Source organism: Acuticoccus kandeliae (assembly GCF_003073115.1).
In genome coordinates this window covers 1,347,628-1,405,298 of record NZ_QBBV01000002.1, presented here as the reverse complement: position 1 = coordinate 1,405,298, position 57,671 = coordinate 1,347,628, and the positions used below count along the sequence as shown (strand labels likewise).

The window sequence follows — 57,671 nt, the reverse complement described above, 5'->3', positions numbered from 1 at the left end:
GACCTCGACCGTGCGGCGCAGATAGTCGAGCCCGCCCTGGCGCGCGGCGGCGGAGTCGCTCGCGATCGAGCGGTTCATGTTGACGCGCGCGGCGAGCACGATGCCGAGCCCCGCGTCGTTGAGCGCCGTGCGCGTCTCGACGAGGTCGAGCCCGTCCTCCGGCTCCGGCACCAGGAGCTCGATGAAGTCGAAGCCGAGGTCGCGGATGTCCTGGAAGAGGTGGAGATTCTTCGGTCCGAACGGCCGGACGAACTGCATCGAGATGATGCCGATCGGGTTGTGCATGAGGCGGTTCCTGAGAGCGGTCTTTGTCGTGGGGCCGGCCGTGCGGATCACGGGCTGCCGATGATGGTGCGGAAGGCGCGGCCGGCCGTCTCGATGGCGGCGCGCGCCTCGGGCAGCGCCTCGCTCATCTGCATGAAGCCGTGGACCACCCCTTCGAAGGCGGCGACGCTGTCGGTGCGGCCGAGCGCGGCGAGGCGGGCGACGAGGCGTTCGGTGTCGCTGCGCAGCGGGTCGAGGCCGGCAAGGTTGAGGTGGAGGGGCGGCAGCGCCGCGAGCGCTGCGTCGCTCGCCTGAAGCGGGGCGACGAGCGGGTCCTCGCGGACCGCGCCGGGGGCGTACCAGTCGAAATAGCGCTGCATCTTGGCGCGCGTCAGGCCCGGCCCGTCGGCGAAGGCGATGTAGGAGGGGGAGCCGAAATCCGCGCCATAGACGCCGTAGAAGAGGAGGGCGGCGGCGGGCGCGACGGCCGGCTCGCGCAGCATCAGGGCGAGCGCGAGGTTCGCCCCGGCGCTGTCGCCGGAGATGCCGAGCGCGCGGTCGCCCTCGCCGGCGCGAAAGTCGGCCCAGGCGCGCGCGCAATCGTCGAGCCCCGCCGGAAACGGGTCCTCCGGCGCGAGGCGGTAGTCGGTCGAGACGACCGGGCATTCGGCCGCGATCGCGAGAAGGCGCACCATCCGCTCGTGCGTCTCCTTCGAGCAGAAGGCCCAGCCGCCGCCGTGGATGTAGAGGATCGCCCCCTTGCCAGCGTCGACCGGCGGCACGAAGCGCGTCGCCGCGCAGCCGCCGACCTCGACCGGAATGATCTCGGCCATCTCGGGGAGCGCCTGGTTCCAGCGCCGGTTGGTGCGGGCGGCGAGCGCCCGGCCCTCGGCGGAGGGGAGGGTTGTGGGGTCGGGGACGCCCCGGTCCTCCTCGGCGAGGCGGGCGAGAACCTTCTCCATCGCGGGCGTCGGGATCGCGGAATAGGTCATGACAGGCGTCCCGGTGTGGCCCCGCCGATCAGCGCGGGGCCGAAATCCACGATGGTTGCGATGTGGTGGGAGAGCGTCTTGCAGGCGACGTCGGCATCGCCGGAGGCGATGGCCTCGATGATTGCGACGTGACGGTCCGCCGTCTCGCGCAGCGCCCGGTTCGGGGCGCTGGTGAGGATCTTGTAGCGGTGATTGTGGAGGAGGCAGCGGCTCAGGATCGGCTGCACCGCCGGAAGCTCGGCCGCGGCGAAGAGGATGAGGTGGAACATCCGGTCGTGGGCGGAGAGGCGGTACTCGTCCTCGTCCTCCGCGGCGGCGCGCATCGCGTCGAGCTCGGCCCGCAGCGCCGGGACCACGGCCTGCGCGTCGTCGGCCATGGAGCGGATGATGCCGCGCGTCTCGATATCGTGGCGGATGAGGAGGAGTTCGCGCGCATCGTCGGCGTTGCAGTCGGCGACGGTGGTGCCGCGGTGGGGCGTGCGCTGGACGAGGCCCTCTTCCTGGAGCTGGAGGAGCGCCTCGCGCACGGTGCCCTGGCTGCAATTGAAGCGCGCCGCGAGTTCGAGCTCCAGCACCACCTGTTTCGGGGCGATCTCGCCCAGCATGATCTCACGCTGGAGCGCCACGAAAACCGCCTGGCTGCGCCGCGAGGTCGACCGCGGTGCGCCAGCATAGGGGGACTGGAAACTCTCGACCGCCATCATGTGCTCGCGGGATTATCGATATTGATAAAATCTATCACGCACCCGTTCGAAGATGCAAGGCGAACGGGCGCGCGAAAGGCCGGAAATCCAGAGGATACGCGCCGCGCCATCATGCGCCCGCCCTCGCAATGATGCGCGCGCGGCGTGGGTCGATCGTGAGGCCGATCTCGGCGCCCTCGGCCCGGATCGTGTCGCCGACATGCTCGATCACGAGGAGGGGGCCGAGCGCGCTCTCCACGCGATACTCGCACTGCGCGCCGAGATAGGACGCGCGGCGGATGGTGCCGCGGATCGTCCCCTCGCCGGCATCGGTGAAGACGAGATGCTCCGGCCGCAGGACGACGTCGACCGCCTGGCCCGCGGCGAGCGGGGAGGGCAGGCGCAGCCCGTCGAGCGGCACGATCGCGGCACCGTCCGGCCCCGCCTCGGTGGTGGCGCCGATGACGTTCGCGTCCCCCATGAAGTCGGCGACGAAGGCGGTCGCCGGCTCCTCATAGAGCGCGCGGGGCGGCCCCCATTGCTGGATCTCGCCGCCCTGCATGATGATGATCCGGTCCGAGATCGCCATCGCCTCGGACTGGTCGTGCGTCACGTAGAGGACGGTGAGGCCGAGGCGCTGCTGGAGGTCGCGGATGTCCTCGCGCACGCGGCGGCGGAGCTTGGCGTCGAGGTTGGAGAGCGGCTCGTCGAAGAGGAGGACGTCGGGCTCCAGGACGAGCGCGCGGGCGACCGCGACGCGCTGCTGCTGGCCGCCCGAGATCTCGCTTGGCAGGCGCTTGTCGTAACCCGCGAGGCCGACGAGCTCGAGCTGGGCAAGGGCGCGCTCGCGCGCCTCCTTCTTGCCGATGCGCTGGGCGATGAGGCCGTAGGCGACATTCTCCACCACGCTCATGTGCGGGAAGAGGGCGTAGGACTGGAACACCATCGCGATGTTGCGCTGGCTCGCGGGAATGGCGCTCACGTCCTTGCCGCCGATGAGGATCGTCCCGCTCGTCGGCATTTCGAGGCCCGCGACGAGGCGCAGCGTCGTCGTCTTGCCGCAGCCGCTGGGGCCGAGGAGGCAGACGAGCTCATGCCGTTCGAGCGTGAAGGAGATCCCCCGGACCGCCTGGTAGTGGCCGAAGGACTTGCCGACTCGGTCGAAGACGAGGGCGGGGTCGCTCAAACTGTCTCTCCCGTCGATTTCGTGTTGACCCGGCGGAACTCGGTGCGCGCCAGGATGAGCTGGAGGAGGGCCACGATGACGATCAGGAGGACGATCAGCACCACGCTGTAGGCGATCGCGCGCCCGTAATTCGTGTTCTCCACGAGGCCGACGATGTAGGTCGTCGCCCAATCATATCGCGGCGAGACGAGGAAGATGACCTGGCTCAGCGTCGTCACCGAGGAGACGAAGGCGTAGATCACCGCCGTCGCGACCGCGGGCTTCAGGAGCGGGTAGAGGACGCGCCGCAGCGTCATGAAGGGACCGGCCCCCAGCGTCGTCGAGGCCTCGTCGAGGCTCGGGTCGATCTGGGAGAATTGCGCCATCCCGACCCTGACGCCGATCGGCATGTTGCGCGAGATGAAGGCGACGACGAGGATCGTCGCGGTGCCCGTCAGCTCCAGCGGCGGCGTGTTGAAGGCGAGGACGTAGGCCAGGCCGATCACCGTCCCCGGCATCGCGAAACTCATCATCGCGACGAACTCGAACGTGCCGCGCCCGTAGAAGCGGCGCCGCGCGATGAGGTAGGCGGTGAGGAGGCCGAGCGCGGCCGTGAGCGGGGCCGAGAGCGCGGCGATCCAGAGCGTCGTGAAGAAGGAGTTCCATGCCCCGCCCGCCCAGACGAGCCCGTGCTCGCCGGAGATGACCGCGAACGCGTCGGCATAGTGCTTCAGGGTGAAGGAGTAGTCCCGGCCCCAGATGTTGGCGAAGCTGCCGGCGATCACCGTGCCGTAGACGGTGAGGATGAGGACGCCCCAGACGAGGGTGACGGCGCACACCGCGATCTTCAGCGGCGGCGCGAGCGACACGAAGCTGCCCCCGTCGCCCTTGCCCGTGATCGTGACGAACGAGGAGCGGCGCAGCCACAGCGTCTGGAGGAGGAAGGCGATCAGCGAGATCGCGAGCAGGATGAGGCCGAGCCCGGCCGCCTCGCCAAGATCGGCCTGCGCGCCGACGATCTTGAAATAGATGCCGGAGGCGAGGACGCGGAAGCCGCCGCCGAGGATCAGCGGATTGCCGAGATCGGCGAGGCTCTCGATGAAGCAGAGGAGGAAGGCGTTCGCGAGTCCGGGCCGGATCAGCGGCAGCGTCACGGTGCGGAAGGTCATCCAGCGGCTCGCGCGCAGCGTGGACGCCGCCTCCTCGACCGAGGGGCTGACGGAGACGAGCGTCGCGTGGATCACCATGAAGGCGAGCGGGGTGAGGCCGAGCGTCTGCGCGAGCCACACGCCCTGCGGCCCGTAGATCCAGCGCGAGGGGCGGATGTCGAAGAGGTCGTAGAGGAGAAGGGTGATCGAGCCGGAGCGGCCGAAGAGAAGGATGAGGGCGAGGCCGACGACGAAGGGTGGCGTCACGAGCGGCAGGAGTGTCACGAGGCGCACCGGACCGCGCAGCGGCGCATTCGTGCGCACGATGAAGAGCGCCGCGCCGAGGCCAAGGAGCGTCGCCGAGAGGCCGACCGCCGTGCCGAGGCCGAGCGAGTTCCACACCATGCCGCAGCGCCCGCCGTCGACGACGCAGGAGAGGCCCCAGATGTCGCGCCCGGTGAGGCGGCCGGCGGCGCTTTCGAGGATCCCCGCTTCGGCGGTGGGCTTCAACACGGCCTCGAAGACCTGCGCCATCGGGAAGACGACGAAGAGGGCGAGGACCGCGCAGACGAGGATGAAGAGATGCGCGCCGAAACGGTCGCCATCCATCAGCCCGGCGCGCGCGAGCGCGCTCGCCGCGACGCCGAGAAGGGCGACGATGGTGAGGCCCGCGCCCCACCCGATCGAGGGCTGGTTGGCGAGGGACAGCGGCTGGTCGGCGAGATAGGCGGTCCCCTGGAGGCCGCCCGAGACGAGCATGTACGCGGCCGCCGCGAAGGCGAGCACCACGGAGAGGTGCGGGCGGGCCGCCTCCGGTCGCAAGGCGAGGACGAGGAGCGCGAGGAGGGCGGCGAGGACAGGCAGCACCGCGAGGGAGCCGGACAGGGCAAGGCCGATCCCGCTCGCAGCCGCGCCCGACGGCGCCTCGGCGTACCAGGGAAGGAGGCTCGCCGCCGCAGCGACGGCGAGCCAGAACACGGAAGGCTTCATCGGAAGAGACGCAGATCCGGTCAGCGCTGCGACCCGATCTCCTCGTCCCACCGCTTCAGGAGGTGGGTGCGCGTCTCGGCCGAGCCATACTTCGCGAAGTCGTAGTCGATGAGCTTGGTGTCATCGAGGCTCGGCGCCTCGGGGGAAGGGGCGACGGCCTTGTTTGCCTGGATCTGGAAGGCCCCGGCCGCGAGGGCGAGGCCCTGCGCCTCGGCGGTGAGCGCCCAGTCGTAGAACTGCTTGGCGGTCTCCTCGTTCGGGCCGCCCTTGATGAGGCTCATGGAGCCGATCTCGTAGCCGGTCCCGTCGGAGGGGGCGACGGCCTTCACCGGGAAGCCGGCGGCGGCCTGCTGGATCACGTCGTGCAGGAAGGCGATGCCGATGCCGGTTTCGCCGAGCGCGGCGGCGCGGATGCCGGCAGTGCCGGACTGGGTGTACTCGCTGATATTGTCGTCGATGCGCTTCAGGTACGCGAACGCCTCGTCCTCGCCATAGAGCTGCACGAGCGTCGCGAGCGCGGTGTAGGCCGTGCCAGAGGTGTTCGGGTTCGCGACCTGGATCTCGCCCTCATACTCGCCCTTCTCGAGGTCGCTCCAGGCGAGCGGCGGGTCGAGGCCTTCGCGCTCGAAGAATTCAGTGTTGTAGCCCCAGCCGAGGACGCCCGAGTAGATGCCGATCGTCTTGTAGCCGGCGGTCTCGGCCTGCTGGATCGCCCAGTCGTGCAGCTCGGACGCGTTCGGCGAGTGATACTCGACCGTGAGATCGTCCTGCGCGGCCTGGATGTGCGCGTCGCCCGAACCGCCCCACCACACGTCCGCCTGGGGGTTCGAGGCTTCGGCGCGGATCTGCGCGAGTGCGGCGCCGGTGTCCTTGCGCTGCATCGCGACCGGCACGCCGGTCTTCTGGGTGAATGCCGAGGCGGTCGCCTCGCACCACGATTGTTGGGCACTGCAATAGACGACGAGGTTCTGCGCCGACGCCACGCCGCTCGCGAGTGCGAGCAGGCTGACGGTGGACGCAAGAAGCACGTGCTTAGTACGGACCATCGGTTCCTCCCGTGAAATCTGTCCGTTGGCCAGGGCGAAGGGTTGTGTCCCCGCTCCGATTATCATTATCGTTATCGAGATCGTCGGGTTCCGCAACCCCCTTTGGACAAAGAGACCGAAATGAGTGTGATCGAACGTGTCGAGGTGACAGGCTTCGAGTATGTCGTCCCCGACCTTGCGCTGGACGATGGCGGCTTCAACATCGTCTGCGCGCCCGGCAAGAGCCACCGCATGGTGCGCCACGCGATCACCATCCACGACAGCGACGGGGTGGTGGGCGAATATGTGACCGGGTGGGGCGGCACGGCCGCCGCGATCGCGCAGGTTCTCCAGCTCGCCCCGATGCTGATCGGGCGCAACCCGCTCCATCGCGAGGCGATCTACGCCCACTTCCGCTACGGCCTGCGCCAGACCGACATGATGGGGATCGGGCTCCTCGACATCCCGCTCTGGGATCTCGCGGGCAAGGCCTATGGCGCGTCCATCGCGACGCTGCTCGGCGGCGACAAGACGCGCGTCACCGCCTATGCGAGCACCCTCCACGGCGACCGCAACGGGCGGCTCGACAGCCCCGAGGCCTACGTGGAGTTCGCCGAGGAGTGCCGCTCGCTCGGCTACACCGCCTTCAAGGTGCACGGCTTCAGCGAGGGGGATCCGGACGAGGAGAGCCGGACCGTGAGCCTCCTCGGCAAGCGCTTCGGCGGGGAGATGAAGCTGATGCTCGACCCCTCGTGCGACCTGCGCACCTTCGCGCACGCCCTCCAGGTCGGCCGCGCCTGCGACGAGGCGAACTTCATGTGGATCGAGGATCCCTATCGCGACAATGGCGTCTCCCAGCACGGGGCGAAGCGGCTGAAATCCTTCATCAAGACGCCGCTCCTCATGACCGAGCACGTGCGCGGGCTCGAGCAGAAGGCCGACTTCATCGTCGCCGGGGCGACCGACTATGTGCGGGCCGACCCCGAGTTCGACCTCGGCATCACCGGCACGATGCGCATCGCCCACCTCGCCGAATCGTTCGGCCTCGATTGCGAGCTGCACTCCTGCGGGCCGGCGCAGCGCCACTGCATGGCCGCGATCCGCAACACGAATTTCTACGAGACGACCCTCGTCGGCCCCGGCATGAAGAACGCGCTGCCGGCGATCTACACCTGCGGCTACAGCGACGATCTCGACGCGATCGCTCCGGACGGGACCTTCCCGGTCCCCTCCGGCCCCGGCCTCGGCGTCAGCTACGATTGGGAGCGGATCCGCGCGAACAAGGTCATGCACGAGACCTTCAAGGCCGCCTGAAGGCGCAAAGGCCGCGGCCCCGCTGGGGATGCGGCCATCCGCTCACCCCATGTTCACCAATGAACTGGTATCTCCACGCCGTATGCGACGCGAATCGGCGGAACGTCGTTTCGCTTAGCAGCAGCGATTGCGAGAGGAGAGCCGCGAGCCGCCATGCCCCACTGTGCGGGGTAGCAGGCGCGAAGCCTCTTCCGCCGGGACAGCGTCCCGGTGCGGAAAACAGCGGCACCACCCCTTCACCTTCGGGCCGATGCCACCGCGGTGGCCGGTCTGGAACGCGCCTCGCTCAGTCCAAATCGGATTGAGCGAGAAAGGCGTGTCCCCGCCATTGATCCGGCGCGATTGCGCTTCGCTCAGGTCGGTCCAACCGGAGCCTAGAACGACTCCTCGTCGTCGTTCCCCTGCGCCATCTCGATCGCGTCGCCGACCCAGTCCTCTTCGTTCTGGGGGAGCGCCTTGCGCGCGCCCTCGATCGGGGCGGCCGGGGCCTTCGGCTCGCGCGGGTTCATCGCGAACATGTGCACGTCGCGCTGCGGGAAGGGGATCGAGATCCCCGCCTCGTTGAAGCGGCGCCAGATCTGCGTCAGCACCTCGCTGCGGATCGTGAAGCCGCTCATCGAGCCGCGCAGGTCGATATAGTAGCAGATCCGCAGGTTGATGGCGGAGTCGGCGAAGTCGTCCGTCGTCACCATCGGCGCTGGCGAGCGCAAGACGCCCGGATGCTTGTCGAGCACGTCGACCACCACCTTGATGGCGTCCTCCGGATCGTCCGAATACGAGATCCCGACCGACAGGATCACGCGCATCATGGAGTTGGTGCGCGTCCAGTTGGTGAACGTGTCGGAGATCAGCGCCGAGTTCGGCACGATGAGGTCGAACTCGTCGAACGTCTTCAGCCGCATGGAGCGGATGCCGATCTGGCTCACGGTGCCGGAATTGGCGCCGACGGTCACGATGTCGCCGAGGCGCAGCGGGCGCTCCACGAGGAGGAGGAGGCCCGAGATGAAGTTGTTCACGACATTCTGCATGCCGAAACCGATACCGACACCGAGGGAGGCGGCGAACACCGTCAGGGTCGTCACGTCGAAGCCGACGATGGTGAGCGTCACGAGGATGCCGATGACGACCACGACATATTGCGCGAACACCGAGAGGCTCTGGCGGATGCCGATGTCCTTCAGGCGGCCGAACACGACGGTGTAGGCGACGCGGCGGCACCAGGCGCCGAGCCAGAAGACGAACACCAGCGCCGCGATCGCGATGATGACGCTGCCGACGCTGTAGGCCGAGGATTCGACGCTGAAGAGCTGGTAGTTCCACACCGCGAGGAACTGGCGGATGCCCGGCGTCTCGGCCGTCCACTGGAAGATGCGCGCGGTGACGCCGATCGCGACGGCGGAAAGGAAGACCTGCCCCGCGCGCGTCAGCGGCTGGAGGAAGTTCGAGCGCACGAAGAAGGCGCGCGCCGGATCCTTGGCGCGGGCCCGCGCGGCGAAGCCCTCCATGATGTCGTTGAGGACGCCGAGGGCGAGGGCGAGGGCGGCGGCGATGCCGATCGCGATCGCGAGATTCTCCATCATCATCGCCGCGAGGTTCGTGTAGCCCGCGAGGCCGGCGACGCCGGTCGCGATCATCGCGGCCGGCGGCAGGAGCGACAGGAGGCCCGCGACCCACTGGCGGATGCGGCCATAGGAGCTGCGCTCGGCCGAGGAGGCGAAGAAGAAGACGAAGAGGAGTAGCGGCAGGCCGCTCAGCACGAAGACGGAGTAGGCGAGGCGGTTGATCGCGGACTGCGTCGAGGGGAGGAGGTGCACCTCGTCGAGCACGACATAGGCGAACACCACGATCGTCGTCAGGATCATCGCGACTTCGGTGCAGCGCGTGATGATGCGGCCGATCCGCCGCTGGCCGCCGACCGTGCGGCGCGAGACGATGACCTGGGTGAGGTCGCGCAGGAGCGCCGCCGCGGCCGGGATGATGAGGATCATCAGCACCGCGACCGCGGTGTTGTACGAGATCGAGAAGATCTGCGTGAAGATCCACCAGATGCCCGCCGGGGCGAGCCAGAAGAGGTTGCGCCGCAGCACCTCCAGCGGCACCGCCGTCGCGCGCGTCGCCTCGGCCGAGACGAAGCGCTTCAGGAGGCTGCGCCGCAGCCACGCGACGATCACGATGAACGCGATCACCGCCGCGCCGAACGCGGTCAGCCGCTTCTGGTCGGCGACCTTGAGGGCTGTCTCCACCTCGGTGAGGCGGCCGTCATAGATCGACTGGAGCTTGTTCGGGAGGGCGGTGATCTCGGTCTTGATCCGCTCGCGCGCGGCATAGTCGGTGCGCGCGGTCTCGCGGTTCATCAGGAGGGCGCGCTCGCGCACGGCGCTCTCCCGCGCAAGGTTCGCGCGGGTGCGGGCGACGTCCTCGCGCAGATCCCCGAGCTCGGTCGCCTGGATGGCGAGGAGATCATTGAGGCCGCGGATGCGGATGCGCAGCGCATCGTTGACTGCGTTCGCGTCACGCGGTTCGCCCAGAATGCGCGTGAGATCGGTGAGCGCGTCCTGGTTCGCGACGATGGTGGTGGCGCGCTGCTGCAGCGCGAGGTCCATCTCGTCGAGCCGTTCGATCGCCGAATCGAAGAGGGGGATCGGGATCGACGGCTCGTTCGGCAGCGTCTTCAGCGCGGCGAGCGTGCCGCGCGCCTCGATGAGGGTCACGTCGGTGACGCGCGCGGTGGAGCGCAGCAGCGTCTCGTCCGAGCGCAGGCGCAGGAGATTTCGGCGCTGCACCGCGGCCGGGTTCGATTCGGTGATGCTCGACGCCTCGTTGGAGAGGGCGAGGGCGGACTGGGAGAGCTGGTCGACGAGCGCGTTCAGCCGCACGATGATCGGCGCGTCCTCGTCCGGGTTCACCCCGTCGATCGCGTCGAGCGTCATGAGGCCCTGGATGATCGACAGCTGCTCCTGGCGCAGGCTGAGATATTCGGAGGAGAGGCCCTGATAGCGCGTCAGGAGGTCAAGGATCTTGCCCTGGACGTCACGGATGCGGCTGCGCCAGTCGAGCGTCTCCTCGTCCATGATGCCGGAGAGGGTGTCGCGCGGATTGCTGCGGATCTCCGCCGTCGCGGCCACGATCGCGGCGTTCAACGTGTCGAAGCGCTCGCTCTGCTCGGTGAGGCGATGGGCGAGGGTCAGGAGGCGGGTGGAGGCGATGTCCACCTCGAACTGCGCCTGCTGCAGGTTCTCGAAGGTGATGGGGGTCGATTCGTCGAACGTGTTCAGCTGGTCGACGATGCGGGCGTTCTCGTCGGTCTGCTGCTGGACCGCCACCTCGAGATTGCGCAGATCCCGCTCCATGGTGAGGAGCTGGGAGCGCAGCGTTATGAGACCATTTGTCTGTGCGAGGGCCGGTTGGGACAGAGCCGCCAGCGCGAGGATTGAAACAACCGCGACGCACACGGCAACAAAGGATCTCGTAACGGCCATACAACACTCGTAACGCAAAACAGCGACGGTCGGCCAACCGGCACAGTGCTCCCATGCCGGACAGTGGCCTTGTGACGTTCGTACCAAGGGGTCTAGGACGGTTTGATGAGGGAGACAACCGGCCGGACCCGTGGTGCAGGGTCGCTTTGACGTGAGGCGACACTTTGCCGAGACTGCCAATCGGTCCAAGAGCTGCCGGGCGATGAACGAGAGTGTGTGGATGTTGCGTATGCGCAGATTGATAACTTTGGCCCTGATTGTCGCATGTCCGGTGCTAGCCCGGGCGGACGATCTGACCCTCGCCTGTCTCAACATCGGACGATCGGTCGATGCCTGCCGGGACATGGCGGTCCGGTTCGAGCGCAACACCGGCCACAATGTCCGCGTCGTGTCGGCGAGCGTCGACGGGCGGGCCGCGCTCGACAATTATCGCACGCTGATGGACGTCGGCAGCCCGCGTCTCGACGTGATCCAGCTCCCCGAGGCGTGGATCCCGGCCCTTGCCGACGGCCTCGCGGTGATCGACGCGGCGCCCTCCGACGCGGCCTCGTCCGAAGCGCTGATGAAGCTCGGCATCCATCGCGAGCGGCAGGTCGCCTGGCCGCAGCAGGTCGCGGTAACGCTCCTCTACATGCGCAACGAGCTCGTCAACGAGGCGCGGCCGGACGACTGGTCCGACGTGCGCGGCAGCCTGTTGAGCGCGCGTGACGACACGGCGGAGGGCCTCGCCTTCGGCGGCGCGGGGGCGACGATGTTCCCCCTCTTCGTCGACTGGGTCTACAGCTTCGGCGTGCGCGATCTCAACGACCGGCCGCAGCTCGTCGCCGCGCTCCAGCTTCTCAATGACACGATCGGCACGATCGCCGCGCCCGGCCTCGTCGAGACGACGGCATCGAGCGCGCTCGATTCCTTCGTGAAGGGCAATATCGGCGCGCTCGTCGGCCGCTCCACGATGGGGCAGGCGATCTCCGCCTCCGATATCGCATCGCAGGTCGCGACCTTCGTGCGCCCCAACGCAACCGATGAGATGACCGACACGCCGCGCCTCGTCTCCACCTGGCTCGTCGGCGTGCCGCGCTTCTCGCCGCACCAGGACGCGGCGCGCGAGCTTGCCGCCTTCATGGTCTCGGAGGAGGAGCAGCGCCGCGCGGCGATCGGCTTCGGCCTCGCCCCGGCGCGCATGGCGCTCTACGACGATCCCGAGGTGCGTGGGCTGAGCCCCGTGATGGAGCAGATCGCGGCCAATGTGGACAACCTCGTCCCGCTGCCGGTGCCCTATTTCGGCAGCACCTATCTGGAGGTCGCCGACCAGGTGGCCGAGGCCGTGCGCGCGATGCTGCGCGGCGAGGCCGACCCGCCCGCGACGGCGGCCGTGATCGTCCGCATGATCCGCAGCGCGCTGCGCCGGGCGAACACGTGAGGAGACCCGTGATGCGTATTCTGGCCGTCCTCCTCGCCCTCGGGCTCGCCTTCCCCGCGCTCGCCCAGTCGACCGCCCCCGCGCCCGCCGCCACCACCGAGGCCCCGCCCGACAACGACGCGACCATGGTCGCCCCGGCTCGGGCCGCTACCCCAGCGCCGCAAGCCGAAGCCGCACAGGAGGCGGACGCCGCCCCGGCCGGTACGGCGCAGACCGGCGCCGCACCGGCGGCGACCGAGGCGCAGAGCACGGAAGGCGCGGCCCAGCCCGCAAACCCGGCCCCTGCCGCCACCACGGCCGAGACGCAGCCGGCCCAAGCCACACCCGCCACCGGGACCGCGGCGACGCAGCCGGCCGAGGCGGCACCCGCCACCGGGACCGCCACGGCGCAGCCGGCCGAGGCGGTACCCGCCGCCGCGACGGCCGAAACGCAGCCGACCGGGGCCGCGCCCGCGACGGGGCCGGCCGAGGCGCAGCCTGAAGGACCGGCACCCGCCACCGCGGCCACCGAGGCGCAACCCGCACCGGAGGCCACGACCGAGGCCGCACCCGCGCCCGCGCCCGCGCCCGCGCCTGCCGCGGCCGAGGCGACCGCAGAGGGGGCGCCGCCCGCCGTCGCGAGCGAGGCCGCCGCCGCGCCTGCGCGCAAGCGGACGCTGAATGTCGGGGTGCTCGTCGATTCGCCGCCCTTCAGCGCCGTCACGCGCTATGGCAGCCGGACCGGGTTCGACATCGACTTCGCGGGGGCGCTCTGCGAGGTCGCGAACTTCCAGTGCCGCCACATCCCGCTGACGGCGGAGGACATGATCCCGGCGCTGCTCGACCGGCGCATCGACGCCGTGCTCGCCTCGCCGCTGGTCTCGCCCAACAACAACACGACGGTGAAATACACCGACCCGTACCTGCGCCTCGCGATCCGCTTCGTCGCCCCGCGCAGCGCCTCGCGCGATCTCGAGACGGGTGATTCGGCCGTCTATGGCGCGCTGATCGGGACGGCGCAGGCCGCCTATCTCACCACCACCTATCCGCGTCCGGGCTCCGTCCAGCTCTATCCGAACACCGAGGGGATGTGGATCGACCTCGCCCTCCATCGTCTCGACGCGGTCCTCGCCCCGGCCATCACGGCCCGGCGCGAGTTCCTGTCGACGCCGATCGGCGAGCCCTTCCGCTTCGTGAACCCCTCCGGCGACCGGCACGAGGCGCTCTCGCGCCTCGCGGTCATCGCCGTGCGGGAAGGGGACGACACGCTCCGCCTCGCGCTCAACCAGGCGATCCGGGACGTCCTCGCCTCGCAGGACTTCACCGACATGATCAACGACCACCTGGACCGCGGCCTCGCCACGATCCCGAGCGCGACGCCGACCGAAGGGGGTTGACAAAGGGGCCGGAACGAATCGCTGATTTTCCGGTTAGTGATTCGTTCTGCGGAACGGATGCGGTCCGTCCGCGCCACGGCGAAAGGGACGACGATGCCCAGACGTGATCCTGGCCCCTCCATCAAGGACGACGACACCTACGAGGCGCTGCGCCGCGACGGCGCCAGCAAGGAGAAGGCCGCGCGCATCGCCAACGCGAAGGCGGCGGGCGGCAAGCCCTCCAAGAAGGGCGGCAAGGCCGCGCCCTACGATTCGTGGTCGCGCGACGACCTCTACAAACGCGCCCGCGAGATCGGCATCGACGGCCGGTCCAAGATGTCGAAGGGCGAGCTCGTCCACGCTCTGCGCACCCACTAGGTGCGGCGATGGCAGCTCCCCGCGCCTACTGGAAGGGCCACATCCGCCTCGCGCTCGTGAGCTTTCCCGTCCGCCTCTACGCGGCGGTGACGCAGACCGAGCGAATCGCCCTCCACCGCATCCACCGCGACACGCATGAGCGCATCCGCATGCAGAATGTCGTGCCGGGCGACGGCCCGGTCGAGCGTGACGACGTGGTGATGGGCTACGAATATCAGCGGGACAAATATATCCCCGTCGAGGAGGACGAGCTCGACGCGCTGGACGTGGAGTCCAAGCACACGATCGACCTCTCCCATTTCGTTGACCTGTCCGACATCGACCCGATCTATTTCGACAAGCCCTATTTCATGGCCCCCGACGGGGACATCGCGACGGAAGCCTTCGTCACCATCCGCGACGCGCTGCGGCACGCGAAGAAGGTGGCGCTCGGCCAGATCGTGCTGTCGCGGCGGGAGCGGATCGTCGCCATCCAGCCCTGCGGCAAGGGTCTCCTCATGGAGGCGCTGCGCTGGGCCGACGAGGTGCGCGAGGCCGACGCCTATTTCGACGACATCGCGAACGTGAAGGTCTCGTCCGACCAGGTCGAGATGGCCGAGAGCCTCATCAAGGCGCGTGCCGGCGCGTTCGAGCCGGAAAAGTTCGTCGACAGCTACCAGGAGGCGCTGCGCGCGCTCATCAATCAGAAGCTGAAGGGCAAGGAGGCCGCGCCCGCCGAGCCTGAGCGCAAGGCCAAGGGCTCCAACGTCATCAACCTGATGGATGCGCTGAAGGCGAGCCTCGACGACGACAAGGGCGGCAAGTCCTCCGCGCGGACCCGCACCTCGCGCGCCGCGTCCGGGTCGGGCACGGTGAAGAAGAGCCGCGCCGCGCCGGCGAAGGCGAAGACGACGCGCACGACGGCGAAGTCCAGCGGCGGACGCCAGAAGAAGTCGGCCTGACGGGGCGATCGCCGTGCCGCTCGACCGCTACCGCGAGAAGCGCGACTTTACCAAGACGCCGGAGCCGCCGCCCCGGCGTGCGCCGCGCCGCGCCAAGCGCGCCGCGCCCCTGCGTTTCGTTATCCAGAAGCACGACGCGACGCGCCTCCATTACGACTTCCGGCTCGAGCTCGACGGGGTGCTGAAATCCTGGGCCGTCACGCGCGGGCCGAGCCTCGATCCGGCCGACAAGCGCCTCGCCGTCGAGACCGAGGATCACCCGATCGACTATACGTCCTTCGAGGGGATCATCCCGGAAGGCGCCTATGGCGGCGGCACCGTGATGCTGTGGGACGAGGGCACCTGGGCGATGGCGGACGGCAAGGACGCGCAGGAGGGGCTGAAGGCGGGGGCGCTCACCTTCGACCTTCACGGCAGCCGCCTCTCCGGCCGCTGGCATCTCCAGCGCTTGAAGGCGGAGGCGAAGCGCCCGCCCCAATGGCTCCTCATCAAGACGAAGGACGATGCGGCGGAGGAGAACGGCAAGCCCGTCATCGAGCGCTTCACAAAGAGCGTGCGGAGCGGGCGCACGATGCGCGCCATCGCCAAGGGCGACACTGTGCTCGACGTCTCCGACAAGGCTAAGGCGAAGCCGCGCGCGAGCGCGAAGGAGAGCCGGGCGAAGCCGAAAGCCACCAAGGCGAAGGCGAAGACGGCTGACGAGCCGGCGATCACGCTGCCCCCCTTCGTCGCCCCGATGCTGTGCCGCTCGCGCACCACCCCGCCGAAGGGGGACGGGTGGCTCGCGGAGGTGAAATATGACGGCTACCGCGCGATCCTGCGCGCCGAGGCCGGCGAGGTCGCGATCCTGACGCGCAGCGGGCAGGACTGGACGGAGCGTTTCGCCGACATCGCAGACGACGCCAAGGCGCTCGCCAAGCGCGGCGCGATGCTCGACGGCGAGATCGTGGTGTTCGACGCGGACGGGCGCACCAGCTTCAACGCCCTTCACGGTATGGTGCGGGCGGATGGCGCCGTGGCCGCGACCTATGTCGCCTTCGATCTCCTCTTCCTCGACGGCAAGGACATGCGCGACGAGCCGATCGAGGCGCGCAAGGCGGCGCTCGGCAAGCTCGTGCGCGGCCTCCATTCGATCCGCTTCGGCGACCATGTCGCGGGCGGCAAGCAGGAGGCGCTGTTCGAGCGGGCGCGCGCGCTCGGCCTCGAAGGCATCATCGCCAAGCGCGCGGGGAGCGTCTACCGCTCCGGCCGTCACGATGCGTGGGTGAAGGTGCGCGCGGTCCACACCCACGCCTTCGTCATCGGCGGCTACACGACGAGCGCTGACGGCTCGCTCGGCGCGCTGCTCGTCGGGGCGCGGGGGGAGGAGGGACTGGTCCCCGTCGGCCGCGTCGGCACCGGCTTTTCCGCCGCCGAGTCGCGCGCGCTCCTCTCCGATCTGAAGGACCGGGCGACGCGCAAGAGCCCGTTCAGCGGCCCGGTCGCCGGGCGTGGCCACCAGTTCGTGCGGCCGGACCTCGTCGCGGAGGTCGACTATCTCACCATCACCGGCGACGGTGCGCTCCGCCATCCGGTCTATCGCGGACGCGCCGCGATGGATCCGGACGAGGTGTGGCTGCCGTCCGATCACCCGGCCGCCGCCATCGACCGCGCGCCCGCGCCGCCGCCCGCCTCGCCCAGCACGGCAAGACGGCCGGCGCGCGCCAGGAGCACCCCGGCACGGCGCAAAGAGACGCTGGAGACGAACATGGACACATTCTACGGCGTCTCGCTCAGCCACCCCGAAAAGGTGCTCTTCCCCGAGCAGAACGTCACCAAGGCGGCGCTCGCCGCGCACTATCAGGCCCACATGGACCTGATGCTGCCGCATGTCGTCGACCGGCCGCTCACCCTCGTGCGCTGCCCGCAGGGGCGCGCCGCCAAATGCTTCTACCAGCGCCACCCGGAGGGCCTGCCGGAGGCGATGTCGCGCGATATCGGCGAGGATGACGGCGCGGCGATCGTCGTGCGCGAGGCGGCCGACATCATCGAGCTCGTGCAGAAGGGGGTGCTCGAGATCCACCTGCGCGGCGCGCGGGCTGACAAGCCGGACCGGCCGGACCGCCTCGTCTTCGACCTCGACCCCGGCGAGGGCCTCTCCTTCGGGGCGGTGAAGGCGGCGGCGGTGGACCTGCGCGACAAGCTCGCCGGCCTCGACCTTCAGTCCTTCGTCAAGACGACGGGCGGGAAGGGGCTCCACGTCGTCCTCCCGATCGAGCGGCGCACGCCGTGGGACGAGGCGAAGGCGTGGACCCGCGCGATCGCCGCCGAGATGGCGGACGCGGAGCCCTCCCGCTTCCTCATCAACATGAAGAAGGACAAGCGGCACGGGAAAATCTTCATCGACTATCTGCGCAACGACGTGAAATCGTCCGCCGTCGCCCCATACTCCACGCGGGCGCGGGAGAGCGCGCCCTTCGCCGTGCCCGTCAGCTGGGACGATCTCGCGGCGCTGGAGGCGCCAAATGGCTTCCATGTCGGCGATGTCGTGACCGACAATCCCTGGGCAAGCATGGACGCGGTGCGCCAGCGTCTCACCGCCCACCACCTCAAGGCGATCGGCAAATAATCTGCCGCCCCGGCGGCGAAAGCTGACATTTCCTGGTCAGATTGCGTTAGCCGGGGATGATCATTCCATCTATTTGATCTTTCGGGGTAGATTTTCCCCCGGAAGCCAGAACCAAGCTTCCCACGGCAGCGTTCCATCCAAGAAGACGAATTCCCTTTTTCGGGTTGCGCTATGGTCGGGACTTGGACGCTCGGTGAAGTCGGTTCGGCAAGGGACACGGCACGGGAGACGGCGCGCGCCATCACGCCCCGGCTGGAGCTGGAGGGGCGTCTCATCGCCGTGTCGAACCGCGTCGCGCGTCCCTCCGCCACCACGAGCCCCGGCGGCCTTGCCCAGGCGCTCGGTGACGCGCTCCATGTGCGCGGCGGGACGTGGATCGGCTGGTCCGGCAATCTCGTCGCCGACGCCGCGTCCGCCGAGTTCGACCTTCTCGCCGAGGGCGAGATCGTCTACGGCCTTCTCGACCTCCCGGCGGAGGATTTCCAGGGCTTCTACGAGGGGTACGCCAACGGCGTCCTGTGGCCGGTCTTTCACGGGCGGCCGGACCTCAGCGTGCACGAGGCCGGGGACTATGCCGCCTACCAGGCGGTGAACCGGGCCTTCGCCGACGCGATCGCGCGGGTCGCGGGTCGAGACGACACGATCTGGGTCCACGACTATCATTTCCTCCCCCTCGGCGGACTTCTGCGCGAGCGGGGGATTCCCTCCTGTGTCGGCCTCTTCCTCCACATCCCGTTCCCGCACACGGGCGTCTTCCGCACGATCCCGGAGGCGGAGGCCATCGCCCGCGCGATGATGGGGTACGACACGATCGGCGTGCAGACGACGCGCGACGCGCGCAACCTCGCCGAGACGCTGGCGGCGATGGGTGAGGGAACGCTCCTGCGCCGTGGCGAGGGGTACGAGGTGTTCGTGTTCGGCGAGCATGTGCGCATCATGCCGCTGCCGATCGGCATCGACGTCGCCGGCCTTCGCGACGTGGTGAGCGCGCCGCCGCCCGCCGCCGTGTCGAGCTTCTGCCGCACCCTTGGCGGGCGGCGCTCGCTGATCGGGATCGACCGGCTCGACTATTCGAAGGGCCTGCCGCAGAAGCTCCAGGGCTTCTACCGTTACCTCCAGACCGACCCGCGCCGGGCCGACAAGGTGGTGATGACGCAGATCGCGCCGATCTCGCGCGGCACCGTCCCCGCCTACGAGAAGACGCGGCGGGAGGTGGAGGCGATCGCGGGGGGCATCGCCGGTGAGTTCACCTCGCTCACCCACAATCCGCTGAATTTCCTGACGCGCGCAGTCGACCGCGCCACGGTCGCCCACCTCATGGCGCGCGCCGATGTCGGCCTCGTCACCCCGATCGCGGACGGGATGAACCTCGTCGCGAAGGAGTTCGTCGCCGTGCAGGATCCGGCGGATCCGGGTGTCCTCATCCTCTCCGAGTTCGCCGGCGCGGCCGAGGCGATGACATCGGCCCTTCTCGTCAACCCGCACGATATCGAGGCCGTCGCAGCGGCCATCGAGACCGCGCTCGCAATGCCGCGCGAACAGCGGCGCGAGCGCCATTTCAGCCTGATGGAGGTGATCCACGACACCGACATCTCCCGCTGGACCGAGCGCTGCCTCACCGAACTTGCGACGGCGGCCGACTGACGCTCGCCGGCCGCGCGGGAACCCTCTCCCGCCCCGGCGGCCTCCGGCGCATCTCCCACCGGTTTCGCAATCGCTGAGATCCTGCTCACTATAGGGGCGCGGTTGTGGTGGCGGTCGGGTAAGTCTCGCGTTCGCGGGCCCGATGCGGTAACCGCATCCGGATCGCTTCTGGACGTGGATTCTTATGCCGACTTGGAAACGCCGCACGCCGACGCCCGCCGCCGACGTCCCGAGTGCGCCCGACGCGGCGCCCACGGCCGATGAGGCCGATGCCATGACGGAGGCCGGGGAGGGCGAGGCGCCCGCCACGACCCCCGAGACGGCGGAGCCCGCCGCCGAGGCGGCCGCGCCCGAGAGCGAGGCGGCTGAGCCCGCGCCCGCGCCTGAGCCCGCGCCCGCGCCTGAGCCCGCGCCAGAGCTCGTCGCGGACGAGCCGAATTATGTCTCCTACACGCGCCTCGCGGCGCCTGAGGGTGCGCCGTTCGAGGTGGTCGCGTCGCGGGTGGACCGCGTGCTCCTCGCCGCTGCGCCCGGCACGGTGCTGACCCTCGACGGCCAGCCGGCGATGCCCGCCCCGTCGGGCCTGCGCGACGTCGATCTTCTCTCCGACCGCGCGTTCGACGATCTCGCCGCCCACTGGCACGCCTATCATGACGAGGGCGGCTTCGCCGAACTCGGCCGCGACGTCGCGCTCGACTGGCAGGTCGTCGGCGGCCACACCGCCTTCGTGCGCCTCAACATCGCCCGTCGCGGCAGCCTCAACCCGATCGAGATCGCCTATCGCGACCCCGATCTCGGCGAGGCGCTCCCCGTCACGGGCCGCCATGTGCGCTGGCAGGGCCTCTTCGCGGCGCACCGCTGCGTCGTCGAGGTGAAGCTCGAATTCTACGACGCGAGCGACCGCTATCTCGACACCGACGTCGTCCACGTGCCCGAGGCGATCGGCGGCCGCAGCCCCGACGGCTACGCCAAGTGCGGCGAGATCCACGCGGTGCCGCCCTCGACGGCCGCCGTGCGCTTCAAGCTCGGCATCACCCCGCTCGCCGACGCGGACGAGGTCTACGCCTTCTTCACCCACCTCTCGCTCGCCTCCACCACCGAGGCGCCTGCGACGCCCGTCGTGGAGCGCCTCTGCCCGCTCGGCCCCCTCGCGCGGGGCCTGAAGGACGGTTCGCGCGTCCTCCTCGAGGCGGGGCTGCCGGTCCTGTCGCGCGGCGTCGCGCCCCAGCCCGTCATCGTCGAGCACGGCGGCGACGCCCACACGATCGGCGCGCGCCCCGCGCTCGATGGCGTCGCGCGGATCGGGATGAGCGGGCGGATGATCGTCGTCGAGAGCGGGGCCTGGACGGGCGCCGCCTCGGTCATCGTCGACGGCGCGTGGGCGGGGGATATCTTCGCAGCGCCGACCGTCGCCGAGCGGCACGCGGTCCCGGCCGCCGACCGCCTCTTCGACGGGCGGATGCACCGCCTGGAGCTCGTCTCGCCTGCTGGCCGCCTCGCGACCGGCTTCGGCACCGGCCCGCGCTTCGCAACGCCCTGGACGCGGATCGCGGAGGAGGTGCCGGCGCCGCTTCCGGGCTTCAACGCCCCGCTCGCCGAGTACCGCTACCGCGCGCTCGAGGCGCACGCGCGCGCCTGCGCCGACGGCACCGTCTCGCCCTGGCTTCTCGCCAACATGCCGGCCCTCCACCAGGCGCTTGTCCTCGGCCACGAGAAGGCGAGCCCGTTCCCGCTCGTCTTCGCGCAGCCGGATGCGCCAGACGTGTCGGTGGTGATCCCGGTCCACAACGCCTACCGGCTCACCTTCATTGCGCTCGCCGCGCTCCTCTTCGCCCGCTGCGAGGCCTCGTTCGAGGTGATCGTGGTGGATGACGGGTCGAGCGACGAGACGGCCGAGCGCCTCGCCGAGCACGAGGGCCTCGTCGTGGTGCGCCACGCGCGGGCGAAGGGCTTCCTCCACGCCGCGAACGCCGGGGCCGCCAAGGCGCGCGGGCGCTACATCCTCCTCCTCAACAACGACACCGAGGTGACCGCCGGCTGGCTCGACGGCCTCCTCGATGCCTTCGAGGTGTTCCCCGACGCCGGCATCGTCGGCCCGAAGATCATCTATCCCGACGGAATGCTTCAGGACGCGGGCGGGCGGATCGACCACCATGGCGAGCCGACGATGGTCGGGCGCGGTGGCAACGCCTACGACCCGCGCTACGCCTATGCGCGCGATGTGGACTATGTCTCCGGCGCGGCGATGATGGTGGAGGCCGGCCTCTGGCGCGCCGTCGGCGGCTTCTCCGAGGCTTACGCCCCCGCCTACTACGAGGACGTCGACCTCTGCTTCAAGGCGCGCGAGGAGGGGCGGCGCGTGATCTATGTGCCGGCCGCGCTCGTCGTCCATTCCGAGGGCGGCTCGCACGGGGTCGACGAGACGCAAGGGGTCAAGCGCCACCAGGTGCTGAACGCGCCGGTCTTCAAGCGCACCTGGGCGCATCGCCGTCCGCTGCGGATGGACCCCGCACTCGCCCACGATCGCGGCGTCACCGCCCGCGTCCTCTTCCCGCTCCTCGACGTGCCGCGCACCGATATCGACGCCGCGAGCGTCGCCGCGCAGGAGGAGATCCGCCTCATCAAGGCGCTCGGCGCGAAGGTCACGATCCTCCCGCGCAGCCTCGAATATCTGCCGCGCTATACCGAAGCGATGGAGCGGCTCGGCGTCGAGGTGATCTACGCCCCGTTCGCGACCTCGCTGGAGGGCTTCCTCGAAGAGCGCGGGGCCGAGTATGACGCGGTCTACGTGACGCGCTTCCAGGTCGCCGAGGCGCTGCTGCCGGCGGTGCGCCGCTTCGCGCCGGACGCGAAGGTGCTCCTCAACCTCGCCGACCTCCACTTCCTGCGCGAATTGCGCGCCGCGACCGAGGCGGACGATCCGATCTGGATGGAGCGGGCGCGCTCCTATCGCCAGCGCGAGCTCGCGGCGATGCGCGCCTCCGACGTGGTCCTCTCCTATTCCGACGTCGAGACCTCGGTGGTGTTCTCGCACATGGGCCCTGACGTCGCGGTGGCGAAGGTGCCCTGGGTGCAGCGCGTGCGCCCGGACGCGGCGCCGTTCGCGGGGCGCGAGGGGCTCGCCTTCCTCGGCAACTACCGCCATCCGCCGAACGAGGAGGCGGTGCGCTGGTTCGCCGCCAACGTCATGCCGCGCCTCCAGGAGGTGCGCCCCGACATCACCTTCACCGCCTACGGTTCCTACTCGGAGGAGGCGCTCGGCGAGATTCCGGGCGTCATCGTCGGCGGGCACGTCGCCGACCTCGACGCGATGTTCGACAAGCATCGCCTCTTCGTCGCGCCGCTGCGCAGCGGGGCGGGGGTGAAGGGCAAGGTCTTCCAGGCGATGGCCGCCGGCATACCGACGGTGCTGACCCCGATCGCGGCCGAGGGGCTGCCGATCGGCGGGGAGGCCGCGCTCGTCGCCTCGACGGGTGCCGCCTTCGTCGACGCGATCCTATCTGTCTATGACGACGAGGCGCGGTGGGCGGCCGTCGCGGATGGCGCGCGGCGCTTCATCGGGGAGAATTACGGCTTCGAGAAGGGCGTCGAGACGATGCGCGCCGCCTTCGAGGCCGCCGGCCTCTACCTCCCGCCGCCCGAGTGGGCCCGGCGCTGAGGGAACGGGCCGGGACAATCACACCGAGGACCATCGTGCGGCGTTGACCTCGGGGCGCCTTGCCGCCAGTTTCGCCGCGAATACAGGCCGGGGTCGGACGACCTCACCATAGGCCGGGGACCCATGCGCGACCGCTTCACCATCTCGCTCCAGCAGCTCAACCCCATCATGGGCGACATCGCCGCGAACGGCGCGCTCGCCCGCGACGCCATCGCGGCGGCGGGCGACGTCGATCTCATCGCCTTCACCGAGCTTTTCATCACCGGCTATCCGCCGGAAGACCTCGTCCTGAAGCGCTCCTTCACCGAGCGGGCGATGGAGGAGGTGCGCGCGCTCGCGCCACTCTCCAAGGACGGGCCGGCGATCGCCATCGGGACGCCCTGGCGCGAGGGTGACGTGCTGACCAACGCCTACGCCATCCTGATGGACGGCGAGGTGGCGGCGGTGCGCCACAAGGTGGACCTGCCGAACTATGACGTCTTCGACGAGAAGCGCGTCTTTGCGGCCGGGCCGATGCCGGGGCCGGTGGATATCAAGGGCGTGCGGGTCGGCTTCCCGATCTGCGAGGACATCTGGGGCGAGGATGTCGTCGAGTGCCTCGCCGAGACAGGGGCCGAGATCCTCGTCGTCCCGAACGGCTCGCCCTTCACGCGCACCAAGGTCGAGCGGCGGATGCAGATCGCCGTCGCCCGCGTTGTCGAGAGCGAACTGCCGCTCGTCTACGTGAACCAGGTCGGCGGCCAGGACGAACTGGTGTTCGACGGCGCGTCGTTCGTGCTCTCGGCCGACCGCACGCTGACGACGCAGCTCCCCGCCTTCGTCACCGCCACCGAGACCGTGACCTTCCGGCGCGAGGGGGACGGGTGGGCGCCCGAGGCGGGCATCCGCGCCGCGCTTCCCGAGGGCGACGCGGCGGAGTGGAGCGCCGCGATGCTCGGCCTGCGCGACTATGTGAACAAGAACCGCTTTCCGAGCGTCGTTCTCGGCCTCTCGGGCGGCATCGATTCGGCGATCTGCGCGGCGCTCGCCGTCGATGCGCTGGGGGCCAAGCGCGTCCACTGCATCATGATGCCCTACCGCTACACCTCGAACGAGAGCCTGTCGGACGCGGCCGACGTCGCCGACCGGCTCGGCATCCGCTACGACATCGTGCCGATCGCGCCGGCGGTGGAGGGGTTCGGCGAGCTTCTCGGGCCGCTTTTCGCGGGCCGCACGCCGGACGTCACGGAAGAGAACATCCAGAGCCGCGTGCGCGGCGTGACGCTGATGGCCGTCTCGAACAAGTTCGGCGGCATGGTCGTGACGACCGGCAACAAGTCGGAGGTCTCGGTCGGCTACGCGACGCTCTATGGCGACATGAATGGCGGCTTCAACCCGATCAAGGACCTCTACAAGACCGAGGTGTTCGCCCTCTGCCGCTGGCGCAATTCCGACAAGCCGGCCGACGCGCTGGGGCCGGACGGGGTCGTGATCCCGGAGCGGATCATCGACAAGCCGCCGACGGCGGAGCTGCGCGAGAACCAGAAGGACGAGGATTCGCTTCCGCCCTACGAGACGCTGGACTCGATCCTGCGCAAGCTGATCGAGGAGGAGGCGAGCGTCGCCGACGTTGTGGCCGCCGGGTTCGACCGGGCGACCGTGAAGCGCGTCGAGAGTCTCCTCCACATCGCCGAGTATAAGCGGCGGCAGGCCGCGCCCGGCGTGAAGATCTCGGCCAAGAATTTCGGCCGCGACCGCCGCTACCCGATCACGAACCGCTATCGCGATGCCTGAGACCGTCCGTTTCGCGCCGTCGCCGACGGGTGAGATCCACATCGGCAACGTGCGCACCGCGCTCTACAACTGGTTCCTCGCGATGGAGAGCGGGGGCCGGTTCCTCCTGCGCTTCGACGACACCGACGTGGAGCGCTCGCGCGAGGCCTTCGTCACCGCGATCACCGAGGATCTCGCCTGGCTCGGCATCCGCCCGCATCAGGTGGAGCGCCAGTCCGCGCGCCTCGCCGCCTACGACGCGGCGGCCGACGCGCTGCGGGCCAAGGGCCTTCTCTACCCCTGCTACGAGACGCCGGATGAGCTGGAGCGTAAGCGCGCGCGCCAGCGTGCGCGCGGCCTTCCGCCGGTCTACGACCGCGCCGCGTTGGCGCTCGACGCCGATGCGCGCGCCGCGCTCGAGGCGGAGGGGCGCCGCCCGCACTGGCGCTTCAAGCTGCCGGCGGGCGCGCGGAGCTGGGAGGACCGCTGCCGCGGCCCGCAGACCGTCAATCTCGAGACGATCTCCGATCCGGTGCTGGTGCGCGAGGACGGGACCTATCTCTACACGATCTGCTCCGTGGTCGACGACATCGACCATGGCGTCACGACGATCGTGCGCGGTGAGGACCACATCACCAACACCGGCGTGCAGATCGCGATCTTCGAGGGGCTCGGCGCGACCCCGCCCGCCTTTGGCCACCACAATCTCCTGACGCGCAGCGATGGGGAGCCGCTCTCCAAGCGCGACAACCCGCTGTCGGTGACGCGCCTGCGCGCCGAAGGCTACGAGCCGATGGCGATTGCCTCGCTCGCCGCACTCGTCGGCACCTCGCACGCGGTGGAGCCGATCGCGGAGATGGGCCGCCTCGCCGCGATGGCGCCGCTGGCTTCGGTGTCGCGCGGGCCGGCGATGTTCGACCCGGCCGATCTCGTGCGCCTCAACGCCGCGCTCCTCCACGGCGCGCCCTTCGAGGCGATGGCGCCCTGGCTCGCCGCCGAATATGGCGCGGACGATCCGGTGTTCTGGGAGACGGTGCGGGGCAATCTCACCTTCCGCCACGACGTCGCCCCCTGGGTCGAGATCTGGCGCAAACCGCCCGCCCTCGTCGGCGCCGACGGCGTGCCGCTGCTCGACGCCGGGGAGCGGGCCGTCGTCGCGGCGGCGGCCGACGCGCTGCCGGCCGAGCCGTGGGGGGAGGAGACCTTCAAGGCGTGGACGGGTGCGGTGCGGGCCGCGACCGGGGCGAAAGGGAAGGCGCTCTTCATGCCGCTGCGCAAGGCGCTGACCGGACGTGAGGCCGGGCCGGAAATGGCGGCCTTCATGCTGCTTCTGGGGCGGGAGGCGGTGCTGCACCGCCTTCAGGCGGCCGCGCGGCCGGTGGGCGGCGCGGCCTGATTGGTCGGGCGGCGCCTCAGGCGCCGTTCGGATCCGGCGCCAGGCTGATCTGCGCGGTGGGCTTCACCACGGTGTCGGCAGGATCGACCGGATCGAGCGGCTCGGCGCGCGCGTTCTCCGATTCCGCCACCGGGGCCGCCGCCGGGGCCTGTGTCGGCTTGCGCTTCACGGGCACGATCTGGACGGCGGTCGAGGTGTATTTCGGCTTGTAGAGCACGTGGCGCGCGGTCGTCTCCTGGCCGAACGTGGCGGAGAAGAATTGCGTGCCCACCTCGCGCACCCGCAGCGTCGTGCCGTCGGCGACGCTCGCCGGCGCGCTTCCCGCGACGATCACCTTGGGCGCGGCGGTCGGGACGGGGACAGGGGCCGCGTCGGCCTCCGGCAGCGTCGCGACGCCACCCTCGATTTCGACGGGGGAGCGGTCGGTGCGGGAGGGTTTGAGGGGCTTGCCCGTCTCGTCATAGATGGCGCGATAGCGCACCCACGTCGTCTCGTCCGCCGCCGCCTCGACGGCTTCGATCGGGGTGCGGGGCGCGCCGACATTCGCGGAGCCGAGGCCCACATAGGTGAGGGCCTTGTCCGCCGTCATGTCGTCGGCGACGACCGATTGCGGCTGGCATCCGCAGCCGGTCACCGCGCCTTTGCGGTAGGCGAAGGCGGTGGGCAGGTTCACATAGCGCTCGCCGGTCGACGTGGAGCGCATCGTCTCCACCGGCACATCCTTGTTGTGGGCGTAGAGCGAGACGTCGGCGCCGGGGCAGCGGCCGACGCACATGGCGAGCTCGTCGTAGAAATTGTCGCTGTGGGAGCTGTTGTTGATCGGGAAGTAGAAGCCGTCGCACAGGCGCACGCAGACCGTCTGCGTGGAGCCCACGCGCAGATTGCCCTTGCGCGAGCCCGACCCGGTGGCGAGCGAGGCCGTCGCCGACCCATCGTCCCGGTTGCGAAAGGTGCGCTCGTCGAGGTGGAGCTGCTCGACCTTCGCCGAGCGCGCGGTCTCCGGGTCGACCCGGACCGTCTGAACCTCGTTGCGCCCGCGCATGCCGCCGAAGATCGAGGAGAAGAAGCCGCCGCCGGCGGAATTGTCGTTGGCGCGTGCGTCGAGATGATTGTCGGGGCGCGTGCCGTGGATGATCACGCCGCTTGCCGGAGCCTGGATGTTGTTGTTGCGCCGGGCGGGGGCGCTGCGGGCCGCGACGACGGGCTCGCGGCAGGCCCGCTCGACCCGTGCCTGGAGCTGGCGGATCTGGCGCGGGCTCGTTCCGCTCGCGTTGCGCATCTGCGCCTCGATGCCGGCGCACGCGCGGTGGCGGCCCCAGCCGGAGGATGCGTTGCAACCGTAAGCGTTTGCCTGCTTGCGAAGGCTCGCGAGCTGTGCGGACGATCCGCCCGACTGCGCGGCGGCCAAACGGCTGCGTGCGCTGGAACACGACTCCGCCGCGGCAGTCGTTACTGTCACAACCAAGAAGAGCAATGCAATGATGGCTCTCATGTGACGCTCCTTCGCCGAAATTAATTTCGTTTAAGACCCGCTGGCCGGCACGGGAAAGATTACCAAACATACAACGAATTCGGGGCCGAAGCGTTCAACAAGCTTAACGGAATAAATCATGTTTCTGAGCCGCCTAAACTGGAACGTGCCCGTCCAGTTTGGGCTGTGTGAGACGCCACGCTGCCCGAAGATCGCCCACAAAACGCCGGTATTCTTCCTCCTGCCGAGCCCGGTCCGGAAGCCGCAACAGATAAGATGGGTGCACGGTGACGAATCCGCTCGTCCCATCCGGCCACTCGAGGGGGTGACCTCGCGTGTTTGTGATCGGCATGGCTTGTCCGGAGAGTGCCCGCGCGGCGGTCGCCCCGAGCGCGACGGTCACGATCGGGCGCACGATGGTGCGCTCATGGTCGAGCCAAAAGCGGCAGGCCTCGATCTCGCCGACGTCCGGCCGCTTGTGGATGCGGCGCTTGCCGCGCGGCTCGAATTTGAAGTGCTTCACCGCATTGGTGATGAACGTCTTCGCCCGGTCGATGCCGGCCTCGGCGAGCGCGCGGTCGAAGAGCTGGCCGGCCGGGCCGACGAAGGGGCGGCCGGCAAGGTCCTCCTGGTCGCCGGGCTGCTCGCCGACGAACATCAGCGGCGCGCCGAGCGGCCCCTCGCCGACGACGACATGGGTCGCCTCCCGGTAGAGGGTGCAGCGCTCGCAATGGCGCGCGGCCTTGGCGAGATCGTCGAGCGTGCGGATGCGGCGCGCGGTCTCGGCCGCGTCCGCGTCGGCGGCGGCCCGCTCGCGCGCGGCGCGGGTGGAGCGGGCGGGGGCGCGGTGCGGCGTCTCCACCATCTCGGCCGTGCGGTTGCCGGCGCTGCGGATGAGGGGGGAGATCATCTCCGCCTCCGGCATGTTCTTCCAGTAGCGCTTCGGCATCTCCGAGGTCATCGCCTTTACCTTCAGCCGCGCCGGATTGAAGATCGCCGCATAATAGGTCTTCCAGAGATCCTCGTTGATGTCGCCCGAGGGGGCGATGTCGCGGTTCGCGCCCGGCCCCATGGCGAGCGTCTCGCTGTCCCAATGGGCCGACCGCTCCGGCGTCAGGATCGTCCACCGGATCGCGGGGAAGCGGCGCATGAAGAAGGGCGCCGTGATGTCGAGCGTGTGATGCTCGGGCTCGAACCAGGAGACGAGGTGCTCGACGCGGTCGTCGTCCACGGTGGTGCGGAAGCGCACGAAGGCCTTCATCTTGTGCGAGCAGCGGCGGACATTGTTGGCGAGCCGCGTCGCGCGCGCGACGTCGGGGTCGGAGGCGATGCGCAACAGGTTCGGCTCGTGCTGAAAGCGGGCGAGGAGGCGGTGGAGGAGGGCGAAGCGCTCCATCGAGCGGTGGCAGATGACGTGGCTCGCAAGCTCGATGAAGTCGCGCGGGGCGCGCGGCGCCGTCCTCGGCGTGATGGGGGGCAGCTCCGAGACCGGCCGTCCGGCATCGAAGAGCGCCTGTTCCGACGTGCCCCAGCGCCAGCTGACCGCCTCCGGGCCGACGCCGGCGGCGACGAGCTGGCGCACCGCGTCGCGCCAGGTCGCGAAGTCGGACGCGTGGTCGAGCGTGACGGCCCACGTCTCGGCGCTTTTGTGCGGCACGGCGCTCATGCGGCGAAGAGGTCGAGCTGGCGCGCGGGCTTCACGAACCGCGCCTTGAGGTTCTCGACGTCGAGAAGGCGCGCCGGCTGCCACCCTTCAAGCGCGATGAAAGGGAGGGCGCGGCGCGCGGTGGGGGTGAGGCGCATCAGATCCTCGATCCGCAACCGGCGATAGGGCCGGGTGCGCAGGATCGCGTTCACCGCCTTCACGCCGAGCCCCGGCACGCGCAGGAGGCTCTCGCGCGGGGCGCGGTTCACGTCGATCGGGAAGGTGGCGCGATTGTTGATCGCCCAGGCGAGCTTCGGGTCGATCTCGAGGTCGAACATCCCGGTCGGCGCGGCGGTGGCGAGATCGTCGAGCTCGAAGCCGTAGAAGCGGGTGAGCCAGTCGGCCTGATAGAGGCGGTGCTCGCGCTCCAGCGGCGGGGCGGCCGGGGGGAGGGCCGACGATCCGTCCGGGATCGGGCTGAAGGCCGAATAATAGACGCGGCGGAGCTGGTAGGCGGTGTAGAGCGTGCGGCTTGTGCGCAGGATCTCGACATCGCTCGTCGCGTCCGCGCCGACGATCATCTGCGTCGACTGGCCGGCCGGGGCGAAGCGCGGCGCGGCCTTGCGCATCGGCCGGCGCGGCTTCTCGGCGGTGGCGTCGATCTCGCCGCGCAGCTTCGCCATCGAGGCGCGGATCGTGCGGCCCGACTTCTCCGGCGCGAAGGATTTGAGGCCCGACTCCGTCGGCAGCTCGATGTTGATGGAGAGGCGGTCGGCGTGGCGTCCCGCCTCCAGGAGAAGCTCGGGCGAGGCGTCGGGGATCGTCTTCAGGTGAATATAGCCCTGGAACTGGTGCGTCTCGCGCAGCGTGCGCGCGACGCGCACCAGCGATTCCATCGTGTGATCGGCCGACCGGATGATGCCGGAGGAGAGGAAAAGCCCCTCGATATAGTTCCGGCGATAGAAGTTCAGCGTGAGGTCGACGACTTCTTCCGGCGTGAAGGCGGCTCTTTCGACGCGGCTCGAGACACGATTGACGCAGTAGGCGCAATCAAAGATGCACGCATTCGTCAGGAGGATCTTCAGCAGCGAAATACATCGCCCGTCGGGCGCATAGGCGTGGCAGATGCCTGACCCTTCAGTCGAGCCAATCCCGCCTGATTTCAATGCGTTCCGTTTCGTCGTGCCGGACGAGGCGCACGACGCGTCATACTTCGCCGCGTCTGCGAGGATCGCCAGCTTTGCCTGGAGTGATCGTGCCTGGGACATTGTGTCGGGCATTCATTCCTCGAAGTTCCCACTTTGTTCCTTATGCCCTGTCGATTACATCTCGTAAAGGTCGTGTGAGACATGTTGACGAATGGTCACGCCGAGGTGAGTGGATGGGTCACCGGCTTGGCAAGAGTCGATGGGCCATGCTTGTTTGAGTACCGGATTGCGGAGGAAGACGTCACAATGTGGAAGGTGGTAGGTTCGCTCGTTGCTGCTGCCGCGACGATGTCGGCTGCGCCTGCGATGGCCGCGACCATCGTGATCGGCGTGCCCAACTGGCCGTCGGCTGAGGTGACCGCCAACATCATCGCGCAGGTCCTGCAACAGCATTACGACGTGGACACGCGCCTGCGTCCGCTTGGCTCGGTCGAGATGTTCGACGCCATGGATCGCGGCGAGGTCGACGTTCACCCGGAGGTCTGGCTGCCCAACCTGCAGACCTTCATCGACGAGTATGGCGACAAGCGCGGCACCATCAAGCTCTCCCCGATCGGGGTGACGGCCGCGCAGCACCTGTGCACGACGCGCGAGACCGCGGAGGCGACGGGCCTTCACAGCGTCGCCGACCTCGCCAAGCCCGAGATGGCGGCGAACTTCGACACCGACGCCGACGGCAAGGGCGAGATGTGGATCGGGGCGCAGACCTGGTCCTCCACCCGGATCGAGCGGGTGCGGGCCAAGAGCTACGGCTACAACGACACGATGCTGCTCCTCACGATGCCCGAGGACATGGCGATGGCCTCTCTCGACGCCGCGATCGCGACGAGCCAGCCGATCGTCTTCTACTGCTATTCGCCGCACTACATGTTCGCGCTGCACGACATCGTGACGCTCCAGGAGCCGGCGCACGACCCGCAGAACTGGCACATCATCCGCGCGGAGGACGATCCGGCCTGGCTCGCGAACTCCACGGCCGAGAGCGCGTGGGAGCCGTCCCATTTCCATGTCGCCCACGCGACCGAGCTCGAGGAGAGCTTCCCCGAAATCGTGTCCTTCCTGGACAAGATCGCGCTGACCTCCGAAGAGGCGGCGCAGATGAGCTACGCGATCCACGTCGAACGGCGCGATCCGGCTGAGGTCGCCACGACTTGGATCGGCGAAAATGAAGCGCGTATCGAGGAGTGGACCAAATGATGGGGAAGTGGGGGCGCAGCGCGGCGCTTGCGCTGGGCCTGACGGCGGTTGCCGCCGGGGTGGCGCACGCGACGGAGATCTTTGACCCGACGAGCAGGACCTGGGTCCGCTACGATCCGCAGCGCGCGATCAATTATTATCGCGCGCACGGCAGCGTGCCGGGGGATTTCCGCCGGCAGGTGGTGAAGTTCCGCACGGCCGAGAAGCCGGGCACGATCATCATCGATAGCAACCGGCACTTCCTCTATCTGGTGCTCCCGAATTTCCAGGCGATCCGGTACGGCATCGGCGTCGGCCGCGACGGGTTCGGCTGGGCCGGCATCGTCCGCGTCGGCCGGATGCAGGAATGGCCGGTCTGGACGCCGCCGCCGGAGATGGTCGCGCGCGACCCGAAGGCCGCGAAGTATGCGGGCGGCATGCCCGGCGGGCCGGACAACCCGCTCGGCGCCCGCGCGCTCTACCTCTATGAGGGCAACAAAGACACGATCTACCGGATTCATGGCACCACGGAGCCCTGGTCGATCGGTCTTGATATTTCCTCCGGCTGCATCCGCATGAACAATGAGGACGTCATCGATCTCTACAGCCGAATCGAAGTCGGCGCGAAGGTGATCGTGTTGATGCAGGGAGCCGCGCTCTATCGCGGCGTTTGACTAGACCGGGGAGAGAAGAACGATGGTCCTTCGATTGGGTGGACAGGTCGCGTTGGTGCTGGCGTCCGGATTGGCGCTCGCCGCATGTCAGAGCGGTTCGAGCTCCTCGTCCTCTCCCGCGCCGTCGACCGTTCGGGCGACGGTCGTGACCGCGCCGGCCGATCTGCAGCTCCTGTGCGCCTCGGAGGCCGCGACTCGGTTCAGCGTCGCGAGCAACACCGTCCTTCCGGTCTCCTCGCAGCAGGTTGAGAACAGCCAGTACCGGGTCGACCTGACGGTCGATGGCGCGAACGCGACCTGCGTCGTCGACGACAACGCCAACATCATCTCGCTGACCCGCGCCTGACGCGGGCGGCGCCGACCCGTTGCAAGAAAGGGCGCTCCGCAGTCGCGGGGCGCCCTTTCTTTTTGCGTGGACACCCGATCGGACCACGACCTCTGCGCGTTGAAATGCGCGTCGGCGGCGCCGCGCGGGGGCGGGTGGGGCTCGATATCGATCCGGCCACGCAATTTATTGCAGTGATTTCAAAGTTTTATTTGACGCCAGCGCTGCGCCGGTCCGCACCCGCGGCACCACTTTGGCGCGCGATAAGCAAAACTTTCTCATTGCATCAGAGAAGCTTTCTCCGCATTCTATGACAACGCGGTGAAACGCGTACTGCATTTTTGTTCGCGCACACCGCGCGGACCGTCAAAGCGGGGCGCTGGAGGCGCAGCGTGGCGAAGTACACAGTGTTGCGCAAGCGGATCGGCAGCATCGTCGGGGCGGACAAGCGCCTCGTCGGCGATATCGCGTTGCTGATGCTCTTCGCCATCGCGCTCGCCGCCGTCGCCGCGACCTACGGCTCACGCATCGGCCCGATGGTCTATGACTGGACGAGCTGGTTCTCCTGGTCGGCGAGCGCCAAACCCTAGACCTTGTCCTGATGGGATCCGGAGCCCGGACTCGGCCATCCGGCCCGCGCTGCATCGTTCAATCGAAAAATCCGCCGTCCTCGCTTGTTCGGCGTGCTTGCTTTCCCAAATTTCAAATTATGGGATCGACGGTCACGTATGAAGAAGTCATTGTGCGGCGAAGCGCGGACGTCGAATCGTCAAGGTGCGGCGGGGTGACAATCGGGGTGAGTGCAGCAATCGACTTGACCCTCTCCGCACCGGACGATCTCGACCGCATGGTCGAGGCTATCGAGACGTTCGGGGAGGCGGAAGGGTTGCCGCTGAAGACGGTGATGACGTTGAACCTCATTCTGGAGGAGATCGTCACCAACGTGATCAATCACGGAGCCGACGACGGGACGGCCATGATCGAGGTCACCGCGCATCGCAGCGGCGACACGATCCACGGCTTCGTGCGGGACAACGGGATCGCCTTCGATCCGCTCGCCCGCGATGCGCCCGACACCGCCGCCTCGATCGAGGACCGCCAGATCGGCGGGCTCGGCGTCCATCTGGTTCGAACGATGTCGCGCGACGTACAGTATAGGCGTGAGGGGCAGCACAACGTCCTGCGCTTTGCCATCGGTATTGAGGAAGGCTGATATTGTGAGCGACTTGACGATCGTTGACGAGAAGGTGGGCGATGTTCTGGTGGTGGTGCCCACCGGACGCATCGACTCCGCGACCGCCAAGACGCTGGAGACCGACATGCTGGGCCGCCTGTCGGCCGGGGAGACGAACCTCGTCGTTGATCTCGAAGGCGTCAATTATATCTCGAGCGCCGGGCTGCGCGTGATCCTCCTCGCCGGCAAGAAGGCGAAGGCGTCGGGCGGCGCGATCCGCCTGTGCGGGCTCCAGCCGACGATCCTCGAAGTGTTCGAGATCTCGGGCTTCCTGCGCCTCTTCGAGGTGACGCCGGGCCGCCCCGAGGCGATCGCCGCCGCGAGCGCCTGACGCGCCGGCGTCCCCCCCTGACTGATCCCGTCAGCGGCCCGTCCGGGTCGCGATCTCGGCAAGCGCGATGAGGCGCCCCTCGCTGTCGCGCGCGCCGGCGAGGCTGAGGCCGACCGGCCCGCCATCCACCACCCCCGCCGGAATGGAGAGCTGCGGCAGGCCGCCGAGGCCCGACGGGCACAGCATCTGAAGCGCGCGGTTGCGGTAGGCGTTGAGCGTCGGCTCGTCCGCGTTCCGCATCGGCGCGGGGCCGGGGCCCGTCGGGAAGACGAGCGCCGCGCCGTCTGCGAGGATGCGGGTGAGGCGCTGCGTCACCCGCTGGCGCATCGCCCGCGCAGCCTCCCAGCCCTCCGGCGTGATCTCGCTCGCGATCCGGAAGCGGTCCGAGATGCCGGGGCCGAAGCCCGGCTCGTGCGTGCTGATCCACTCCCCGTGCGACTGCCACGCCTCGGCCGCCTGGCAGACGCGGAAGGCGTCGAACCACGCCGGGAGCCCCTCGGGCGCGAGGATGATGGGGACGGCCGGTCCCGTCACCGCCTCAAGCCGCGCGAGGAGGGGGACGACGGCCGCGACGGTGATCTCCTCGGCGCAGGCCCACACGTCCACCGGCAGGAGGAGGCGAGTCGGCCGGTCGCCCTCGACCGGCAGGCCGAAGGCGGCCGTGGCGCGGGCGAGCGTCGCAAGATCGCGGGCGAACCAGCCCACCGTGTCGAAGGAGGGGGCGAGCGGCATCGTTCCGTCGATGGACACGCGCCCGTGGGTCGGCCGGATCCCCCAGATGCCGCAGAAGGCGGCGGGGAGGCGCACCGATCCGCCGGTGTCGCTGCCGAGCCCGATATCGGCAAGGCCCGCCGCGACGGCCGCGGCCGAGCCCGAGGAGGAGCCGCCCGGCATCCGCCGCGGGTCGGCGCTGTTCACCGGGGTGCCGTAGTGCGCGTTCGCGCCCATCAGCGAGTAGGCGAGCTCGTCCGTGTGCGTCTTGCCGACGAGCGTCGCGCCGGCGCCGAGGAGGGTCGCGACCGGCGCCGCGTTGCCGGTCGCCGCGGCGTGCGTGCGCGCCCATTCCGGATTGCCGCAGCCGGTCACGTGACCGGCGACGTCGTAGAGGTCCTTGGCCGCGAAGGTCAGCCCCGCGAGGGGGCCGCCGGCCGCGCCGGAGACCTCGAAGGTCTCCACGAAGGCGTTGACATTGTCGCTGATCATACCGCCGCTCCTTCAGGCCGGTGAGTGTAGCTGCGGCAGTTCGCGGGTAAAGGTGGGGACGCCGTGTTTGAAGCCGAACATCGGCTGCGCGATCTCGGCGACCGCGAGCGCCGGGTCGATGGCGTCGATCACCACGAGGTCGGCGGGATTGCCGGGGGCGAGGCCGTAATCGTCGAGATTCATGAGGCGGGCCGAACGGGCCGACACCATGTCGAGGCAGTCCGCCATCGCCCCGCGCGCCCCGACCTGGCAGATATTGGCGTAGAGGTTCGCGATGCGGATGAGCGAGCCGTCCCCGAATGGCGTGAACGGGTTCAGGACGTTGTTCGTGGAGAGCGAGCAGTTGACGCCCTCGGCGAGGAGGAGGTGGGCCGGCGTCACGCCGCGCGGCGCGTCGTGGTCGTGCGTGTGGCCGCGATGGGAGAGGAAGAGGTCGGTCGCCGGGAGCACCGTCACCGCGACTCCGACATCGGCGAGGCGGCGGGCGAGGGCGGTGAAACGCCCCCGGTCGAGCAGCGCGAGCTTCGTCACATGGCCGACGGCGACGCGGCCGCCCCACCCGAATTCCTCGGTGCGACGGGCGACATATTCGATGTCGAGGTCGGAGATGTCGCTGCCGAAATCGAGGTGCATGTCGATGTCGACGTCGAATTCGCGCGCCATCTCGAAGACGCGGTCGATCTGCCCGTGCGGGTCGGTGTCGGTGTAGGGGGCGGCGCCGACCGTGTCGGCCCCGGCCTTCAGCGCGGCGACCATCAATTCGTCGGTGCCCGGATTGTTGAGGAGGCCCTCCTGCGGGAAGACGCAGATCGACACGTCGATCGCCCAGCGCCAGTCCGCGATCGCGGCCTTCACCCCCTCGAAGCCGCGCAGCCCGATGACGGGGTCGACCTCCACATGGGTGCGCATCCGCGTGGTGCCGTTGAGGACGCATTTGCGCAGCGTGCGCGAGGCGCGCTCGGTAACGTCCGCCCCGGTGAAGCCGGCCTTGAGGCCCGCGACCTCGGCGATCGCCTCCGAAAGTCCGCCGCGCATCGTCACCCGGTCGAGGATGCACGCCTTGTCGAGGTGGATGTGACTCTCGCAAAAGCCCGGCAGGACGAGGCGGCCGCCGCAATCCAGCGCCCGCTCCCCGCGCGCGAGCCCCGTGCCGATGCGGACGATACGCCCGTCATCGACCCCGATATCGACCCGCTCGGCGGGCGCGGTGGGAAGGCGGACGTCGTGCAGCGTGAGGTCCATCGGGGTTCCCTATTGCCGGGGCGGGGTGGTCGAAAGCGGCGTGCCGCGCGTCGGAGCGGCGCGGCACGCCGGGCCGATTACATCTCGGCCATCACCGGGTTCACGAGGGTGCCGAGGAGGCCGACCTCGATCTCCACGAGATCGCCCGGACGCATGTAGAGCGGGGGCTGGCGCTTGTCGCCGACGCCGCCGGGCGTCCCGGTCGCGATCACGTCGCCCGCCACGAGCGGGGTGAAGGTGGAGATGTATTCGATGAGCTGCGGGATCGGGAAGATGAGGTCCGCGAGCGTCGCGCTCTGGAGCACTTCGCCGTTGAGGCGCGTCTGGATCGGCAGCTTGGTGTAGTCGCCAACCTCGTCCGGCGTCACCATGAAGGGGCCGAAGGCGCCGGTGGCGGGGAAGTTCTTGCCGGGCGTGAACTGCGAGGTGTGGCGCTGGAAGTCGCGCACCGAGCCGTCATTGAAGATCGAGTAGCCGGCGATGTGGTCCATCGCCTTGTCGGCGGTGATGTTGCGCCCGCCGCGGCCGATGATGACGGCCATCTCGCCTTCATAGTCGAACCGGTTCGACACATTCGGCTTGATGAGCGCCTGGCGGTGGCCGATCAGCGTGTCGGCCCAGCGGGTGAAGATGGTCGGGTGGTCGACGTCCGGCCGCTGCGTCTCGGCCTTGTGCTCTTCGTAATTCACGCCGATGCACAGGATCTTCACCGGATCGGGGATCACGGGGAGGAAGGTGATGTCGGAGATCGCGAAGTCCGGCGCGCGGCCCGCGACATAGTCGGCCGCCGCGGCGAGCGTCTCGCTCGCGATCGCGCTCTTCAGCGAATCGGACCGGTGTCCGAGACGCCGGGTGAGGTCGACGACGCCACCCTCAACAACAGCACCAAATCCCCGGCTCCCGAGCCGGGTGAAGCTCACGAATTTCATGGATCCACGTCTCCTTCGAACGCCCACGCAATCTGAGGCGACAGGCGTCGTCCGCGGGCAAATTCTCTCGTAGACCATAGGCGGCGCGAGCGCGAGGGTCGCGCGCCGCCCTTGTGGATCTCAGGTCGCCGCGAACCCTTCGTCGGTGGCGACGGGGTGGGCGTAGCGCTCGCCGGTGGGGGCCGCGCCGGTCGCCTCGCGCCCCTCGCGCGGGCGGGCCGGCTCGGCGGTGAGGGCGTGGTCGCGGCTCAGATACGTCGTCTGCGCGGGGATCGCGAAGGCGCTGCCATTGGCGGCGACGATCTCCATCACGCGCATGAAGAGCTGCTCCTGGATCTTCAGGAACTGCCCCCAGTCGGCGCTGCGAATATAGGCCCAGATCTCGACATTGAGGCTGAACTCGCCGAAGCCGCGGAAGCACACGCGCACGCTCTGCGTCTCGACCCGGTCGTCCGCGCGCAGCATCGCGGCAATGTCGTCGATGATCGCGGTGAGCTGGTCGGTCGAGGTCTCGTAGCGCAGGCTGATCGTGGTGTGCATCAGGTTCGCGTCACGCCGGGTGAAGTTCACGATCGACATCTGCGCGAACTCCGCGTTCTGCACCGTCACCAGCGTGCGGTCGAGGCCGCGCACCTTGGTGGAGCGCAGCCCGATCGTTTCCACCGTGCCGAGCATGTCGCCGAACTTGCAGAAGTCGCCCACCTTCACTGGCCGGTCGGCATAAAGGATGATGCCACCGATGAAATTCTCGAGCGTCGGCCGCACCGCGAGCGCGATCGCGAGGCCGCTGACGCCGAGGCCGGCGATGAGGCCGTAGACCGGGATGCCGATGCGCGAGGCGCCGAGGATCAGGACATAGGCCGCGACGCCGAGCCCGATGACGCGGAAGACGAGGCGGATGAGGCTCGCATCGAGGCTCTCGCGCCGCACGCGCGGCGAGGTGATGACGATCTCGGCGAGGAGGTTGAAGGCCATCACCGCGGTGAAGGCGAGGGCGACGGTCTGGAGGCTCTCCACGCCGAGCTCGATCGAGGCGAGCACCGAGCCGGTGAGGTTCACCACATCGTCGACGAGCCATTCATAGGTGCCGAGGATGGCGATGATCACGAGCGGCGGCACGAGGCGCCAGAGCGAGCGCAGGATCGAGTAGCCCGCCCCGTTCCGCCGGCCCTCCCATCGCAGGAGGAGCGCGATCAGCGCGGCGGTCAGGACCGTCGCGATCGCGAGCGCGAACCACTGCCACACGGCCTGCTCGTAGTGGACGCGCATCAGCCAGTCCGGGAATTCGAGCACGTGGCGGTAGAGGGCGACGGGCATCGCCATGCCGGGGCCGGTGACGAAGTGCTGGTAGAAGTCGATCGCGTCGTCGGAGTTGCGCGGGAGCTGGGCGACGGTCGCGTAGTAGGCGGGGAGCTGGGCGATCGTCTCGGGCGAGAAGAGGAAGCGCGGCTCGCCGTCGGTCCCGGTGACGCGCGCCATGCGGATCTCGGTGCCGGGGAGGGTCCACCCGTTCGGCGCCGCGCCGTCGTCCACCGCGCCGACGCTCGGGATCGTGTCGGCGGCGGGGAGGGGGATGCGGTCCATGATCTCCTCGAGGAGGAGGACCGAGGTGATGCCGACCGAGCGACGGTTCGCGGGCGGGATGTTGGAGAGGTCGAGCGTCGTCGCCGCACGTCGGAGCCGGGCGAGCGCCTGCCGCTTCAGCGCGCGCACCTCGTCGGTGTCGAGGATCTCCTCGTTCTCGTCGGAGACCTTGAAGGCGCGCACGAGCGAGTCGGCGGCGCCCTGGGCGAGAGTGCGGAAGCTCTGGAAGGTCTGGCGTGGCGAGGCGGTCGCGGCAGGCGCGAGCGGACTCATCGGGGCAATGGCGGTGGTGGCGGGCGCGGTCGCAATGGCCGGATCGGCCCCGGTCGATATCGCGGCAGTCTCCTGCGCCGCGGCTTGCCCGAAAATCATGCCGGCCGCGAGGAAGAGGCCGACGAGGCGCGCCGCGATGCGGGACGTCCGGCCCGACCGGCCACGGTTTTCCGGAGCAAATGCGCGTTCGCGGTCGGCTCGTGTCCGAGGCGGCCGGTTGCCTTGCCACAATCGCATCAGGCTGAACTCCTTCCCCTGGGCAACAAGGGTAGCCCATCGGGGCGAAGGCGGCCAAACGCGGGACGGGGAAAAGTGCAACCCGGCGTGGTCACTTCGGGCCAAAGTGTTGCCCTGAGGCAGAGAGGTGATGCGCCGCCGGGGCGGCGCACCGTCGGTCTCAGTCTTCCATGAACTGGGACGAGTTGGCCTTGTCGACGTCGGCCTTGAAGATCGCGAGGAGCTCCGCCGCGTCCGGGCCGAGCTGCGAGTTGATGTGCTCCTCGAAGGCGGGGAGGGTCACTTCACGCATCTTCGCGCGGTCTTCCGGCGACAGCGCGGTCACCTTCATGCCCTTCTCGGCGAGGCCCGTGACGCCGCGCTCGGAGGCTTCGATGATGCGCGACAGGCCGCGCGAGGCCGCGACGCACGACTGCGTGGCGTAGCGCAGGATGGCCTTCTGGTCGTCGTCGAGACCGTCCCACACCGCCTTGTTGAGGAGGAAGGTGTAGGGCGAGAAGAGGTGGTTCGTCAGCGTCATGAAGCCCTGAACTTCGTTGAAGTTCGAGAACGAGATGATCGGGATCGGGTTCATCTGCCCATCGATGACGCCGGTCTGGAGGGCCGAATAGACCTCGCCCCAGGCGAGCGGATAGGCCTCTGCGCCGAGCGCGTTCATGATCGCCTGGTGCGAGGGCAGCGTCATCGTGCGCAGGCGGATGCCCTTGAAGTCGTCGAGCGTCGCGATCTCGTGCTCGGAGTTCGTGACGGCGAAGAAGCCGCCCGTGTCGGGGAAGCCGAGAACGACGACGTCGCCGAGGACCTTCTCCATGTCGGCCTTCAGGGCCTTGCCGAAGTCGCCGTCGAACACCTCGTAGGTCGCCGCGTTGTCGGCGAAGGCGAAGGGCAGGTTCAGGACGTCGATGTTCGGATAATAGGGCGCGAGCGAGCCGGTCGAGGAGAGGGACGCCTCGATGACGCCGTCCCGCACCATCTGCACCTGTTCGGCGGCGGTGCCGATCTGGTCGTTCGGGTAGATTTCGACGGCGATCGTGCCGTTGGAGTCGGACTGCACGATGTTCTGGAACACCTGGGCGCAGGCGTGGGCCGGGTTGTCGTACGGGTCCGGCTTGTTGTTGTGGCCGAGGCGGATGGTGATGTCCTGCGCCGAGGCCGTGGTCGTCGCGGGGCCCGCGGCGATCGCGACGATGGCGGCACTCGCCATCAGGGTGCGGATGGTCGTTTTCACTGAGCGTGCTCCTTCTGGTCTATTGGATTTGGTTTGGCTCACGAGAAGCCGAGCGCCCGCGGCACCAGGAGGGCCAGATCCTCCCAGTAGGCGAAGATGAAGAGGACCCCGATCTCGGCGATCAGGAACGGCCAGAGCTTGGCCGCAATCGCCTCCAGCTTCTCGCCCGTGACGGATGAGAGGACGAAGAGGCAGGCCCCGACGGGTGGTGTCATCAGCGAGATGTTGAGCGCGACGACGAAGATGATGCCGGCATGGATCGGCTCGAGGCCGATCTGGTCGGCGAGCGGGACGAGCACCGGCGCGAGGATGATGAGGATCGCGGTGATGTCCATCACCGTGCCGATGAGGAGAAGCACCGCGACGATCAGGAAGATGACGGCGTAGCGGTTGTCGGAGATGGCAAGGACCGTGTTCGCGATCTCCTGCGGGATGCGGTTGAAGCTCATCCACCAGCCAAGCATCGAGGCGAACGCGATGATCACGAAGATCACGCCCGTGATGCGCGCGGTGCGCAGGAGCATCCCGTAGAGGTCGCCGACCGTGACGTTGCGGTAGACGAAGACGCCGAGGAAGAAGGCGTAGGCGACGGCGAGCGAGGCCGCCTCCGTCGGGGTGACGATGCCGCCGAGGATGCCGCCCAGGATGATGAGCGGCATCAGGAGCGCGGCGGTGGAGCGGAAGGCGGTCTTCGCGACCTCCATCACCGTCGCCCGCTTCTCGGGATCCGGCAGGCGGTTCCGCCGCGCGCCGAGCGCGATGATGCCCATGCAGGCGATGCAGATGAAGATGCCGGGCAGGATGCCGGCGGCGAAGAGGCCGCCGATCGAGACGCCCATCAGCGAGCCATAGACGACCATCAACCCGGAGGGCGGGATCGTGGGGCCGATGATGGAGCCGGCGGCGGTGACCGCGCAGGCATAGTCGCGCCGGTAGCCCTGCTTGACCATCTCGGGGACGAGCGTCTTGCCGAAGGCGGCCGCGTCCGCCGTCGCCGCGCCGGTGAGGCCGGAGAAGAGGATCGAGGCCACCATGTTCGCGTGGGCGAGGCCGCCACGGAAATGGCCGACGAGCACGTGGGCGAGGCGCATCAGCTGATTGGTGATGCCGATATGGTTCATGATCTCGCCGGCCAGGATGAAGAAGGGCATGGCGAGGAAGGGGAAGCTGTCGAGGCCGGAGAACATCTTCGACACGCCCATGGCGAGGAAGCGGTCCCCGCCCATGTCGATGAGGCCGGTGAGCCCGGCGAGGCCGATCGCAAAGCCGATCGGCATCCCGATGAGAAGGAGGACGAGGAATACGAGGCCGACGATCATGGCTCAGGCCTCGTTCGCTTGGTCGAGAAGCTGCTGCTCGCCGCCGTCCCGCAGCACCACGAGGGCAAGCTGGATGGCGCAGAGCGCGGCGGCGGTCGGAATGGCGGCGAAGGCCGGCCCCATCGACAGGCCGAAGATCAGCGCGCGGCGGTTGAGGCCGGACATCGTGAAGGTGACGCCGTACCAGACCACGTAGAGGAAAAGGCCGATCGCGAGGATGTCGCACAGGATGAGGAGGGAGCGGCGCAGCGCGTGCGGCAGGCGGTCGAGCACGATGGTGAGGCCGATATGCTCTCGCCGCGCGATCGCGCACGAGATGGCGAGCAGCACCGTCCAGATCATGATGTAGCGCGCGAGCGGTTCTGGCCAGTTGAGCTGCCAGTGGAAGAAATACCGGTCCATCACGCCGATCCAGACCGTGATGACAAGCGCGGCCATCATGATGACGACGATGAATTCAATAACTCGATTTAGTATCGCGCTTGCGGTACCCGCCAACTGTCTCATTGATGTCCCTTGAGTTCTCTATCGGGTGCGCTGTTGGCCGATAGACTTGCTTTTTGTTTTCTAGTCCCCGATCGGTCTGCCCGGCTCGCTCATGTTGAGGGCGGAGAGACTCGTGCGGATCCGGCGCAAGCCTTCGAGCACGCCCGGCCCCATCATCTCGGCCGTCACCGTGGCGAGGACGTCGAGGATCATGAGGAGCGAGTAGCGGCCCGAGGTCGGCTTGAAGACCTTGTTATCGGCGGGGATCGTGAAGGGGAGGATCAGCTCGGCCTCGCGCGCGAGCGCGGAGACCGGGTCGGTGATCGCGATGGTGCGCGCCCCGTATTGGCGCGCGATCCGCGTCGCCTCCACGATCGACATCGCGTTTCCCGACGAGGAGATGGCGATCACCGCCGTGTTGCGGTCGGAAACGGCCGCGGTCATGCGCTGGAGCTGGCCGTCCGTGTGGGCGGTGATCGAGAGGCCGAAGCGGAAGAGGCGGTTCTGCAGCTCAACCGCGCCCATCGAGGAGACGCCGCCGGAGCCGTAGACCATGATCTGGCGCGCCGCGATCATCTGCTCGGCGGCGTCGTTGATCTTCGGCATGTCGAGGCTGTCGCGCACCCGGTCGAGCGCGGCGACGGCGCCGCCATAGACCGAATTGACGATCCGCGCCTCCCGCTCCTCCCGCTCCAGCGGCTCGGGGAAGAGGTAGAGGCCGCCGATCGCGAGGATCTGGGCGAGGCGGAATTTGAAGTCGCGCATCCCCTCGCAGGCGAGCGAGCGGCAGAAGCGCGTGACGGTGGGTTCGCTGACGCCCGCGCGCAGCGCGAGGTCCGCGATCGACGCCTTCGAGGCGTACTCGATGTCGGCGAGCACGATCTCGGCGAGGCGTCGCTCGGCCCGGCTTCCCTCGGCCGAGAGATGGCGGAGCTGCGCCACGATATCGATCGTCGTCGCATCGCTCATCGGAGCGTGTGCGCCCATGTCCGTGAAGGGCGGTGTCGCGCGTCCCATCGACCTGTCCATGTGCCAGTCATCCGGGTAAGCTGCCGATCAAGATCTAAAAAAGCAACATAGATTTCGAGGCATTACATGCCTTCGCCTCAGGCAATCCCGCCTTTTTTTAGGGCGGATGAATGAAACTTTCAGAATTCCGTTGATCTTCGCGCGGCCGCCGGAATACGGTTTGGGTCGCCGCCACAGGGGTGCGCGGCGCCCGGTTCGGAGCCGGTTCGCGGCGCCAAGACGCCCGGTCGGCGACGGTCCTATCGTTTCGTTCAAGGAGAGATTCGGTGCCTAAGGAATGTTTCGGCTCGTCCCCCGCGCCGCTGTCGCCCGCGGTTCGTGCCGGCGACTTCGTCTTCGTGTCCGGCCAGGTCCCCGTCGGGCCGGACGGTGAGCTTGTCGGCGGCAACGTCGAGAACCAGACCCGCCAGGTCCTCAAGAATGTCGAGGCCGCGCTGAAGCTCGCCGGCGCCAGCCTCGAGGACGTCGTGAAGACCACCGTCTGGCTCGACGACGCACGCGATTTCGGCGCCTTCAACAAGGTCTATGCGAGCGTCTTCAAGGAGAACTTCCCCGCCCGCACGACCGCCGAATCCCGCCTGATGGCCGACATCAAGGTCGAGATCGAGGCCGTCGCCTACAGCCCGAAGGGCTGACCGGCGTCACAATGGGAGGGCCGCGCCCGCGGCTCTCCGCTTCCTTGATGAGAGCGGCGCAAACGCCGCCATCCGCCCCGGCGGACCCCACGCAGGTAACATCATCCCATGAGCTTTGATCTCATTCTGAAGAATGGTCGCGTCATCGACCCCTCGCAGGATATCGATCGCGTCGCCGACGTCGCCTTCTCGGGCGGCAAGGTCGCCGCCATCGGCGACGGCCTCTCGGCCGACGGCGCCGACGTGCGCGACGTGTCCGGCAAGATCGTGACGCCGGGGATCATCGACCTGCACACCCACGTCTATTGGGGCGGCACCTCCCTCGGCGTCGACGCGGACGACTATGCGCGCCAGAGCGCGGTCACGACCTGCGTCGACACCGGCAGCGCCGGCCCCGGCAATTTCCCCGGCTTCCGCAAGCACGTGATCGAGCGCTCGGGCGCGCGGATCCTGGCCTATCTCCACGTCTCCTTCGCCGGCATCTACGGCTTCGAGCCGAGCCTGATGGTGGGCGAGAGCCACGATTATCGCCTGATGGCGGCGCGCAAGGCCGCCGAGGTGATCGAGGCGAACCGCGACCTCATCGTCGGCGTGAAGGTGCGCATCGGCCGCCACGCGAGCGGGCCGGCGGGCATCGACCCGCTGATCGTCGCGCTCGACGTCGCGAACGAGATGGACGTGCCGCTGATGTGCCACATCGACGAGCCGCCCCCGTCCTACGAGGCGGTCGTGTCGATGCTGCGCACCGGCGACGTGCTGACCCACTGCTTCCGCCCGTTCCCGAACGCGCCGGTCGACGGCAAGGGCAACGTGAAGCCCGAGGTGCTGAAGGCGCGCGAGCGCGGCGTCTATTTCGACGTCGGCCACGGCATGGGCTCGTTCTCCTGGAAGACCGGGCGCGCGATGATGGCCGCCGGCTTCCCGCCCGACGTGATCTCCTCCGACGTGCACGCCTTCTGCATCAACGGGCCGGCCTACGACCAGCTCACCACGATGACGAAGTTCCTCCTCCTCGGCATGTCGCTGAACGACGTCATCGCGGCCTCGACCGTGGTGCCGGCGAAGGCGCTGCTGCGCCCCGATCTCGGGACCTTCAAGGAAGGCGCGACGGGGGACGCCAGCGTGATCTCCATCGCCGAAGGTCGCTTCGACCTCGTCGACGTGCGCGGCGTGACCGAGACGAGCGACAAGAAGCTGAAGGCCGAGGGCGTCGTCATCGACGGTCGCTGGTGGCACCCGGCCTGATCGGACAGCGCGGATGAAGTGGGAAACGAAGACGAGCGCGGAGATCGCCGCGCTCGACCGGACCATCCCGGTGGTCCTCTCCATCGCCGCCATCGAGCAGCACGGGCCGCATCTCGCGCTGGAGACCGACGCGGTCATCGGCGCGCACTATCTGGAGCGGCTCGACGCGCGTCTCGGCGAAAAGGTGCTGATCCTGCCGCAGGTGAAGGTTGGCTGCTCCGAGCATCACATGGAGTTCGCGGGGACGCTCAGCGTCAGCCACGAGGCGTTCATGGCCTATGTCGCCGACATCGTGAATTCGGTGGTGCGCCACGGCTTCCGCAACATCGTGATCCTCAACAGCCACGGCGGCAACCAGGCGGTCGGCGGGCTCCTCCTCGAAAAGCTCGGCGCGGCGCACCGCGAGTGCCGCATCGCCTTCTTCACCTGGTGGCGCCTCGCGGGGCCTGAATTGCGGTCAGTGCGCGAGAGCGCGCCCGGCGGCCTCGGCCATGCGTGCGAGTTCGAGACATCGGTGATGCTCTCGGCCAAGCCCGAGGACGTCCGGCGCGAGAAGATCGGCGGCCACTCCAGCGCCAAGACCTTCGACTGGGATTTCGGCGACATGCTGATCGCCGATCGCGGCACGCTCTTCCGCACCATGGCGGAGAAGACCAACGGCACCGGCGTCGCGGGCGACCCCTCGCTCGCGACCGCCGAGAAGGGCGCGGCGATCACCGAGGCGGTCGTCGACCAGCTCGCGAAGGTCGTGACCGACCTTGTCGCGGCGGGGCCGAAGCCGGTCGTGCCGATCGTGGTCGCATCATGATGGGTGAGGGGACACCGGACCGGATGGTGTGCACCGCCTGCGGCGCCACCACCCCGATCGAGCGTGTCCCCTCGACCTGCCCCGAATGCGACGGGATCCTCGATCTCTTCCTCGGCGAGAAGGCTGGCGATGCGCGCGCGCCATCCCCGGCGGGGGCGAGCGAGGGGCTCTGGGTCTGGGCCGACCACCTGCCGCACTGCAAGCCGCAGAACCGGATCACGCTCGGGGAAGGGAACTCGCCGCTCCTCGCCGCACCGCGCCTCGGCAAGGCGCTCGGCGTCGACGATCTGTGGATCAAGAACGACTCGCTCCAGCCCTCCGGCTCGTTCAAGGACCGCGCCGTCGCCCTCGCGACCTCGCTCGCCTGCGAATATGGCCGGGACGCGATGGTGCTCTCCTCCAGCGGGAACGCCGGCGCGTCGAGCGCGGCCTATGCGGCGCGCGCCGGCCTGCCGCTCTTCGTCCTCGTGCCGAAGACCGCGCCGCCCGCGAAGCTGCGCCAGATCGTGGTCGCCGGGGCCCATCTCGTCACCGTCGACGGGCAGACGCACGATTGCTGCCGCCTCGCCAAGGAGGCGGCCGAGACGATGGGGTGGGTGAACCTCACCACCACCTACCACAACCCCTACGGCGTCGACGCCTACGCGACGATCGCCTACGAGCTCGCCGCGCTGAAGCCGGACGTTCTCCTGCTGCCGATTTCGAGCGGTCCGCTCCTCGGCGGCATGATGAAGGGATTCGAGCGGCTGAAGCGGCTCGGCCTCGTCGACCGGATCCCGCGCCCGATCGCGGTGCAGACGGCGGCCTGCGCGCCGATCGTGGCGGCCTACCGGTCCGGCGGCGCGGTGGAGCCCTGGGCCCACCAGCACACGATCGCCTCCGCCCTCAACGACACGCTCGCCGGCTACGAGCGGGACGGCGACTACACGCTGAGCTTCATCCGACGCCATGGCGGCGCGGCGGTCGCGGTGGACGATCAGGCGATCGTGGAGGCCGTGCGCCTCACCGCCGCGTGCGAGGGGGTGGTGCTCGAGCCGAGCGCCGCCGTCCCCATCGCGGCGCTGCGGCATGCGCGCGATGCGCTTGGCATCACGGGCGACGAGCGTATCGTCGCCGTCACGACGGGGCATGGCCTCAAGGATCTTTCCACGGTCGAGGAGGCGGCGCTGCCGACCCCGATCGCCCCGGAATTCGGTGCGTTGGAGCCGCTTCTGAAGCGTACGTACTGAATGAATGCTCCGTATTTGTGCAAGCGTTGCGTAAAGTGCCGTGGTTCCGGCCTGGATTTGAAAGATTTGGTTCGTTAGGTTGCCGAATGGCGAGCGGATAACTTGCCGAGAATAAATTCTCTCATCGTGCAAACGATTTTGCCGAGAGAGCCAGAAGGAGAGCGAATATGATCGCGAATCTCAGAAGCAACGTGAGATCATCGAAGTTTGCGTCGCTGTTGACCGCCGCCGGGATGGCGACGGCGGTCGTGATGTCCAGCGCGGGCGCGAGCCAGGCGGCGGACTACACGATGGCGATCGCCCACCTCCTGCCGGAAGACATGGAGAACGAGGTCCACCCCGCGCTCGTCCACTTCAAGCAGCTCGTCGAGTCGAAGACCGACGGCGCGGTGGAGGTGGAGCTCTTCGGCGGTGGCCAGCTCGGCTCCGAGGTCGAGACCGGCAAGCAGGCGCAGGACGGCGCGCTGCTCCAGTCCACCGTCATCTCCTCCGGCGCGATGTCCTCCTTCTTCCCGAAGTACCAGGTCATCACCGCGCCCTTCCTCTTCCCAGACTATCGCGTCGCCCACGCCTTCTTCGACGGGCCGTGGTTCGCGAAGTTCATGCACGGCGCGATCGAGGAATCGGGCCTGCGCTATCTCGGCACCTTCGATGACGGCGGTGGCTTCGTCGCCTTCACCAACAACAAGCACCTCATCAAGACCGCCGACGACATCCAGGGTCTCAAGATCCGCGTCGAGGAGAACCCCGCGCACGTCACGACCATGAAGGCGCTCGGCGCCTCCGCGACGCCGCTGCCCTGGGGCGAGGTGATCACCGCGCTCTCCACCGGCCTCGCCGACGGCCAGTTCAACGCGCCGGGCGTGTCGAAGACGTGGAAGCTGTGGGAAGTGAACGACTACACGACCCTCTCGGGCCACGTGTACAACTCGCAGTCCTGGCTCGTGTCCGACAAGTGGTTCAAGTCGCTGCCGGAAGAGTACCAGGAGGCCATCGTGACCTCCGCGCGCGAGGCGATCGAGATCGCGCACGGCATCTCCTCCCTCGCCGCGATCGAGGGCTGGGAAGCCTCCTGCAAGGAGTTCGACGAGTGCTATGTCCTGCCCTCCGCCGAGCGCGAGAAGATGGCCGCGATCGCCCGTCCCGCGTGGCGTGAGTGGATCACCACGGACTTCGGCCTCGATGCCGCCCTCGTCGACGAGCTGCTCGCCGAGGTCCAGAAGACCGACGCCGATCTGACCGCCGAAGAGATGGATCTCTACGGCAAGTGATCCGAGACGGGCCGGCTCCGCGCCGGCCCGTTCCCGTTCGCCCTCGACCGGAAACCACCGCCACGGTGCGCCCATGCCGTTTGCCGAAAGCCGCGCTCTCATCAGCGCCAAGCTGAACGAGATCGTCTCCGCGATCTGCGTCATCTTCGTCTGCGCGATGCTGTCGATCTCGTTCGCCGGCTTCTTCTACATGATCATCACAGGCGATGCGCTGAGCTGGACCTACTCGCTCGCGCGCCTGTTCATCCCCTGGGTGGGGCTCCTCAGCATCACCGTCGCCTTCGTCTATGGCGAGCACATCGCGATGACCTCGCTCCTCGGCATCATGCCCGCCCCGATCGTGCGCGTGCTGAAGGCCGTCAATTATGGGGTCGTCGCCCTCTTTGCCGTCCTCATGATCTACTACGGGACGACGTTCTTCCTCGCCTCGACCGACGTCTACATGGTGTCGGACCAGATCCAGATTCACGCCCGCTGGGTCGTCGCCTCCGTGCCGCTCACCGGGCTCGTCCTCCTCGTCCACGTCCTGTGCGGCGCCGACCTCCTCTCCACGGAGACCCCCATGCACGAAGCGGAGCATTTCGCGGCCGGTGACAAGGAGCCGCTCGCATGACGTCCGCCATTGCCGTTTTCGTCGTCCTCATCCTGATCGGCACGCCGATCGCCCTCGTGATGGTGATGTCGGGCCTCGCCGGCGGGTGGGAGCTCGGCGGGCTGCGCTTCCTGCAGATCATCTCCGAGCGCATGTTCTCGGGCGTCTCCGGCTATCTCCTGATGGCCGTGCCCTATTTCATCTTCACGTCCGAGCTGATGAACCAGGCCGGCCTCACCGAGCGCCTCATCGCCTTCAACAACGCGCTGCTCGGCCGCATTCGCGGGGCGCTCAGCCACGTCAACATCGTGGTGAGCCTGTTCTTCTCCGGCCTCACGGGCGCGGCGATCACCGACACGGTCGCGGTCGGCAAGATCCTCATCCCGGCGATGAAGAAGGAGGGCTACAGCCCGGCCTACAGCGCGGCGGTGACCGCCTGCTCGTCGATCATCGGCCCGATCATCCCGCCGAGCGTGGTGATGGTCGTCTACGCCGCGATCCTGCGGAACGTCTCCGTGCTCGACCTTTTCGCGGCCGGCATCCTGCCGGGCGTCCTCATGGCGTTCACGCTGCTCGTCGCCTCCGGCATCATGGCCTGGCTCTACAAATTCCCGCGCCATGGCGACACCAACCTGCGCGCCGCCGCCAAGGCCTTCGTGCCGACGATCCCAGCGCTCCTCGTGCCGGTCATCATCCTCGGCGGCATCCTCGGCGGCTTCACCACCATCACCGAGGCCTCGGCCTTCGCGGCGATGTATACGGTGATCCTCGGCTTCCTCGTCTACCGCACGCTGACGCTGCACAAGATCTGGCTGTCCCTCATCGCGACCGTGCGCTTCTCGGGCGTCGTCTTCTTCCTCCTCGCGGCGTCCACCGTGCTCGGCTGGTTCGTCACCCGCTCCGGCATCGCGCGGGACGCTGCCGACATGATCACCTCGGTGAGCGACAACTGGATCATCCAGATCATGCTGGTGAACCTGTTGCTGATCCTGCTCGGCACCGTGCTCGACGTGCTGCCGGCGCTCGTGGTGGTCGCGCCCGTCCTCGTGCCGGCGATGGTGCAGCTCGGCTTCGACCCGCTGCACTTCGCGATCGTGATGATCATCACCCTCAATGTCGCCAACATCACGCCGCCTGTGGGGATGACGCTGATGACGGCATCACAAATCGCCGGGGTGTCGTATGAGAAGGCGATCATCACCTCGTTGCCGTTCTATATCAGCCACCTCGCCGTCATCGTGATCGTCTCGCTTTGGCCGGCCTTCGTCCTCTTCATCCCCAACCTACTCGACTAATCGGTCCGACGGAGTTCCAAGATGTCTCTCGACGAGCAGACAAATTCCACGATCATCGCTGAATTCAAGGAGCGGACTCGGCGTTCGGCGGAGTTGTCGGCCACCGCACGGGAGGTCTTCCCGAGCGGCATCACCCACGATTCCCGGCACCTGCGCCCTTACGGCATCTATGTCGACCAGGGGAAGGCGAGCCGGAAGTGGGACATCGATGGAAACGAGTACGTCGATTATTTCGGTGGCCACGGCGCGTTGCTGCTCGGCCATTGCCATCCGCAGGTGACGGCGGCGATCCACGATGCGGTGGCCGACGGGACGCAGTTCGCCGCCAACACCAGCCGCGAGGTGCGCTGGGGCGAGATCGTGAAGGACCTCGTGCCAAGCGTGGAGCGGGTGCGCTTCACCGCGTCCGGTACTGAAGCCACGCACCTCGCACTGCGCCTCGCCCGTGCCTTCACCGGCAAGGCGAAGCTCGTGCGCTTCGCCACCCACTTCCACGGCTGGCACGACCACATGACGTCGGGCTACGCGAACCACTTCGACGGGTCGGCGACGGCCGGCGTCGTCGACGCGATCGCCGAGAGCGTCATCCTCCTGCCGCCGAACGACATCGAGGCGGTGCGCGAGACGCTCGCCAAGCGCGACGACATCGCCGCCCTCATCGTGGAGCCGACCGGCGCCTCCTTCGGCCGCGTGCCGATCGCGCCGGGCTTCCTCGAGGGCCTTCGCGAGGCGACGCGCGCGGCCGGCGTGATCCTCATCTTCGACGAGGTGATCTCCGGCTTCCGCTGCGCGCCGGGCGGCGCTCAGGCGCACTATGGCGTGACGCCGGACCTCACCACCATGGCGAAGATCATCGCCGGCGGCCTTCCGGGCGGCGCGGTGGGCGGCCGGGCCGACATCATGGAGCGCCTCGACTTCGAGGCGGCCGAGGCGAAAGGCTTCGAGAAGATCCAGCACCCCGGCACCTTCAACGCCAACCCGGTCTCGGCCGCCGCCGGCATCGCCGCGCTCGGCATCATCGGGAGCACCGACGCGTGCGCGCGGGCGAATGCGTTCGCGGCCGAGCTGCGCGAGCGGCTGAACGCGCTCTTCAAGGCGAAGGGCACGCCCTGGGCCGTGTACGGGACCTTCTCCTCCTTCCACATCTTCCTCAACCCGCAGAAGCGGGCGATCGACCCCACCGCCTTCGATCCGGCCGAGATCGCCTATACCGAGCTGAAATCTTCGCCGCGCGCGCTCGTCGACCGGCTGCGCATGGCGCTCATGATCAACGGCGTCGATATCGGCGGCTGGCCGGGCGGCCTCACCTCTGCCGTCCACACCGAGGACGACATGCAGGTGACGCTCGCCGCGTTCGAGGCCTCGCTCGCGCGGCTGGAGAACGAGCCGGGTCTCTGACCCTGGCGCTGCGGCCGCCTCAGCCGAGGCGGCGCGCGCCTATTGGCAGACGTCCACCCACTCGGCGCGGGTGATGTCGGCGAGGCGGTCGGTGCCGATGCGCACGGCCGCGTTCGTCGCGCCCGCGGCGGGGACGACCTCGTCGAACTGCTTCAGCGAGATGTCGCAATAGATCGGGAGCGGGGCGGGGAGGCCGAACGGGCAGACCCCGCCGACGGGATGGCTCGTCATCTCGACGACGCGCTCGGGCGCCAGCATCCGGCCCTTGCCGCCGAACGCCTCGCGGACCTTCTTGTTGTCGAGACGGGCGGTGCCGCTCGCGACGACGAGGACGACCTTCTCGCCGATGCCGAGGCAGATGGTCTTGGCGATCTGGCCGGGTTCGACCCCGTGCGCCTCGGCCGCGAGGGCGACGGTCGCCGAGCTCTCCTCGGTCTCGATGATCGTCACGTCGGGAGCCTCTTCCGCGAAGAAGGCACGCACGCTGTCGAGGCTCATGGCGACTCTGGTCTGGTCGCCTCGCGGCAATGGCCCCGGTGAACGCGAGCCGCGAGGCGAAGGGGCGGAAAGGGGCGCGCCCTTCTTAGCTTAGCTCAGATGCTCCTTGAAGAAGGCAATCGTCCGCTCTTCCGCGAGCTCGGCCGCCGCCGCGTCGTAGCGGGGGGTCGTGTCGTTGTGGAAGCCGTGATTGACGCCTTCGTACATCTCCATCGTGTAGTCGACCCCGGCGGCCTTCAGCGCCTCCTCGTAGGCCGGCCAGCCCGCATTGATGCGCTCGTCGAGCGAGGCGTACTGGATGAGAAGCGGGGCCTTGATGTCCGACACGTCCTCCGCGGCCGGCTGGCGGCCATAGAAGGGCACGCCCGCGCCGAGCTCGGGATAGGCGACGGCGATCGCGTTCACCACGCCGCCGCCATAGCAGAAGCCGACCGCGCCGACCTTCGTCGTCTCGTCGAGCCCGTCGAGATATTCGAAGGCGGCGAAGAAGTCGTTCATCAGCTTGGTGGTGTCGAGCTCTGCCTGCATCGCGCGGCCTTCGTCGTCGGTGCCCGGATAGCCACCGGCGGGGGTGAGGCCGTCGGGCGCCATCGCGAGGAAGCCGGCCTTCGCGAGGCGCCGCGCGACGTCCGAGATATAGGGGTTGAGGCCGCGATTCTCGTGGATCACGAGGACGGCCGGGCCGGGGGCCGCGAAGTCCTTCGGGCGCACCATGTAGGCCTTCATCTCGCCGTGCCCGTTCGGCGAGGGGTAGGTGATCCAGCTCGTCTCGATGTCCGGATCGTCCTCCGCCACCTGCTGCGCAAGCGCGTAGTTCGGCGAAAGCTGGCGCAGAAGCATCATCGCCGTCACGCCGCCCACGGCGAATTTCGACGCGCGGTCGAGGAACTCGCGCTTCGAAAGGCGCCCGTGCGCGTAATAATCGTAGAGGTCCAGGAGCTCCTGCGGGAAGTCTTTCGCGGTCTTGCGCGGTTGGGGAGTTCTTTGCTGCATCGGTGCGATCCTCCACTTTCGGCGCGATCCTGCGCCTTCGTGCACAATTGTCCGGGGAATTGCGGTCGGTCCAATAGGCCTCGGCCCACATTCTTGTGATGAGGCGTGAACGGCGTTGCCGCGCGACAAGTCGCGAACGCATCAACTCGTTGGAAAAACGCACCTTTTCAGCGCATTAGCCGGCGTGCATTTGAACTTGTTTGATTCTCATCAATGCGAATTCGCACCAAAGGTGCGACCAAACGCTCAGAATGTTGCAACGCGTGAGGGTGCGATGTCGGCAGGCTTGAACGGAACGGGCGTTGCGATCGTGGCTCTGGCGCTCGCGCTTCCGGTGGGCGCGAAGGCCGCGGACCCGGCGATCGCGAAAGGGCTCGAGATCGCGCGCACCTGGTGCAGCGCGTGCCACGCCATCGGCGACGACACGCAGGCCGAGGCGCTCGCCGACGCGCCCGCCTTCGCCGAGCTTGCGGTGATGCCGGGCTTCGACGAGGGGCTCGTCGCCTACGCGCTCCTCCAGCCGCACCCGGTGATGCCGAACTTCCCGCTCACCCGCTCCGACATCCGCGCGATCGCCGCCTACATCGAATCGCTGAAGCCCGAGCAGAGGAGCGACGCGGGCGGGGCCGCCCCCATCATGCTCGCCGGCAACGACCCGGCCCCCGCCGACGACGCGGCGCAGGTCCATGCGGGCGAGGTCATCGCCGCGCGCGATTGCGGCCCCTGCCATACGATTTCGGGCGATGCGCGAAGCCCCGTCGAGGTCGCGCCGCCGTTCCCGACGCTGTCCGAGAACTACCCGGTCGAGTTCCTGGAGGAGGCGCTCGCCGAGGGCATCATGGTCAACCACCCGACCGTGGAAATGCCGCAATATGTGTACGAGCCGGACGAGATCGCGGCGCTGATGGCCTTCCTGAAATCGGTGCAGTTGCCGCAATAGGCGGCAGTCCGGCCCGATCGCTGTTTGACAGGGACCGTCTTCGGGTTGAGCTTCTGCGTCTCTCGACGGGACAAAAGAAGAAGCGCTGATGACCGCTCCGATCCTCGCCATCGACCAGGGCACCACCTCCACCAGAGCCATCGTCTTCGACGGCGAGCGCCGCATTATCGGCGTCGGGCAGAGCGAGTTTAAGCAATATTTCCCGCGCTCGGGCTGGGTCGAGCACGATCTCGACGAGATCTGGGCGACGACCGTCAGCACGGTGAAGGACGCCCTCGCCGAGGCGCGGCTCGAGGCGAGCGCGATCGCCGCCATAGGCATCACCAACCAGCGCGAGACCGTCGCCGTGTGGGACCGGGAGACGCTTGAGCCCGCCCACCGCGCCATCGTCTGGCAGGACCGGCGCACGGCCGAGCGCTGCGCCGCGCTGAAGGCCGAGGGGCTGGAGGCGATGGTCACGGAGAAGACCGGCCTCCTCCTCGATCCCTATTTTTCCGGCACCAAGCTCGCTTGGCTCCTCGACAATGTGGAGGGGCTGCGGGCGAAGGCGGAGGCGGGGAAGGTCGTCTTCGGGACGATCGACACCTTCCTGATCGCGCGCCTCACCGGCGCCTTCGCGACGGACGTGACCAACGCCTCGCGCACGCTCCTCTACGATATCGGCCGCTGCGCGTGGGACGAGGATCTCATGAAGATGCTCGGCGTGCCGCGCGCCATGCTCGCCGAGGTGAAGGACAATGCCGATGATTTCGGCACGACCGATCCCGCCCTTTTCGGCGCGGCGATCCCCGTGCGCGGCGTCGCGGGCGACCAGCAGGCGGCGGTGATCGGCAACGCCTGCTTCGAGCCGGGGATGGTGAAGTCCACCTACGGCACGGGCTGCTTCGCGCTCCTCAACACCGGGAGCGCGCGCGTCACCTCCAAGAACCGCCTCCTCACCACCATCGCCTACCGGCTCGGCGGCAAGACCACCTACGCGATCGAGGGGGCGATCTTCGTCGCCGGCGCGGCGGTGCAGTGGCTGCGCGACGGGCTCGGCATCATCGAGAACGCGGCCCAGTCGGGCACGCTCGCAGCCAACGCCGACCCGCACCAGATGGTGATGCTGGTGCCGGCCTTCGTCGGCCTCGGCGCGCCCCATTGGGACGCGGAGGCGCGTGGGGCGATCTTCGGCATCACGCGCAACACCGGCCCTGCCGAACTCGCGAAGGCGGCGCTGGAGAGTGTCGCGCTCCAGACCCACGATCTCCTGGAGGCGATGCGGGGCGACTGGGGCACGGGCGAGGGGGAGGGGACGGTGCTGCGCGTCGATGGCGGCATGGTCGCCTCCGATTGGGCGATGCAGCGCCTCTCCGACATCCTCGCCGCCCCCGTCGACCGGCCCGTGATCGGCGAGACGACCGCGCTCGGGGCGGCCTGGCTCGCGGGATCGGCCGCCGGGGTTTGGCCCGACCAGGCGGGTTTTGCGCAAGGGTGGGCACGCGATCGCCGGTTCGAGCCGCAGATGCCGGCCGAGGAGCGGGCCCGGCTGATCGCCGCCTGGGAGGACGCCGTGAGCCGGACGCTGACGCACCGGCCCTGAGGGGCCGCGCTGGAGCTTCGCGGCGCAGGGGTGCATAGGGAGTGAAGGCCGTGTGGCGTCAGGCCGTGTCTTGGAGGGGCGCATTGGACGGAGAGCTCGAGGGGCTGATCTGCGAAGCGGAGCGTCGCGCCGAGCACCTCATTGCCCTGTGCCGCATCCTCGTCGCCGTGTCGCTCGGCGTCATCCTCTATTTCGCCGTCGTCGGGCGGGCGCAGACGTGGGAGATCCTGGCCTCCCCACAGCTCGTCTTTGCCTGGGTGACGCTCGGCTGCTACGCGCTGATCGGCGCGCTCTCCCATTTCCTGTCCGAGCCGAGCCGCTTCCGGCGCTGGTACGCCTATGTCTTCGTGCTGTTCGACACCGCCTTCGTCGCGATCAGCCTCCACCTCGCCCTCAAGAACACGCACCTGACGACCGGCTATGTCGCGGCGCTGCCGACGGCGTGGCTGATCCCCGTCATCATCGCCTTCGGGGCGATGCGCTACTCGGTGCGCCTCCAGGTGCTGACGGCGGTGCTCCTCATCCTCGGCATCATCTGGGCGGGCGCGCCGACGCTGACGCAGGACACCGACGCCTCCCTGGTGCGCTCGATCCAGGGCATGTTCTCGCACACGGCGAACGAGATGCGCCTCGCGATGCTCATCGTCGCCTGCTCGGTGATCGCGCTCGCCTCCTCGCGCACCCGCCGCCTCCTCCACATGGCGATCGAGCAGGGGCGGCGGCGGCGCTCGCTCACCAAATTCCTGCCGCCGAAGGTCGCCTCCATCATCGAGAGCCGCGATTCCGGGGAGGTGCGGCGCGGGCGGCGCCAGCACGTGGTGATCCTCTTCGTCGACATCCGCGACTTCACCCGCCGCACGGAGGCGATGGCACCCGAGGCCGTCAGCGCCTTCCTCGCGCGCTACCGGGCGGAGCTGCGCCGCGCGTCCGAGCGTCTCGACGGCATCATCGACAAGTTCGTGGGGGACGGGGCGATGATCGTCTTCGGCGTGCCGAGCCCGCAGCCGACCGACGCCGCGCTCGCGATCGCCTGCGCGCGGGACATCTGCGCCCGCATGGCGGACTGGTCGAAGGAGATGATCGCCGCGAACGAGCCGCCGCTGCGCGTCGGTGTCGGCATCCACGCCGGCGAGGCCTTCGTCGGCGCGGTGGGGGACGATGAGCGGCTGGAGTTCACCGTCGTCGGCGACACGGTGAACGTCGCCGCGCGCGTCGAGGAGATGAGCCGGACGCTGAAAGCCGACATCGTCGCGACGGAGCCGGTGCTGAGGGAGGCCGGGGTCGCGGTGGCCGAGTGGACCGAACAGGGCACGGTCGCGATCCGCGGCCGGTCCGAGCCGATGACGCTCTATTCGCTGGGCGGGGCGGCGGCGGCCTGT

47 protein-coding genes (2 of these 47 only partly in view) are annotated in these 57,671 nt (G+C 68.7%); 27 read left to right on the top strand and 20 right to left on the bottom strand.

Annotated features, from left to right (window positions below):
* From DBV35_RS19180 to DBV35_RS19155, 6 genes are all read right to left on the bottom strand, one after another.
* Window positions 1-285 carry the 5' end (the start) of a sugar phosphate isomerase/epimerase family protein gene (locus DBV35_RS19180; protein ID WP_108661887.1) on the bottom strand. The gene continues 603 nt to the left of window position 1, outside the view, so the window shows 285 of its 888 coding nt (coding positions 1-285); the start codon lies at window positions 283-285; the stop codon falls past the left edge of the window.
* A gap of 47 nt (window positions 286-332) precedes the next feature.
* A complete protein-coding gene (locus tag DBV35_RS19175; protein ID WP_108661886.1) occupies window positions 333-1,256 on the bottom strand; it encodes an alpha/beta hydrolase in 924 nt (307 codons plus the stop codon).
* Window positions 1,253-1,957, bottom strand: a complete 705-nt coding sequence (locus DBV35_RS19170) for a GntR family transcriptional regulator (RefSeq protein ID WP_108662026.1) — start codon at window positions 1,955-1,957, stop codon at window positions 1,253-1,255. The genes DBV35_RS19175 and DBV35_RS19170 overlap by 4 nt, the downstream gene beginning before the upstream one ends.
* Before the next feature lie 112 nt (window positions 1,958-2,069).
* Window positions 2,070-3,125, bottom strand: coding sequence for an ABC transporter ATP-binding protein (locus DBV35_RS19165; protein ID WP_108661885.1), 1,056 nt, complete (start codon window positions 3,123-3,125; stop codon window positions 2,070-2,072).
* Window positions 3,122-5,242: an ABC transporter permease gene (locus DBV35_RS19160; RefSeq protein ID WP_108661884.1), complete on the bottom strand. Its 2,121-nt coding sequence runs from the start codon at window positions 5,240-5,242 to the stop codon at window positions 3,122-3,124. Before DBV35_RS19160 ends, DBV35_RS19165 begins: the two co-directional genes overlap by 4 nt.
* A 20-nt stretch (window positions 5,243-5,262) precedes the next feature.
* Window positions 5,263-6,288 (bottom strand): ABC transporter substrate-binding protein, encoded by a 1,026-nt coding sequence (locus DBV35_RS19155; protein ID WP_108661883.1) that lies wholly within the window; start codon window positions 6,286-6,288, stop codon window positions 5,263-5,265.
* Between the two features lie 120 nt (window positions 6,289-6,408).
* Between DBV35_RS19155 and DBV35_RS19150 the strand changes: the two genes are divergently transcribed.
* Window positions 6,409-7,581 (top strand): enolase C-terminal domain-like protein, encoded by a 1,173-nt coding sequence (locus tag DBV35_RS19150; protein ID WP_108662025.1) that lies wholly within the window; start codon window positions 6,409-6,411, stop codon window positions 7,579-7,581.
* A gap of 374 nt (window positions 7,582-7,955) precedes the next feature.
* Here DBV35_RS19150 and DBV35_RS19145 read toward each other — a convergent pair whose 3' ends face one another.
* A complete protein-coding gene (locus DBV35_RS19145) occupies window positions 7,956-10,931 on the bottom strand; it encodes a mechanosensitive ion channel domain-containing protein (RefSeq protein ID WP_108661882.1) in 2,976 nt (991 codons plus the stop codon).
* A 472-nt stretch (window positions 10,932-11,403) separates the two neighbouring features.
* On the opposite strand from DBV35_RS19145, the gene DBV35_RS19140 reads away from it, so the two are divergent.
* The 9 genes from DBV35_RS19140 (at window position 11,404) to gltX (ending at window position 26,212) form a co-directional block, all read left to right on the top strand.
* Window positions 11,404-12,480 carry an extracellular solute-binding protein gene (locus DBV35_RS19140; protein ID WP_157961857.1) on the top strand — a complete coding sequence of 359 codons (1,077 nt, stop codon included), beginning with the start codon at window positions 11,404-11,406 and terminating at the stop codon, window positions 12,478-12,480.
* Between the two features lie 11 nt (window positions 12,481-12,491).
* Window positions 12,492-13,856: a transporter substrate-binding domain-containing protein gene (locus DBV35_RS19135; protein ID WP_108661880.1), complete on the top strand. Its 1,365-nt coding sequence runs from the start codon at window positions 12,492-12,494 to the stop codon at window positions 13,854-13,856.
* A gap of 93 nt (window positions 13,857-13,949) precedes the next feature.
* Window positions 13,950-14,213, top strand: a complete 264-nt coding sequence (locus DBV35_RS19130; RefSeq protein WP_108662024.1) for a DUF7218 family protein — start codon at window positions 13,950-13,952, stop codon at window positions 14,211-14,213.
* Window positions 14,214-14,221: 8 nt separating this feature from the next.
* Window positions 14,222-15,154, top strand: coding sequence for a non-homologous end joining protein Ku (gene ku, locus DBV35_RS19125; protein ID WP_108661879.1), 933 nt, complete (start codon window positions 14,222-14,224; stop codon window positions 15,152-15,154).
* 13 nt (window positions 15,155-15,167) lie between these two features.
* Entirely contained in the window at window positions 15,168-17,762 is a 2,595-nt protein-coding gene (gene ligD / locus DBV35_RS19120; RefSeq protein WP_157961856.1) for a DNA ligase D, read from the top strand.
* Window positions 17,763-17,933: 171 nt separating this feature from the next.
* Window positions 17,934-19,406, top strand: a complete 1,473-nt coding sequence (locus DBV35_RS19115) for an alpha,alpha-trehalose-phosphate synthase (UDP-forming) (protein ID WP_108661877.1) — start codon at window positions 17,934-17,936, stop codon at window positions 19,404-19,406.
* Window positions 19,407-19,680: 274 nt separating this feature from the next.
* Window positions 19,681-23,064: a glycosyltransferase gene (locus tag DBV35_RS19110; RefSeq protein ID WP_157961855.1), complete on the top strand. Its 3,384-nt coding sequence runs from the start codon at window positions 19,681-19,683 to the stop codon at window positions 23,062-23,064.
* A 123-nt stretch (window positions 23,065-23,187) separates the two neighbouring features.
* A complete protein-coding gene (locus DBV35_RS19105; RefSeq protein ID WP_108661875.1) occupies window positions 23,188-24,837 on the top strand; it encodes an NAD+ synthase in 1,650 nt (549 codons plus the stop codon).
* Window positions 24,830-26,212, top strand: coding sequence for a glutamate--tRNA ligase (gltX, locus tag DBV35_RS19100; protein WP_108661874.1), 1,383 nt, complete (start codon window positions 24,830-24,832; stop codon window positions 26,210-26,212). Before DBV35_RS19105 ends, gltX begins: the two co-directional genes overlap by 8 nt.
* 16 nt (window positions 26,213-26,228) lie before the next feature.
* On the opposite strand, the gene DBV35_RS19095 is transcribed toward gltX, so the two are convergent.
* The 3 genes from DBV35_RS19095 to DBV35_RS19085 form a co-directional block, all read right to left on the bottom strand.
* Window positions 26,229-27,491 (bottom strand): DUF2865 domain-containing protein, encoded by a 1,263-nt coding sequence (locus DBV35_RS19095; protein WP_170134986.1) that lies wholly within the window; start codon window positions 27,489-27,491, stop codon window positions 26,229-26,231.
* A 346-nt stretch (window positions 27,492-27,837) separates the two neighbouring features.
* Window positions 27,838-29,349 carry a UdgX family uracil-DNA binding protein gene (locus DBV35_RS19090; RefSeq protein WP_108661872.1) on the bottom strand — a complete coding sequence of 504 codons (1,512 nt, stop codon included), beginning with the start codon at window positions 29,347-29,349 and terminating at the stop codon, window positions 27,838-27,840.
* The gene (locus DBV35_RS19085; protein WP_245943984.1) at window positions 29,346-30,608 is read right to left on the bottom strand and encodes a putative DNA modification/repair radical SAM protein; all 1,263 of its coding nucleotides are present in this window, start codon (window positions 30,606-30,608) and stop codon (window positions 29,346-29,348) included. Before DBV35_RS19085 ends, DBV35_RS19090 begins: the two co-directional genes overlap by 4 nt.
* A 234-nt stretch (window positions 30,609-30,842) precedes the next feature.
* Between DBV35_RS19085 and DBV35_RS19080 the strand changes: the two genes are divergently transcribed.
* The 6 genes from DBV35_RS19080 (at window position 30,843) to DBV35_RS19055 (ending at window position 34,276) form a co-directional block, all read left to right on the top strand.
* Complete coding sequence (locus tag DBV35_RS19080; RefSeq protein ID WP_245943983.1) at window positions 30,843-31,733, top strand: ABC transporter substrate-binding protein; 891 nt, start codon at window positions 30,843-30,845, stop codon at window positions 31,731-31,733.
* On the top strand, window positions 31,733-32,386 hold the full coding sequence (locus DBV35_RS19075; protein ID WP_108661869.1) for a L,D-transpeptidase: 654 nt from the start codon (window positions 31,733-31,735) through the stop codon (window positions 32,384-32,386). The genes DBV35_RS19080 and DBV35_RS19075 overlap by 1 nt, the downstream gene beginning before the upstream one ends.
* Window positions 32,387-32,531: 145 nt before the next feature.
* Window positions 32,532-32,732 carry a hypothetical protein gene (locus DBV35_RS31145; RefSeq protein ID WP_205648739.1) on the top strand — a complete coding sequence of 67 codons (201 nt, stop codon included), beginning with the start codon at window positions 32,532-32,534 and terminating at the stop codon, window positions 32,730-32,732.
* A 371-nt stretch (window positions 32,733-33,103) separates the two neighbouring features.
* A complete protein-coding gene (locus tag DBV35_RS19065; protein WP_157961854.1) occupies window positions 33,104-33,301 on the top strand; it encodes a hypothetical protein in 198 nt (65 codons plus the stop codon).
* Between the two features lie 119 nt (window positions 33,302-33,420).
* Window positions 33,421-33,924: an ATP-binding protein gene (locus DBV35_RS19060; protein WP_205648738.1), complete on the top strand. Its 504-nt coding sequence runs from the start codon at window positions 33,421-33,423 to the stop codon at window positions 33,922-33,924.
* A gap of 4 nt (window positions 33,925-33,928) precedes the next feature.
* A complete protein-coding gene (locus DBV35_RS19055) occupies window positions 33,929-34,276 on the top strand; it encodes an STAS domain-containing protein (protein ID WP_108661865.1) in 348 nt (115 codons plus the stop codon).
* 30 nt (window positions 34,277-34,306) lie between these two features.
* Here DBV35_RS19055 and DBV35_RS19050 read toward each other — a convergent pair whose 3' ends face one another.
* From DBV35_RS19050 to DBV35_RS19015, 8 genes are all read right to left on the bottom strand, one after another.
* Window positions 34,307-35,479: an amidase gene (locus DBV35_RS19050; RefSeq protein ID WP_108661864.1), complete on the bottom strand. Its 1,173-nt coding sequence runs from the start codon at window positions 35,477-35,479 to the stop codon at window positions 34,307-34,309.
* A gap of 12 nt (window positions 35,480-35,491) precedes the next feature.
* Entirely contained in the window at window positions 35,492-36,721 is a 1,230-nt protein-coding gene (locus DBV35_RS19045; protein ID WP_108661863.1) for an amidohydrolase family protein, read from the bottom strand.
* A 77-nt stretch (window positions 36,722-36,798) separates the two neighbouring features.
* Window positions 36,799-37,650 carry a fumarylacetoacetate hydrolase family protein gene (locus tag DBV35_RS19040; protein ID WP_108661862.1) on the bottom strand — a complete coding sequence of 284 codons (852 nt, stop codon included), beginning with the start codon at window positions 37,648-37,650 and terminating at the stop codon, window positions 36,799-36,801.
* Between the two features lie 120 nt (window positions 37,651-37,770).
* Window positions 37,771-39,606 carry a mechanosensitive ion channel family protein gene (locus DBV35_RS19035; protein ID WP_108661861.1) on the bottom strand — a complete coding sequence of 612 codons (1,836 nt, stop codon included), beginning with the start codon at window positions 39,604-39,606 and terminating at the stop codon, window positions 37,771-37,773.
* Between the two features lie 298 nt (window positions 39,607-39,904).
* Entirely contained in the window at window positions 39,905-40,972 is a 1,068-nt protein-coding gene (locus DBV35_RS19030; RefSeq protein WP_245943982.1) for a TRAP transporter substrate-binding protein, read from the bottom strand.
* Between the two features lie 38 nt (window positions 40,973-41,010).
* Window positions 41,011-42,291 (bottom strand): TRAP transporter large permease, encoded by a 1,281-nt coding sequence (locus DBV35_RS19025; RefSeq protein ID WP_108661860.1) that lies wholly within the window; start codon window positions 42,289-42,291, stop codon window positions 41,011-41,013.
* 3 nt (window positions 42,292-42,294) lie between these two features.
* A complete protein-coding gene (locus DBV35_RS19020; protein WP_245943981.1) occupies window positions 42,295-42,729 on the bottom strand; it encodes a TRAP transporter small permease in 435 nt (144 codons plus the stop codon).
* A 129-nt stretch (window positions 42,730-42,858) separates the two neighbouring features.
* The gene (locus DBV35_RS19015; protein WP_108662022.1) at window positions 42,859-43,746 is read right to left on the bottom strand and encodes an SIS domain-containing protein; all 888 of its coding nucleotides are present in this window, start codon (window positions 43,744-43,746) and stop codon (window positions 42,859-42,861) included.
* A gap of 326 nt (window positions 43,747-44,072) precedes the next feature.
* On the opposite strand from DBV35_RS19015, the gene DBV35_RS19010 reads away from it, so the two are divergent.
* The 8 genes from DBV35_RS19010 (at window position 44,073) to DBV35_RS18975 (ending at window position 52,279) form a co-directional block, all read left to right on the top strand.
* A complete protein-coding gene (locus tag DBV35_RS19010; RefSeq protein WP_108661858.1) occupies window positions 44,073-44,441 on the top strand; it encodes a RidA family protein in 369 nt (122 codons plus the stop codon).
* A gap of 108 nt (window positions 44,442-44,549) precedes the next feature.
* Complete coding sequence (locus DBV35_RS19005) at window positions 44,550-45,686, top strand: amidohydrolase/deacetylase family metallohydrolase (protein ID WP_108661857.1); 1,137 nt, start codon at window positions 44,550-44,552, stop codon at window positions 45,684-45,686.
* Between the two features lie 13 nt (window positions 45,687-45,699).
* Complete coding sequence (locus DBV35_RS19000) at window positions 45,700-46,494, top strand: creatininase family protein (RefSeq protein WP_108661856.1); 795 nt, start codon at window positions 45,700-45,702, stop codon at window positions 46,492-46,494.
* Window positions 46,494-47,723, top strand: a complete 1,230-nt coding sequence (gene thrC / locus DBV35_RS18995; protein ID WP_170134985.1) for a threonine synthase — start codon at window positions 46,494-46,496, stop codon at window positions 47,721-47,723. The genes DBV35_RS19000 and thrC overlap by 1 nt, the downstream gene beginning before the upstream one ends.
* A 218-nt stretch (window positions 47,724-47,941) precedes the next feature.
* Complete coding sequence (locus DBV35_RS18990) at window positions 47,942-48,994, top strand: DctP family TRAP transporter solute-binding subunit (protein ID WP_205648737.1); 1,053 nt, start codon at window positions 47,942-47,944, stop codon at window positions 48,992-48,994.
* 73 nt (window positions 48,995-49,067) lie between these two features.
* Entirely contained in the window at window positions 49,068-49,607 is a 540-nt protein-coding gene (locus DBV35_RS18985) for a TRAP transporter small permease (RefSeq protein WP_108661854.1), read from the top strand.
* Window positions 49,604-50,881, top strand: coding sequence for a TRAP transporter large permease (locus DBV35_RS18980; protein WP_108661853.1), 1,278 nt, complete (start codon window positions 49,604-49,606; stop codon window positions 50,879-50,881). Before DBV35_RS18985 ends, DBV35_RS18980 begins: the two co-directional genes overlap by 4 nt.
* 21 nt (window positions 50,882-50,902) lie before the next feature.
* Entirely contained in the window at window positions 50,903-52,279 is a 1,377-nt protein-coding gene (locus DBV35_RS18975; protein ID WP_108661852.1) for an aspartate aminotransferase family protein, read from the top strand.
* A gap of 39 nt (window positions 52,280-52,318) precedes the next feature.
* Here the strand turns inward: DBV35_RS18975 and DBV35_RS18970 are convergent, their stop codons facing one another.
* Together DBV35_RS18970 and yghX are read right to left on the bottom strand one after the other, a co-directional pair.
* Window positions 52,319-52,777: a YbaK/EbsC family protein gene (locus DBV35_RS18970; protein WP_108661851.1), complete on the bottom strand. Its 459-nt coding sequence runs from the start codon at window positions 52,775-52,777 to the stop codon at window positions 52,319-52,321.
* A 90-nt stretch (window positions 52,778-52,867) separates the two neighbouring features.
* A complete protein-coding gene (yghX, locus tag DBV35_RS18965; RefSeq protein WP_108661850.1) occupies window positions 52,868-53,770 on the bottom strand; it encodes a YghX family hydrolase in 903 nt (300 codons plus the stop codon).
* A gap of 274 nt (window positions 53,771-54,044) precedes the next feature.
* Between yghX and DBV35_RS18960 the strand changes: the two genes are divergently transcribed.
* The 3 genes from DBV35_RS18960 to DBV35_RS18950 all read left to right on the top strand — a co-directional run.
* Window positions 54,045-54,710, top strand: coding sequence for a c-type cytochrome (locus tag DBV35_RS18960; protein WP_157961852.1), 666 nt, complete (start codon window positions 54,045-54,047; stop codon window positions 54,708-54,710).
* Between the two features lie 88 nt (window positions 54,711-54,798).
* Complete coding sequence (gene glpK, locus DBV35_RS18955) at window positions 54,799-56,292, top strand: glycerol kinase GlpK (RefSeq protein WP_108661848.1); 1,494 nt, start codon at window positions 54,799-54,801, stop codon at window positions 56,290-56,292.
* A gap of 83 nt (window positions 56,293-56,375) precedes the next feature.
* Window positions 56,376-57,671: the 5' portion of an adenylate/guanylate cyclase domain-containing protein gene (locus tag DBV35_RS18950; protein WP_108661847.1), read on the top strand. The gene runs 30 nt beyond the window's last position; 1,296 of the gene's 1,326 nt are visible here — the first part of the coding sequence; the start codon lies at window positions 56,376-56,378; the stop codon falls past the right edge of the window.

Excerpts from the sequence above, each read along its gene's own strand:
- ku (WP_108661879.1), top strand. The coding sequence starts at position 14,222 with ATGGCAGCTCCCCGCGCCTACTGGAAGGGCCACATCCGCCTCGCGCTC.
- gltX (WP_108661874.1), top strand. The coding sequence starts at position 24,830 with ATGCCTGAGACCGTCCGTTTCGCGCCGTCGCCGACGGGTGAGATCCAC.
- DBV35_RS19130 (WP_108662024.1), top strand. The coding sequence starts at position 13,950 with ATGCCCAGACGTGATCCTGGCCCCTCCATCAAGGACGACGACACCTAC.
- DBV35_RS19160 (WP_108661884.1), bottom strand. The coding sequence starts at position 5,242 with ATGAAGCCTTCCGTGTTCTGGCTCGCCGTCGCTGCGGCGGCGAGCCTC.
- glpK (WP_108661848.1), top strand. The coding sequence starts at position 54,799 with ATGACCGCTCCGATCCTCGCCATCGACCAGGGCACCACCTCCACCAGA.
- DBV35_RS19145 (WP_108661882.1), bottom strand. The coding sequence starts at position 10,931 with ATGGAGCGGGATCTGCGCAATCTCGAGGTGGCGGTCCAGCAGCAGACC.
- DBV35_RS18985 (WP_108661854.1), top strand. The coding sequence starts at position 49,068 with ATGCCGTTTGCCGAAAGCCGCGCTCTCATCAGCGCCAAGCTGAACGAG.
- DBV35_RS19090 (WP_108661872.1), bottom strand. The coding sequence starts at position 29,349 with ATGAGCGCCGTGCCGCACAAAAGCGCCGAGACGTGGGCCGTCACGCTC.
- DBV35_RS19060 (WP_205648738.1), top strand. The coding sequence starts at position 33,421 with ATGGGATCGACGGTCACGTATGAAGAAGTCATTGTGCGGCGAAGCGCG.
- DBV35_RS19155 (WP_108661883.1), bottom strand. The coding sequence starts at position 6,288 with ATGGTCCGTACTAAGCACGTGCTTCTTGCGTCCACCGTCAGCCTGCTC.
- DBV35_RS19175 (WP_108661886.1), bottom strand. The coding sequence starts at position 1,256 with ATGACCTATTCCGCGATCCCGACGCCCGCGATGGAGAAGGTTCTCGCC.
- DBV35_RS19115 (WP_108661877.1), top strand. The coding sequence starts at position 17,934 with ATGGTCGGGACTTGGACGCTCGGTGAAGTCGGTTCGGCAAGGGACACG.
- DBV35_RS19020 (WP_245943981.1), bottom strand. The coding sequence starts at position 42,729 with ATGGCCGCGCTTGTCATCACGGTCTGGATCGGCGTGATGGACCGGTAT.
- DBV35_RS18960 (WP_157961852.1), top strand. The coding sequence starts at position 54,045 with ATGTCGGCAGGCTTGAACGGAACGGGCGTTGCGATCGTGGCTCTGGCG.
- DBV35_RS18975 (WP_108661852.1), top strand. The coding sequence starts at position 50,903 with ATGTCTCTCGACGAGCAGACAAATTCCACGATCATCGCTGAATTCAAG.
- DBV35_RS19105 (WP_108661875.1), top strand. The coding sequence starts at position 23,188 with ATGCGCGACCGCTTCACCATCTCGCTCCAGCAGCTCAACCCCATCATG.
- DBV35_RS19040 (WP_108661862.1), bottom strand. The coding sequence starts at position 37,650 with ATGAAATTCGTGAGCTTCACCCGGCTCGGGAGCCGGGGATTTGGTGCT.
- DBV35_RS19005 (WP_108661857.1), top strand. The coding sequence starts at position 44,550 with ATGAGCTTTGATCTCATTCTGAAGAATGGTCGCGTCATCGACCCCTCG.
- DBV35_RS19170 (WP_108662026.1), bottom strand. The coding sequence starts at position 1,957 with ATGGCGGTCGAGAGTTTCCAGTCCCCCTATGCTGGCGCACCGCGGTCG.
- DBV35_RS19110 (WP_157961855.1), top strand. The coding sequence starts at position 19,681 with ATGACGGAGGCCGGGGAGGGCGAGGCGCCCGCCACGACCCCCGAGACG.
- DBV35_RS18980 (WP_108661853.1), top strand. The coding sequence starts at position 49,604 with ATGACGTCCGCCATTGCCGTTTTCGTCGTCCTCATCCTGATCGGCACG.
- DBV35_RS19085 (WP_245943984.1), bottom strand. The coding sequence starts at position 30,608 with ATGCCCGACACAATGTCCCAGGCACGATCACTCCAGGCAAAGCTGGCG.
- DBV35_RS19045 (WP_108661863.1), bottom strand. The coding sequence starts at position 36,721 with ATGGACCTCACGCTGCACGACGTCCGCCTTCCCACCGCGCCCGCCGAG.
- DBV35_RS19000 (WP_108661856.1), top strand. The coding sequence starts at position 45,700 with ATGAAGTGGGAAACGAAGACGAGCGCGGAGATCGCCGCGCTCGACCGG.
- DBV35_RS19015 (WP_108662022.1), bottom strand. The coding sequence starts at position 43,746 with ATGAGCGATGCGACGACGATCGATATCGTGGCGCAGCTCCGCCATCTC.
- DBV35_RS19025 (WP_108661860.1), bottom strand. The coding sequence starts at position 42,291 with ATGATCGTCGGCCTCGTATTCCTCGTCCTCCTTCTCATCGGGATGCCG.
- DBV35_RS19135 (WP_108661880.1), top strand. The coding sequence starts at position 12,492 with ATGCGTATTCTGGCCGTCCTCCTCGCCCTCGGGCTCGCCTTCCCCGCG.
- DBV35_RS19050 (WP_108661864.1), bottom strand. The coding sequence starts at position 35,479 with ATGATCAGCGACAATGTCAACGCCTTCGTGGAGACCTTCGAGGTCTCC.
- DBV35_RS18970 (WP_108661851.1), bottom strand. The coding sequence starts at position 52,777 with ATGAGCCTCGACAGCGTGCGTGCCTTCTTCGCGGAAGAGGCTCCCGAC.
- DBV35_RS19140 (WP_157961857.1), top strand. The coding sequence starts at position 11,404 with ATGGCGGTCCGGTTCGAGCGCAACACCGGCCACAATGTCCGCGTCGTG.
- DBV35_RS19080 (WP_245943983.1), top strand. The coding sequence starts at position 30,843 with ATGGCCGCGACCATCGTGATCGGCGTGCCCAACTGGCCGTCGGCTGAG.
- yghX (WP_108661850.1), bottom strand. The coding sequence starts at position 53,770 with ATGCAGCAAAGAACTCCCCAACCGCGCAAGACCGCGAAAGACTTCCCG.
- DBV35_RS19150 (WP_108662025.1), top strand. The coding sequence starts at position 6,409 with ATGAGTGTGATCGAACGTGTCGAGGTGACAGGCTTCGAGTATGTCGTC.
- DBV35_RS19095 (WP_170134986.1), bottom strand. The coding sequence starts at position 27,491 with ATGCGCAACGCGAGCGGAACGAGCCCGCGCCAGATCCGCCAGCTCCAG.
- DBV35_RS19075 (WP_108661869.1), top strand. The coding sequence starts at position 31,733 with ATGGGGAAGTGGGGGCGCAGCGCGGCGCTTGCGCTGGGCCTGACGGCG.
- DBV35_RS19035 (WP_108661861.1), bottom strand. The coding sequence starts at position 39,606 with ATGATTTTCGGGCAAGCCGCGGCGCAGGAGACTGCCGCGATATCGACC.
- thrC (WP_170134985.1), top strand. The coding sequence starts at position 46,494 with ATGGGTGAGGGGACACCGGACCGGATGGTGTGCACCGCCTGCGGCGCC.